The following is a 54,526-nucleotide window of genomic DNA, read 5'->3' as shown; positions in this document are numbered from 1 at the left end:
TGAAAATGAGCGAAGCATTGCCGAATCGCGAGACTGTGATCGACAGTGGCCGCTGCCGAGGCCACGGACCAGGGCTGGGCTGATTGCTATTTCTGCTTGAGCCGCCGGAAGCGCAACCATTTGTCCTCGGCCGACCGGGGCTGCGCGAGGATCGTCGTGAGCTCGCGCGGCAGAGCGGGAGCGAGCGGCTTCTTGGTCGCGACGCCATCGGAGATCGCCACGACGCTATGATAGAATTCCTCTCCGGAAAGCGACCGCGGCGGAACGGCCTCGTGCATCACGCTGATCACGGTTACATCGGGGCAATTGACCTTGATCGCTTCGTGGAAGGCGATCTTGCCTTCGGGGTCGAGCGCGCCGGTCGCTTCGTCGAGGAAGAGCAGTCCCGGCTGCTGCAAGATGATGCGGGCGACCACCAGCTTCTGCTTCTGCCCGCCCGACAGGACCTGATCCCAGAGCTTGCCTTCGCGGCTCTCATCGGCCAGGTGGCCGATGAATTCGCCGAGGCCGGCCTTGTGCAGGGCGGCCGCCACCAGCACGTCGGTGTGATCGTTTTCCGAACCCGGCAGACAGACGAGCTGCTTCAGCGAGACCTGCTGCAGCTTGACCTCCTGGGCGGCATAGAAGCTCGTCACCCCTTCCGGGAACACGATGGTGCCGCGGCCATAGGGCCACAGACCATTGATTGCCTTGATCAGCGAGGTCTTGCCGCAGCCGGACTCGCCCTTGAGGAATGTCCACTCGCCGCGGCGGAAGCGCAGGTTGGCGGCGCTCAGGAAGGGCGTTGCGTCCTCGCCCTGATGCGCGAGCTCCAGCTTCTGGATGGTCAGGCCGAAGACGGGATTTTGCGTGGCATAGCTGAAGTCGGAGCGGCCGGTCTGGCGGTAGAACTCCTGCGGCTGCTGGACGTTCTCGATGGCGCTGGCGAGCTCGGTTACACGCTGGCTGTTGGCCCTAAGCGTGGCGATCGCGGGCATCACATGGATGAACCACGAACACTGGCTGATCAACTGCGCGACCATTTCGGAGCCGGTTATGTAGCCCTTGAGATCGAAGCCGTTGTGAATGAAGGGCACGAGACCGGGTCCGTAGGAAACGATGCGGGCGCCGATGAAATTGTAGATCAGCTCGAACGACATGTAGCTGGTGTTGACGACGTTCAGCCGCCCCCAGGTCTTGTCGATGTCGACATAGAGCTTGTCGTGCATCGTTTTCTGCACATCCTCGCCGTGAGAGGCGGCGACGTGGAAGCTGCGGCGCAGGAAGGTCGTCAATTCGCTGCGATAACTGCCCTCGGCCTGTTGCATGCGGATGTTGAGACGTTCGAGCAGGCCGCCGAGCTTCACCGCAATCCAGGTGTTGAGCGGCACGTAGGTCGCGACCGCCAGAAAGGCCAGCACGGCACTGCCATAGCTGCCGAGGAACTCCAGCCCTTTGACCTCCACCGAGGCCCCGATCAAATTCTCGCCGACGAAATAAAGCGAGGTCGCCACGCCCAGCACGCCCATGGCAAGGCCGATGGCGCCGCCCGTCATGTCCTTGATCGATTCCTGGATGCGCTGGTCGATGTTGTCGGGAGCGACGATACCGCCGGCAACCGAGCCATGCTGGGCATGGAAATGGGTATGGTTGCCGTCGAGCAGCGCTCGGTTGAATTGGCTGTTCAGCCAGCCCCGCCATTTGCGATGCAAGGTTGCGGAAACGAGATTTCGCACTCCGGTGAAGCCGGCGTCCTTGAGCACGACCAACAGCACCAATATGCCGGCATTGGTAAGAAGCGTCTGGAGCGGATTGATATTGGCGGCGTCGTGGAAGAAGGCGATCGAATTCACCAGCTCGCCCGATGCCATGGCAAACCACACGCCAGCCTTGCTGGAGAGCGCTGTCAGCAGCGCGATGACGAGGGTGAGGGTCCAGGCTTCCTTCCACCGGTCGGAGAACCAGTAGGCTCGCATCAGCCCCCAGAATGTGCGCATCGACGATACCGGCGTCAGGGGCGAGGGCCTTGCCGCCTCGCTGGATGTTTGCTCCGGTACTGTACGTCGCGGTCTACCGACCCGAATCACGATCCCGCCCGAACCTTTCCTGTTTTGTTACACATGGTAACACCAATTGATCATTTTCCATTAATTTTCTTCCTCCGAATGGGAACAGGGTTACCGGCCGTGGCATGAAGGCAACAGAAAAGCTTTGCCGGCTGATATCCATCGGCGGGGAATTCGTGTTTTGTTTCAGCCGTTTGGGAACAGAGTTTCGGCTGGAAAGGACTTTCCCCAGGGGAAGCCGAAAACACGGTTTTGTGAAGGGATATTCAGCCCGATGCTCGGTTGGTCCACGGGTTGAAGGGCTCGAAAGTGGCCGTCAGGAGACCTCGGGCTACCTCGAATCAACGCCGTAGACCGCGGGGATCTCTCTCAGCAGACTTCCGCGTCCGCTAGGCGGAGGGGTGATGCGAACTTGGTTTAGCCCGCCGTTTCGAGCTCACCGCGCGCCTTGGCCGCAGCGACCTGGCGGATAGCATCGGCCAGCGTGTCGGCGTCCTGCGCGCCCATAACGGCATATTTGGCTTCGAGCAGGAAACAGGGCACGCCGGTGATACCCATGCGCGAGGCGGTGGCGATTTCGTTGCGCACCGCCTCGACATCGGCATCCGTGGGCAGCAGCGTCTCGACCACGGAACCGTCCATGCCGGCTTCGCGGGCGGCGTCGGTTAGGACGGCATGGTCGCCGAGATTGGCGCCTTCCTCGAAATTCAGCTGGAAGAGGCGTCGCACCAACCGGTTCTGCACGTCCTCGCCGGCAGGCCCCGCCCAACGGAGAACGCGGTGGGCGTCCAGCGTGTTGGGAGCGACCTTGATGGCGCCGAAGGCGAAATGGATCCCTTCCGCCTCGCCGAGCGGCTCAATGCGCGCATGGATCTGCTGGATGCGTTCCTCGCTGCCGAATTTGCCCAGCATGTATTCGCGGCGATCCATGCCGCCTTGCGGAATGGTCGGATCGAGCTGGAACGGCCGCCAGCGCACGTGCACGTCGATATCGCCGGCAGCGGCGATCGCCCTGTCCAGCCGCTTCTGGCCGATGAAGCACCAGGGACAGACGACATCCGACACCACATCGATGGTGATCGAGTTCTCCGCGCTCATGCTCGTCTCCTTGCTTGGTCCGTGTCAGGCGGGGGATCGCGTCAGTTGGGCTTTCGCCACCATGTCGGCAGCTGATAGCCGAATATGGGCGTCTTTTGCGGATGTTCCAGGTAGCTCCAGTAAGCCAGCCACTGCTGCGTGTTGTATTGCATGGGCACCATGTAGTTGCCCGATATCAGCAGCCGATCGAGAACGCGCACCGCGGCGACATAGTCTTCCTTCGTGCGGGCATTCAGCATCGCATTGATCGCCGTGTCGACCGCGGGATCGGCGACGCCGGCCAGGTTGAATGAACCCTCCTGCTTGGCGGCGACGGATCCCCAGCGCCCCACCTGCTCGCTGCCGGGCGAGAGCGAATTGTTGAAACCGCTTGTGCCGATCAGCACCTCGAAGTCGAAGCGCTGCTTGCGCGACTGGATTTGATCGCCGTCGAGGCCGCGGATGGTAACATCGATGCCGATCTTCTCCAGCGTGCGCTGATAAAGAGCGGCAAGCCGCTCCTCGTCCTGCGATGACGTCATGATCTCGAAGCCGAAGGGATTGCCTTCAGGGTCGAGCATCCGGCCGTCCTCTACGTGATAGCCAGCGCTTTTCAGGAGCTCGAAAGCCGCTCGCAGCACCTTGCGGTCCTGGCCGGAGCCGTCGGTGATCGGCGGCCGCCAGGTGCCGTCCATCACCTCGGCAGGGACGCGGCCGGGGTAGGGGGCAAGCAGCGCCTTCTCCCGCTCGTCGGCGGGATGGCCGAGCGCGGACAGCTCGGAGTTCTGCCAGAAGCTCATGGTGCGATTGAACTTGCCGGCGAACAGGTTTTTGTTGGCCCATTCGAAGTCGTAGAGCATGCCGAGGGCGCGCCGCACGACCGGATTGGAAAACTTCGGCAGCCTGGTGTTGAACAGGAAGCCCGTCACCACGGGCGGAATACCGGTGTCGAAATATTCCTGCTTCACATCACCCTTGCGAAAGGCCGGGAAGTCGATATCGCGGTCGCGCTTGACCGGATCGGTCTCGTCGTCGAGGGCGCAGATGCCTTTCTTGAACGCTTCCGTCTTGGCGTTGGCATTGAGGAAATACTCAATGGTGATCTGGTCGAAATTGTCGAAGCCGCGCTTCGATGGGATGTCCTTGCCCCAATAATCGGGATTGCGCTTGAACACGATGCGCAGTCCAGGCTGCACCTTGTCCACGGTATAGGGGCCGCTGCCGGTCAGCGGCTTCAGCGTGGTCTTGTCGAAAGTCTCCTTGTCGAAGGCGTGCTTGGGGATGATCGGCGTCAGCGCGACGATCAGCGGAAATTCGCGATTGGCCTTTTCGTTGAAGGTGAACTTCACGCTGTGGTCGCCGGTCTTCTCCAGCCTGGCGATCATGCTCATGCGATCGCTGTAAGGCGGGCGGCCCTTGTCCTTGAAGACATCGTAGGTGAACAGCACGTCCTCCGGCGTCACGGGCTGGCCGTCCGACCATTTGGCATTGGGATTGAGGTGGAACTCGATGCTCTTGCGACCCGGGTCCATGTCGGCGCTGTCGGCGAGCAGGCCGTAGAGGCTGAAGGGCTCGTTGTAGTTGCGCTGCATCAACGGCTCGAAGACCAGGTTGCCGTAGACCGTGTCGATCATGCCGCGCGCGGTGGTGCGCAGGCTCTTCAGGATGAAGGGGTTGAGATTGTCGAAACTGCCGACGACGCAATAGGTGACGCTGCCGCCCTTCGGCGCATCGGGATTGACGTAGTCGAAATGCGTATAGTCCGCAGGCAGCGCCGGCTCGCCCTGCATGGCGATGCCGTGCTTCGGTTTCGACAAAGCCGGAAGCAGCGAGAGAGCCAGAAACGAGGTCGCGGCGATCAGCCGAACGAGAACGCGGTCCATGACCGTCTCCTTGCCGGGCAGCTTGGTGATTCGACATGCACCCTAGAGCATTTCGCTCCCCGATTGAATCGGCGCACGCCGGTCGCTTGGTTCAGTCGGCGCATCGCCGATGGAGGTTCGTCCAGGGCAGGAGAAGCGGCAAGAAAACGCGGAAACCGGGCTGGATTCGGCGTCGCTGGCAGTGTAACACGCGCTCCGAAGTCATGCTGTTGCCTCATTTGGGCAACAGGTAGCGGGACCACACGGCAGGAAGAAGCCGGTCCCCGGGATCATTTGAGAGGAAAGTGCACCATATGACGAGCAACGCGTATCGCCTTTCGGTGCTGGCCGCAGGCGTGGTCGGCGTTCTGGGCGCCGGGCTTTTCACCGCTTCCGCCCAGCAGCCGCCGCAGATTCCGCAGGGCTGGTTCAAGGCCTGCACCAAGCAGGAAGACGTCGATATCTGCAACGTGCAGAACATCGTCACCGCCGGCAATGGCCAGCTCGTCACCGGCGTCAGCCTGATCGAGCTCAAGGGCAAAGTGAACCGTAAGGTGTTCCAGGTGACGGTGCCGACCGGCCGTCTCGTTCCTCCGGGCATCGGCCTGCAGATCGATTCCGGCAAGGCGCAGAAGCTCGACTATGTGATCTGCTTCCCGGATCGCTGCGTGGCCGAAGTGCCGCTGACCGACCAGCTTGTCGCGTCCTTCAAGAAGGGCCAGCAGATCACGCTCACCTCGGTCAATTTCCAGAACCAGCCGAACCCGATCAAGGTTGCGCTGACGGGCTTCAGCGGCGCCTATGACGGCCCGCCGCTGCAGCAGTCGGACATCGAGGACCGCCAAAAGAAGCTGCAGGACTTCGTCGCCAAGAACAACCAGGACTTCGCCAAGAAGCTTAAGGAAGAGCAGGACAAGGCGAAGACCGCCAACTGATTGTTGGAGCGTTTCTCCAGCATGCAAAAAGCGGGGCAGGCGCCCCGCTTCAGACTGCTGACAAACCCCTGGCGTTTGCCGGGGGTTTTTGATTCACTGGGTCATGTTGAAGCGACCCGCCCCTGAACAGACCGCGCTTGAGATCGTGACGTTGGATCAGCTGGTTCCGGCCGATCACCTGTTGCGCAAGATCGATCGATCGATCGACTTCTCGTTCATCCACGATCTGACGGCGCCATTGTACTGCGCCGACAATGGCCGCCCGCCGCTGGACCCGACCTTGATGTTCAAGGCGCTGTTCATCGGCTACCTGTTCGGGGTGCGCTCGGAGCGGCAATTGGTGCGCGAGATCGAGGTCAACGTCGCCTACCGCTGGTTCCTGCGGCTGAAGCTGACCGACAAGGTGTTCGACGCCTCGACGCTGTCGCAGAACCGTCGGCGGCGCTACCAGGACGAGGCGATCGCGCAGGCGATCTTCGACCGCATCGTGGAGCAGGCGATCCTTGCGGGGCTGGTGGATGGGACGGTGCTGTATACCGACAGCACGCACCTGAAGGCCAACGCCAACAAGGGCAAATACGACCTGGCCATGGTCGCCAAGTCGCGTGCCGACTACTGGGGCGAGCTCGACCGCGCCATCGAGACGGAACGGGCGCTGCACGGTCAGAAGCCGCTGAAGCAGAAAGAGCGCAAGCCGCCGGTCAAGCAGACCAAGGTCTCGCGCGCCGATCCGGAGGCCGGCTACATGGTGCGCGAGGGCAAGCCGAAGGGCTTCTTCTATCTCGATCACCGCACGGTGGACGGTCGTTGCGGCATCATCACCGACACCTTCGCCACGCCGGCCAACATGCATGACTCGATCGTCTATCTTGGCCGGCTCGACCGCCAGGTGGAGCGCTTCGGCTTCGTTGTGGCGGCGGCGGGGCTGGATGCCGGCTATGCCACGCCAGGCATCGCCAAGGGGCTGGAGGACAGGAACATCCGGGGCGTCATCGGCTATCGCAACCCGACCCCGCCAAGGCCCGGCAAGATGAGGAAGAGCGCCTTCGTCCATGAGCCGGATCGGGACGGCTATCGTTGTCCGCAGGGCCAGTTGCTCACCTACGCCAGCACCGATCGCGGCGGCTATCGTCATTACAGAAGCGATCCGGCCATCTGCCGCGACTGTCCGCTGCTGGCCTCCTGCAACTCAAACGCCAAGGCCGAGCGCACCATCACACGCCATGTCTGGCAGGATCAACGCGAGCGCGTCGATGCCAACCGGCTCACGGCTTGGGGCAAGGCCATCTACCGGCGTCGCAAGGAGACGGTCGAGCGATCCTTCGCCGATGCCAAGCAGCTGTTCGGCCATCGCTACGCCCGCTACCGAGGGCGAACCCGCGTCGCCTGCCAGTGCCTGATCGCAGCCGCCGCCCAGAACATGAAAAAGATCGCAATCAGCCTCTGGCCAAAGCCCAAACCGGTCCTCGCCTGAGGCCAAATCTGCGTCGGCGGCCTCCTGACATCCGCTCCCGCCACCAATTTCCCAAGCGCAATCAATCTGCAAAACAAAACCCCGCCGAAAATCGACGGGGTTCGTCAGCAGTCTGAAGCGGGGCAGGCGCCCCGCTTTTTTGTTGTCGCTTGTCCAGCCGTCAGTGTTTCGAGTGACCTTTCGGCTCGTAGCGCCCGTCGGGCAGCTTGTCGAACATCTCGCCGATCTGCGGGTGCCGCACCGGCTCGCCCGACCGGTCCTCGAGCAGGTTCTGCTCGGATACATAAGCGATGTACTCTGTCTCGGAGTTCTCGGCGAGAAGGTGATAGAAAGGCTGGTCCTTGCTTGGACGCATGTCCGCCGGGATCGCTTCATACCATTCTTCGGTGTTGGCGAATTGCGGATCGACGTCGAAGATCACGCCACGGAACGGAAACAGCCGGTGGCGAACAACTTGTCCGATCGCGAATTTGGCCGTCTTCATCGCACTCACCACTTCGGTCCCGAGGCGCCGCAGCGGCTTGCGCGCACAGGGCGCCTAAGGTCTTGAATCTACACGTCACGCGCTCAAAAATCGACCCCGACTTTCGGCTTGGTACGATTTGGCGCAGACGTTGCTCCAATGCAATGCTTTACCGACGCCCTGGCCCACCAAGCTACCTATCAGCAGGCGCAATCCTCGGCCGAAAGCGGTAGTTTGCAAATGTGCCTCAGCGCGCGGCCTGTTTCCTGAAGCCGCCGGCGAGCGCCCGAAACCCGCTTCCCGGCCGCAGGCCTTCGCGCATGAAGAAGGCGCGCAGCGGCGCGAAGCTGCCCAGCACGTTGAGGCCGGCGCTGCGGGCAAGCTGCGCCGGGAGCATGTCGGATAGCAGTGACATGTTGAGCAAGTTCACCGCACTGCTGCGCGCCAGGATGTCCGGACGGCGCCGCGTGTCGTAGGCGGCAAGGCTCAGCCTCGACCCGGGATCGTCGCGATTTTCGCTGGCGATTCCAATTAGATCGTCGATATCCCTGATGCCGAGATTGAGGCCTTGTGCCCCGATCGGCGGGAAGACATGAGCAGCCTCGCCGACAAGCGCCACACGGTTTTGCGCGAACCGACCGGGCGAGGCCGCCGAAAGCGGGTAGACTTGGCGGCCGGGCTCGACCGAGACCCGGCCGAGCATGGACTGCATTTGCTCTTCGACCCGAACAGACAGCGTGGCATCGTCGAGCGCGGCCAGTTCCTGTGCCGTTTCCGGCTTCACCACCCAGACGAGACTGGAGCGCTTGCCCGGCAGCGGCACCTGCGTGAACGGCCCGGTCTCGGTATGGAATTCGGTCGAGATGAAGCCATGCTCGCTGCGATGGCTGAAATTGAGAACGAGCGCCGACTGAGGATAGGGTCGGGCGGAGGCTTTGATACCGGCGGCCTCGCGCGCCGGCGACAGGCGCCCGTCGGCGGCAACCGCCAGCGATGCCGAGACCTCACTGCCATCGGCGAGGCTCGCATGCGCGTGGTCGGCGTCGAGCCGCCAGGCATCGACCATCGACTTTCGCCACTCGATGCCGGGATTTGCGGCGACCTTCTTGGCAAGCACCGGGCTCAGGATTTTGTTCGGCAGGTTGAGCCCGAACTGCTCCTCGCCGATTTCGCTGGCGCGGAAGGTGACGGTCGGGCTGCGGATCAGCCGGCGTGTTGCGTCGACGATGCGCATCATTTTCAGCGGCGCCGCCTGCGGTCTGAGTTCGGCCAGCACGCCCAGGCGGTCGAGCACCTTGAGAGCAGGGTTCATAAGGGCGGTGGTGCGGCCATCGCCGCCGGCGGCCTCGGGGCCAGCCAACGTCACGGCAAAGCCTGCCTCGGCAAAGCCGAGTGCCGCGATCAGGCCGGCCGGGCCGCTGCCGGCGATCAATATGCGGGCTTTGTCACTCTGCTCCACACCAGGCTTCCATGTTGATGGCGGCCCGTCGGCCTGCATGCGGTATAGGGCAGATCGGCGGGCTTGATCAACGCGGCGATTCGGCCCATTCGATTGGCATGAGCGCCCAGGAGCACGATTTCCGCCATCTCGACCGCGCCGGCCGCGCCACGGCGGGACTGGCGCGCAGCCCCCGCCTTGCCGTGATGCTCACTATCGGGGCGGGCGTCGTGCTTGCCTGGTGGATCCTCGCTGCCATGGCTATTCGCGGCGCCGAAAGCCGCGTTGCCGGCGGCGCTCCGGGCGATGCGCTGCTCAAGAACCTGCCGCCATTGCCGCTGCCGGATTTCCTCGGCCGGTTCTTCGCGTTGTGCCTTGCGCCGGCGCCGCTTTCAGGCTCGTTGGGGGCGTCGGCGCTCGTCCTGATGTGGTTCATAATGGCGGTGGCGACGATGCTGCCCTCGGCGGCGCCGATGATCCGCACCTATTGCGAGATTGCCGATACCGCCCGGATCAAGGGCGAGCCCGTCGTCCATCCGCTGGTTCTGGTGATGGGATACCTCGCGACCTGGCTTGCCGCCTCAGTGGCCTTCGCCGCGCTGACGCTCACGGTCTATGGCTTTGCCGCCGCGGGACAGGTGCTCGATCCCGTCGTCGGGATTGCCGGGGCCGTCGCCTTGGCGATCGCCGGCCTCTATCAGTTCAGCGGCTTAAAGCAGGCGTGCCTCAAGAGATGCCGCAACCCGTTCTCGATCCTGTTTGCCAACTGGAGCGCGAAGCCGGGGCGTGTCTTTCGCCTGGGAGTGGAGCAGGGCGTCTGGTGTCTCGGCTGTTGCTGGGCGCTGATGCTGGTCATGTTCGCCGTGGGCGCGATGAACATCTTCTGGATGGCGCTGATCAGCCTGTTCGCTTTGATCGAAAAACAGACCGCGGGCAGGGTGGCCAGCCAGGTTTCCGGTGCGATACTGCTTGTGTGGGCCGCCGCCCTGCTATTAGTTTCCGCGTGAGGGAGAATTCGATGGCCGATCAGAGCTGGGCGATGAAGGGAGAGCTGGTACTCTCCTGCAATTGCACGGTTTTCTGCCCCTGCGTTCTGTCGCTCGGCAGCCATCCGCCGACCGAAGGCTATTGCCAGACGTGGGCCGGGTTCCGCATCGACGCCGGCCATTTCGGCGAGGTTGATCTTTCCGGCCTTAATCTTGGTCTGGTCATGGAAATCCCGGGCTATATGAGCCGCGGCAACTGGAGCGCCGGCCTGTTCATCGACAAGCGCGCCTCCATCTATGCCGTGAAAGCCCTGACAAAAATCTTCACCGGCAAGGCGGGCGGGACCACTTCGCTGCTGTCGATTCTGGTTGGAAACTTCCTTGGCGTGGAACAGGTGCCGATCACCTATGAGACGCGTGACAGGACGCGCGTTTTCCAGATACCGCGGATTATCGACGGCGCGGTGACGCCGATACCCGGCAAGGACCGCGATAAAGACACCGTCATTACCAATTCCGAATACTGGATCGCACCGGAAATCATCGTGGCGAAGTCCGACAAGAGCAAGATGCGCGCCTTCGGCCGCAATTGGAATTTCGCCGGCCGTTCGGCCGAGATATGTAAGCTGGATTGGCGAGGCCCGTGAGCAAGAACACAGCGGCCCGGAATGCGGCCAAGAAAATCGCGGAGCGGATTCCGCGGCCGAAGAAGAAAGTGACGTGGCCGCAGGCGCGGGCGTTCTCCGTGCACCTGCTGACTGCGTCCGGCTCGTTCCTCGCCTTCCTCTCGCTGGTGGCGGCGAGCGAGGGACGCTGGACGGCAATGTTCTGGTGGCTGGGGCTGGCGCTCTTCGTCGACGGCATCGACGGCCCGATCGCCAGGAAACTCGAAGTCAAGGAGATCCTGCCGACATGGTCGGGCGAGCTGCTCGACAACATCATCGACTACGTGACCTACGTGCTTATTCCGGCCTTCGCGCTCTACCAGCGCGGCTTGATGGGCGAGAACCTGTCGTTCCTGTCGGCGGCGATCATCGTCGTCTCCAGCGCGATCTACTACGCCGACACCGGCATGAAGACGAAGGAGAACTTCTTCAAGGGGTTCCCGGTCGTCTGGAACATGGTGGTGTTCACGCTCTTTGTCATCGAGCCGGGGCAGTGGGTTTCCTTCGCCGTGGTCGTGGTCGCCGGTATTCTCACCTTCCTGCCGATCAACTTCATCCACCCGGTACGGGTGGTGCGGCTCAGGCCGGCCAATCTCGGCATGACGCTGTTATGGTGCGCCTTCGGCGCGCTTGCATTGGCACAGGCCGCACTTGCCTCGTTCTATGACAAGATCGGGGTTCTGAGCGAGCAGGTCAGTATCTTCACCAAGGCCGGCATTACGGTAACCGGCCTCTATCTCGCCTGCATCGGGGGCATCATGCAGATGTTCCCCAATCTTGGCGCCAGGAAATCCTGACTCGATATCCAGCTTCCGTCCTTTTCCGAGAAAGTTGAGCAATGTCCAAAGCGATCCGCATTCACGCCCATGGCGGCCCCGAGGTCCTGACCTATGAGGATTCGGATCCCGGCCAGCCGGGCGCCGGGCAGATTCTGATCAGGCATACCGCGATCGGCCTCAACTTCATCGACGTCTACCATCGCTCGGGCCTCTACCCGCCGCCGGGCGGGTTTCCGCTGATTCCGGGCGGCGAAGCGGCGGGTGTGGTGCTGGCCGTTGGCGTCGGCGTCGACTGGCTGAGGCCCGGTGATCGCATCGCCTATGCCGTCAATGTCGGCGCCTATTCGGAAGAACGCGTGATCGCCGCCGACCGCGTGGTCAAGGTGCCGGACGGCATCAGCGACGAGCAGGCGGCGGCCATGATGCTGAAAGGCATGACGGCCGAATATCTGCTGCGCCGCACCTATAAGGTGAAGGCGGGCGACACGATCCTCTACCATGCCGCGGCCGGCGGTGTCGGCCTGATCCTGGGCCAATGGGCAAAGCATCTCGGCGCGACGGTGATCGGCACGGCGAGCTCCGTCGACAAGGTCGAGCTCGCCAAGGCACATGGCTTCGACCATGTCATCAATTACAAGGAGCAGGATTTCGTCGCCGGCGTCGCCGCCATCACCGGCGGCAAAAAGTGCGACGTCGTCTATGATTCCGTCGGCAACGACACTTTTCCCGCTTCGCTCGACTGCCTGAGGCCGCTTGGCATGTTTGTCAGCTTCGGCCAGTCGTCCGGGCCGATCCCGCCTTTCCCGATGTCGCTTCTGGCGCAGAAAGGCTCGCTCTATGCGACCCGCCCGACAATCTTCGTCTACAACGCCAAACGCGAGGACCTTGTGGCCTCGGCGCAAGCGCTGTTCGAGGTAGTGCTGAGCGGCGCCGTCGAGGTTAAGATCAACCAGCGCTACGCGCTGAAGGACGCGGCACAAGCGCAGTCCGATCTCGAGGGCCGCAAGACGATGGGCACAACCATCCTCATCCCCTAACCCGCCTGCCTTGTTTTTCAGCGCCTTGCCGCGCCTCAAGGCAGTGGTTTCCCCGACAAGCTTACCGGTTTCCCTCTTGCCCTGAACAGGCCTATCTTACCCCTTGAGTTTCCGCTGGAATTCTTGAAGCTCTTTCAAGTTGCGTGCCGCTTTCCGACCGAAGCCGGCCGCGCATAAATACCAGCGGGAACACAGAACATATCCGGGTAACTGGATGGGAGGCACTGTGAGTGCAAATCATGACAGGGCGAACCTGCTGGAGGTTCGTGGCCTTACGAAGATTTTCGGCACGCTGACGGCGTGCAACCATATCGACCTCAACATCGCGAAGGGCGAGATCCACGCCCTGCTCGGCGAGAACGGCGCCGGCAAGTCGACGCTGGTGAAGATGCTGTTCGGCTCGCTGGAACCGAATTCGGGTGAAATTTTCTGGAACGGCCAAGCCGTCAGGATCACCAGCCCCGGCCTCGCCAAGAAGCTTGGCATCGGCATGGTCTTCCAGCATTTCTCGCTGTTCGAAGCGCTGACGGCGGCCGAGAACATCGCGCTTTCGCTGAACGACGGCTCGCCGATCAGCGCGATTGCCGCGAAGGCGCGGGCGCTCTCCTACAGCTACGGCCTGCCGCTCGATCCGGAATCGCTGGTCGGCGATCTTTCCGTTGGCGAGCGCCAGCGCATCGAGATCATCCGTTGCCTCTTACAGACGCCCCAACTCATCATCCTCGACGAGCCGACTTCGGTGCTGACGCCTCAGGAAGCCGACAAGCTGTTCGAAACGCTGGAGCGGCTTCGCGCCGAAGGCAAGTCGATCCTTTACATCTCGCACCGGCTGGAAGAGGTCAAACGCATCTGCGATCGCGCCACGGTGCTGCGCCACGGCAAGGTCGTCGGCCACTGCAACCCGCGCCAGGAGACGGCCGCGTCGCTAGCCCGCATGATGGTCGGCAATGAGGTCAAGGCAGTGGTGCGCGCGCCGGCCAAGGGCATCGAGACCGCGCCGGCATTGCTGGAGATCCGCGGGCTTACCCGCAAGCCCGCGACGCCGTTCGCCATTCCGCTCAAGAACATCAATCTTTCGGTACGCGCCGGCGAGGTGATCGGCATCGCCGGTGTCGCAGGCAACGGCCAGGGCGAGTTTTTCGAATCCGTCTCCGGCGAGGTGCTGCAGCAGGATCCCGGTTCCGTGCGCATCCGCGGCAAGGATGCGGGCGGCGTGTCGATCACCGGCCGGCGGCTGATGGGCGCCGCCTTTGTGCCGGAGGAACGGCTCGGTCACGGCGCGGCGCCGCGGATGAAGCTTTCGGAGAACCTTTTGCTGTCGCGCCATGCCACCGACGGCAAGTCCTTCGTCGGCTCCGGCGGCATGGTCAGGAACGGTTCCGTCTACAGTGCCGCCCAGCGCATCATTGCCGCGATGGACGTGCGCAAGAGCGCTCCCGATCCGGAGGCCGCGGCGCTGTCCGGCGGCAATCTGCAGAAGTTCATCGTCGGCCGCGAGCTCGACCGCAAGCCGAGCGTGATGGTCGTCAACCAGCCGACCTGGGGCGTCGACGCCGGTGCCGCCGCCCATATCCGCCAGGCGCTGATCGAGCTTGCCCGCAGCGGCTCGGCGGTTCTGGTCATCAGCCAGGACCTCGACGAATTGTTCGAGCTATCGGACGCGATCGCGGTCATGCACAACGGCGAATTGTCCGCGCCGCTGCCGATCGCCGAAGCCACCTTCGAGAGGATTGGCCTGTTGATGGGCGGGGCCGAGCCCGGCCACGCCGAACACAGGATGGAGACGGCATGATGCGCCTCGAACTGGTCAAACGCCCGCAGCGCTCGGCGCTGTTTTCGGTGCTCTCGCCCTTCATCGCCTTCGCGCTGACGATGATTGCCGGCGCCATCATGTTCGCGTTGCTCGGCGTCAATCCGCTCAATGCGTTCAAGGTCTACTTTGTTCAGCCGATCAGCGAGGTCTGGCAGCTGCATGAACTGGCCATCAAGGCGGCGCCGCTGATCCTGATCGCCGTCGGCCTGTCGGTTTGCTACAAGGCCAACATCTGGAACATCGGCGCCGAAGGCCAGTTCATTCTGGGCGGCATCTTCGGCTCGATCATCCCGGTGCTGTTCCCCGAATTCGAAGGTCCGCTGGTGCTGCCGCTGATGCTCTTGCTGGGCATGGTCGGCGGCGCCCTCTATGCGGCCATCCCGGCGCTGCTGAAAACCCGCTTCAGCACCAACGAGATCCTGACCAGCCTGATGCTGGTCTATGTGGCGCAGCTTTTCCTCGACTGGCTGGTGCGCGGACCGTGGCGCGACCCGCAGGGCCACGGCTTCCCGCAGACCATCCAGTTCGGCGACTCGGCCGTCCTGCCGGAATTGATGCCGGATGCCGGCCGCGCCAATTGGGGCTTCGTCTTCGCGCTGGTCGCCGCTGTCACGGTCTGGCTGATGATGAGCCGCATGCTGAAAGGTTTCGAGGTCCGCGTGCTGGGCTCGAGCCCGAGGGCAGGGCGCTTCGCCGGCTTCGGCCTCAGCAAGATGGTCTTCTTTACTTTCCTGCTGTCCGGTGCATTGGCTGGCCTTGCCGGTATCTCGGAAGTCTCAGGCGCCATCGGCCAGCTACAGCCGGTGATCTCGCCCGGCTATGGCTTCACCGCCATCATCGTCGCCTTCCTCGGGCGGCTCAATCCGCTCGGCATCGTCGCGGCAGGCCTGGTGCTGGCGCTGACCTATCTCGGCGGAGAGGCGGTGCAGAGCGCGCTCGGCATCTCCGACAAGGTGGCGCGCGTGTTCCAGGGCATGCTTTTGTTCTTCGTGCTCGGCTGCGACACGCTCATTCATTATCGCATTCGTCTGATCGGCTTTGCCGCGCCACAACTCGAGGCCGCGCCCAAGCTGGAGGAGGCACGCTGATGGACATCACCGTCAACATCCTTTTGACCATCGCGACCGCGGCGACGCCGCTCTTGATCGCGGCGATCGGCGAGCTGGTGGTGGAACGCTCCGGCGTGCTCAACCTCGGCGTCGAGGGCATGATGATCATGGGCGCCGTCGGCGGCTTCGGCGCGGGCTATCTTACCGGATCTCCCTGGATCGGGCTGCTTGCCGCAATCGTCGTCGGCGCGCTGTTTTCGCTGCTCTTCGCCGTCATGACGCTTTCCCTGGCGACCAACCAGGTGGCGACCGGCCTGTCGCTTACGCTGCTCGGGCTTGGCCTCTCCGGCATGATCGGCACCAGCTTCGTCGGCCAGCCTGGCGTCAGGCTGCCGAACCTCGACATCCCCGGCCTGAGCTCGATACCGGTCGTCGGCAAGCTGATCTTCGGCCAGGATCCGTTGTTCTACGTCTCGATCGGGCTCACCGCCGCCGTGATGTGGTTTCTGTTCAGGACGCGCACTGGCCTGACGCTGCGCTCGATCGGCGACAGCCACGTGTCGGCGCATGCGCTCGGCATCAAGGTCATCCGCTACCGTTACCTCGCCGTGATCTTCGGCGGCGCTTGCGCCGGGCTTGCCGGCGGCCACCTGTCGCTCGTCTACACGCCGCAATGGGTCGAGAACATGAGCGCGGGACGCGGCTGGATCGCGCTGGCGCTGGTGGTCTTTGCGTCCTGGCGTCCGTGGCGGGTGCTGGCCGGCGCTTACATCTTCGGCGCGGTGTGGATCGGCCAGCTTCATGCACAGGCTTTCGGCATTCCTGTGCCCTCGCAGTTTCTTTCTTCGCTGCCCTATCTGGCAACCATCGTGGTTCTCGTTCTAATCTCGCGGAACAAGCGGCTGACGATGATGAACACGCCGGCTTCGTTGGGGCAGCCATTTGTTCCGGATCGTTGACGACAACAAAAAGACGGGAAGCTCCAAGGCTTAACTCAGAGAGGTAACACGATGAAGAAACTGCTTATTGCGCTGATGACCACGGCCGCGGCCCTGTCGCTGGCGGCAACCGCCGAGGCGGCCGACAAGCTGAAGGCCTGCTGGGTTTACACGGGGCCGATCGGCGACTTCGGCTATTCCTATCAGCACGACCAGGGTCGCCTCGAGGTGGAGAAAGCGCTCGGCGACAAGGTCGAGACCGCCTATCTCGAGAACGTCTCGGAAGGCCCGGACGCCGACCGCGCCTTTGAGCGCCTGGCGCGGGAGAAATGCAAGATCATCTTCGGCACATCGTTCGGCTTCATGGACGCCGAGGTTAAGGTCGCCAAGAAGTTCCCGAAGGTGATGTTCGAGCACGCAACCGGCTACAAGACCGGCGACAATCTCGGCATTTACAACGCGCGCTTCTATGAAGGCCGCTATGTGCTCGGCCAGATCGCGGCCAAGGAATCGAAGAAGGGTCTTGCCGGCTATATCGTCTCCTTCCCGATCCCGGAAGTGGTGATGGGCATCAACTCCTTCATGCTCGGCGCGCAGTCGATCAATCCGAACTTCAAGGTGAAGATCGTGTGGGTCAATACCTGGTTCGATCCGGGCAAGGAAGCCGACGCCGCCAAGGCGCTGTTCGACCAGGGCGCCGACATCATCGTCCAGCACACCGACTCGACCGCCCCCCTGCAGGTCGCCGAGGAGCGGAAGCTGCATGGGTTCGGCCAGTCGTCGGACATGATCAAATTCGCGCCGAACGCGCAGCTGACCTCGCTCACCGACGAGTGGGGCCCATATTACATCAGCCGCGTGCAGGCTGCCCTCGACGGCACCTGGAAGCCGGACAATGTGTGGCTTGGCATCAAGGATGGCGCCGTCAAGCTCGCGCCCTTCACCAACATGCCTGACGACGTGAAGGCAATGGCGGAGGCGACCACCAAGAAGATCGCCGACGGCTGGAACCCCTTCACCGGCCCGGTGGCGAAGCAGGACGGCTCGCCCTGGCTGAAGGACGGCGAGGTCGCCGACGACGCCACGCTGCTCGGCATGAATTTTTACGTCAAGGGCATCGACGACAAGCTGCCGCAGTAAACAGCAGCGTGGCATCAAAACAAAAAGGGCGCCCCACCGGCGCCCTTTCATTTTCAGCCAATCCGCTTGTCAAACGGCCGAGCCGTAGAGATCGTAGGCGTCGGCGCGCTCGACCTTGACCGTGACGATCTCGCCGGCGCGCAGCGGCCGGCGCGACTGGATATGCACGGAGCCGTCGATCTCGGGGGCGTCATATTGGGTGCGGCCCTTGGCCGAGGTGCCATGCGCCTCGTCGATCAGCACCGGCAGCCGCTTGCCGACCTTCCTGGCCAGTTGCGTCGCCGAGATCTTCTGCTGGCGCTGCATGAAGCGGTGCCAGCGGGCTTCCTTGATCTCATGCGGCACTTGTTCCAGGCCGAGGTCGTTGGAGCGCGCGCCCTTGACCGGCTCATATTTGAAGCAGCCGGCGCGATCGATCTTCGCCTCGTCCAGCCAGTCGAGCAGCATCTGGAAGTCGTCTTCCGTCTCGCCGGGGAAACCGACGATGAAGGTGGAGCGGATGGCGAGATCCGGGCAGACCTCGCGCCAACCGCGGATCCGCTCCAGCGTCTTTTCGCCATGAGCGGGACGGCGCATGTTCTTCAGCACCTGCGGCGAGGCGTGCTGGAAGGGGATGTCCAGATAGGGAAGGATCTTTCCCTCGGCCATCAGCGGAATGACGTCGGCAACATGCGGGTAGGGGTACACATAGTGCATGCGAACCCAGATGCCGAGCTTGCCGAGCTCCTCTGCAAGGTCGAGGAACTTCGCTCGCACCTCGCGGTCGCCGAACATGCTCGTCTGGTATTTGATGTCGATGCCATAGGCGCTGGTGTCCTGCGAGATGACGAGGATCTCCTTGACGCCGGCCTTGGCGAGCTTTTCGGCCTCGCGCAACACGTCGGCCGCCGGGCGCGACACGAGGTCGCCGCGCAGCGCCGGGATGATGCAGAAGGTGCAGCGATTGTTGCAGCCTTCGGAAATCTTCAGATAGGCGTAATGCCGCGGCGTCAGCTTCACGCCCTGGGGCGGCAGAAGATCGATGTAGGGATCATGACTGGGGGGAGCCGCCTCATGCACCGCCGCCATCACGCTCTCATAGGCCTGCGGGCCGGTGATCGCCAGCACATTGGGATGCTTCTCGCGAATGACTTCCGGCTCGGCGCCGAGGCAGCCGGTGACGATGACGCGACCGTTTTCGGAAAGGGCGGAGCCGATCGCGTCGAGCGACTCGTCGCGCGCGGAGTCGAGAAAGCCGCATGTGTTGACGACAACGAGGTCGGCGCCATCATGCTTGCGGGCGATCTCGTAGCCTTCAGCGCGGAGCCGCGTGATGATGCGCTCGGAATCGACGAGCGCCTTCGGGCATCCAAGGCTGACGAAACTGACACGAGGGGCAGACATAAGCTTTTCCAGGTTTTTCGGGATCGGCGGCGCCATACCACACTAATTGCTGCATTGGTATGGGCTGGTCCTTGCTGCGGCAAAACGCAATGCCAGGACCCAGATCACCGGCCGGCCCAACCCGCGTCAGGTGGCGGCAGTCAGCTCACCGCGTTGTTGACATGCGGCCAGATTTCCATCGCGCCCCTGTAGACCATGTCGAGCGCGACATAGAGGATGATCAGCAGGCCGATATAGGCAATCCAACGGTAACGGTGCAGCAGCCGCGCAATGAAGCTGGCGGCAAGGCCCATCAAGCCGATCGACAGCACGAGGCCGACGATCAGCACCCAGAAATGATCACGCGCGGCGCCGGCGACGGCCAGCACGTTGTCCAGCGACATCGACACGTCTGCGACGACGATCTGCAGCGCCGCCTGCCCAAGCGTCTTGCGCGGCGCCTTGCCGGCAACCGCCTTGTCGCTGTCGAGATCGGAATTGGCGAGCGCCTCCGTCGCCTCGTGCTCGTCGGCATGGGAGGTGCGAAGCTCGCGATACATCTTCCAGCATACCCATAACAGCAGGATGCCACCGGCGAGCAACAGTCCGACGATGGCAAGCAGCTTGACGGTAACCGCCGCGAACAGGATGCGCAGCACCGTCGCTGCCACCACGCCGATCAGAATGGCTTTTTTGCGCTGCTCCGTCGGCAGGCCGGCGGCCGCCAGTCCAATGACGATGGCATTGTCGCCCGCAAGCACCAGGTCGATCGCGATGACCTGGACAAGGGCAGTCAGGCTTGCGGCGCTGAAAATATCCATCGTCTGGAGCCTTCCTGTTTGCGGAATGTCGATCTTCGAATGTTCTAACGCCGGAGCGATTCACCGTTTGATGCGATCGCGTTCTAAGTCTTTGTTTTCACGCAATTCCAGCGGGAAAAACAGCTGCGCGCTTTTCCTGGAATTGCTCTACGTGCATGGTTCCTGCACGTCAAGAGAACTCACGAAACAAGCGGTTGCCGCTCGTCTGGTTCCATTGGGTTCAAATGAGTTTGCACTCGAAAGGCCGGTTTGCGCGCAGCCGACCGCGGCAGTCGGTCAATCGTAAAGGTTGTATTTTGCCCAGTCGGTTTCCGGGATCTCGTCACCGATCTTGTAGAGCAACTGCAGCACCTGCATATGGTCGGGCGCGGTCTGGCACTTGAACTTCAGCCGGAACCATTGACCCTTGCTGCGAAAGGCGGCGCCGGGGCTCCTGATCGCGTCGGCGCTCATCTGGGGCGTGGCGAAGGCATAGGCCACCACACGGTCGGCCTTGAATTTGCGATCGTCGTGGCTGATCCGGTCGAGCACCTCGGCGTCGCAACGCTGTTCGAGACGAGTCTGCGGATCGAGTTTCAGCAGGCCGGCACGAAGTGCGTTGTCCATCGCCTTGGCCGGCCAGGCCAGCGCCAGAGGCGCCAGAACCATCAGGCAGAGCTTTTTCATGGGCGCGACAAGCAGCATATTCTGTCTGAGAAATCAACCAAACGCACGCGCTTGTGACATGGGTGCCGGCCCGGTCGGGCCAGCCTTGGGCTCAGGCCAATCTCGGGCTTCGGCGACTGCGCTACTGCCTTTGTTCCGGGGGTTCCGCGATGAAACGATCTCCGCTGCCGAAGAACTGTCAAGCAGCCTGTCAGACTTGCGTCGTATACAGCAGGGACTGTAGAGCCTCTTTTTCTCCTCGTCGGGCAGCACTATTGTTCCTTGAAAGTGCTGGAGCACAATCCTGCCCGGTTTCGCAGGCTCAGCCGCCGAACAGATTTGCGTGGGAATACTAAAACGAAGAACCGTCAGCGATGAGGTTTACCTGCTTGCCGGATCCGTGTGACCAATGGATGGTCTATGATGTATTTTTCGACCTTCCGGCGGAATTGTCGGGCCGACTGCTGCTTGGATTAACGCGAAAGGGCGCAGAGCATTTAACTGAGCAAGCGAACATAAAAACTGTGTCGACGTGCCTGACGATGGAAACCGGCCCCGGTGGGAAGGCCGTTAGCCCGAAAGCACTTTACCAAAAATGTTTCGCTGCAGGGTAGCGCTATAGGTTCCGTGGTTTGCAAGATGATCCCATACGGAGAAACAGGCCGTGAGCGCGGCCAGAGCGAGAATCATGCGCATTGGAACTCCCCACGGCGCCCGAAAACGTCCAATGGTAAGTTCGCGTCAGATTGGAGGCTATTGCCAATATAGTGGGTGACCCTACACCGATCGCGGTATACTACAGCAAGCGGATAGCAGGGCGAGCCACGCGGACCTTGCGCAGCCGCCGGTACTTTCCTGGTGACTTAGCGAGCGATAGCTAGCCCGATACCGATGCCAACCCCCACGGCGACTCCTAAAAAGAGCTTGCTGGCGAAGTCCAGGGCGAACGCGCGCACAGCCGTATAAATATCTGCTCGGGGCTGCCTGACAGCAGCCGCAAGGTCATCGAACATCGCTTCCATAGGTTGCCACCCGCGATTTCTTCGACCTGCAAGACTAGATCAGTTCTGGTGAGATGGGAATTCCTCCGATCCATCAAAATTTAATGATCACGAAAGCTCGTTGGTAGGCACGTGTGGTAACGGTTGATTCAACCATTGCTGGTATAAAACAAGCCAGGTGGCGGCCCCGACAGAGGGCGGGGGGTGCTGGGCCTGCCGGAGCCGCCGGCGCGGGAGTGGGCGCTACCCGCGCTGTCCCAGAATAGGACAGCGCGGGTCTACAATTAGTTAAAGCTAATAGAATTTTGCCGGCGTACCGCCGCTTTGTGTCGGCTGTCCGCCAGCGGTGTGTCCGCCCCCGCCCGGCAACGTGCGGCTGAGGGGCGCAAGCCGCCGACCCGTGAGGTCATGAGTCTGGTGCGCTCCTGAGATCGGTCCGGACAAGAAACCTTGGACGCCATGTGCCCTGACGCGGGGCGGCCCAGCAGGCTGGCGGGGTAGGCCAGCAAACGCCGGGCCTGACCGGTGGGCTCGGGGGCGAGACACAGCACCGGCTGCCGATAAATATACGCTTGTGCTGATATGGCCGGTACATATCAAGAAGATGATGCCAAAGCAGCCTAAAGGGGCCTCAGCGCACGAAAGGATGCGGCAGAGCCGCCAACCTGCCGTAGCCAGCTAGTGAAGCTTGCCCTTCGGAGGCTTGGCGGTCAGCCACTTCAATTTGACGTTGTTAAGCTCTTGTTCGAGCTCCAGCGCGAGCCGGACGATGGGGTCCGGAATGGAAATCGCGTCTCTCCCGCCCTTTGCCACCTGCGTCTTCGCCGAAAGCTCCGAGACTGCTTTGGATCCGACCGATTTCGACAACAGTCGGGACAGGTGCTCCCGCTGCAAAGCATGAACCTCTTCCAACAGGCTCAGGAACCTCAACGCATCCACTGTCGGCAGCCTGTTGGTTCTCAAGCGGGCAATCCGCTCGTGCTGACGCGCGATGTGCCGCTCGCCATGTCGAACATGACGCTGCGCCATGCTGATGTGGTCTTCGAGAGACATGGCGCACAACGCGAAAACAGGCATCTCGTTCCTTCGGCAGGATCTTGCAGGACAATCGGATGGGCACGGGACGCACCCAAGGCTCGCCGGACCAATAACGCAAAGCAGGATTGGCGCAGATGGCCGTCCACAGCGAAACGGTCGCCGCGCAGGAGATGATATGCCGATGGGGTTGGGAATGTGGCGGAGGGAGTGCCCGCCACTCCGCCGTTTTTGGTGATTTTGCTGCTCTTAACCCGTTGTAAATCACGATAAAATCAATAAAGTCACGTTTGCGGTTATGGCAACGGGACTCGGAAATGGCTCGGCACAAGCTCTCGGAAGCCGGTCTAAAGCGGATCGATAAGACCGGCATTTACAGCGACGGGGACGGCTTATTCCTGCGCGTCAGGAAGGGCGGCAGCCGTCAATGGTTTTTTATCTATAAACGCGATGGGAAGCGAACCGAACTTGGCCTGGGCGGCTATGGGCAGGGAACAGCGCCTGTTTCGCTCGCTCTGGCCCGCGAGAAGGCCGACGCATTGCGGCAGCGCCTTGCGCGCGGCGAAGAGCTTCGGGTTGAAACCAAACCCGTTCCTCGCGTCATCACCTTTGAACACTGCATGGGTGAGCTTTTGAAGGCGAGGGCAGGGGACTGGAAGAACTCGAAGCATAAGGCGCAGTGGGAAATGACCCTGCGCGAATATGCGCAGCCGCTCCATGCCCTGCCTGTCGCCGATATCGCGCTCGGCGATGTCAAGGAATGTCTGTTACCGCATTGGCAGAAACGGCCGGAGACGGCCGACAGACTTCGTTCGCGTATTCAGGCTGTCATCGACTACGGCATTGCCCACGGGTGGCGCACAGCCGGCAATCCGGCGCGCTGGCGCGGGTTGCTGGATAAGGTGATGCCGAAGCGTCAAAAGCTGTCACGGGGCCACCATGCGGCGCTGGCATATGCTGACACGCCAAAAATGATGGCGAAGCTGCGCCAGTCTACCGGCACAGCTGCGCGGGCAGTCGAGTTTCTGGCCCTGACCGCGACCCGCTCCGGCGAGGTTCGCGGCGCCAAGTTCCCCGAGATCGACACGAAGGCGAAAACCTGGACCATTCCGGCCGAGCGCATGAAGGCTGGAAAGGAACATGTTGTCCCGCTCACCGACCGCGCACTTGCCCTTGTCGAAATCATGCGGCAGCGTGCAACGTCTGACCTCCTTTTCGGCGGCGGCGTTGAGGATCGTCCTATCTCTGATACGGCGATGATCAAGGCGCTGCGGCTTGCCTCTCCCGACAAGGCGGCGACCCTTCACGGTCTTCGCAGCTCTTTCCGTGATTGGTGCGGCGATTGCACCAGCTTCGAGCGTGACGTTGCAGAGGCCGCACTGGCTCACACGATCCGCGACAAGACAGAGGCCGCGTACCGGCGCAACACGGCGTTAGAGAAGCGGCGCGAGTTGATGACGGCATGGGAGGCCTATCTCTCATGATCGAGGATAGAGATCCGCTGTTCGATCGCTTGACTATGATGGTTGAGAAAACCCGCAGCGCCGAAAATCTAGAATACGGCGGATGGTGGGTAGGCGATGTGGCTGGTGAGCGTCGTGCGCTGGACGATTTGGCGGCCGGCCGACTTAGTTGGCGATCGTCTCACGACTTTGCAGAGCAAGGGCTCGAAGCTTTGGCAAATGGGGACAGGGAAGGGGCCTTGCTTTGCGCCTGGGCTTCGACAGACCTTTACATTGCCGCCTTAGAAGCGCGCATAAGACCCGAGGACAAGCGAGCATTGGGGCAGTCTTCAAAAAAACGCGGTCGCCCCAAAAAATAAAATCCAGGCGAGATTTTTCGCCCTCAAAACCCTGCTTACTAAGGGAGCCGTTCAACCGGGACGGCAATTTCAACAATGCCGTTCCAATCAAAGGAACGGTACATGGAAGACCATCCCCTTATCAGCATAAAGCAGGCATCGGCGCTGACTTCACTGTCTCGCGGCGCCATCAATATCATGCGTCGCCAGGGGATGTTCCCCCCGGCGGTGCAGCTTGGCGAAAAGCGCATTGCCTTCGTCCGCTCCGAAGTCGATCAGTGGATTCGTGAACGGATCGCAGCCCGTACCCAGGAGGCTGCGTAAATGGCCTTCGAAACCACCGATCACACCAGCGACGCCGGCCATCTGGAGCCGATGATCGAATGGCTTCGCGAGAACCGCTCCCAGTGCGGCCGGCCCGTGATTCCGTTCCTTCGTCGCAAGTATGGGGTCAGCGCGCTCGACGCCTGCAAGATCCTTCGCCTCGCCCGTCTTCGTGACGATTGGCCGGCGGCGGCCGAGGACCAGGGAGGCGCCCATGCTGAGGCCTCCTGAAAGCGAAAAAGCGGCGGCGTGCCCTAACATCACGCCGACCGCCTTCGAAACGTCATCTTGCCTGGCAGCATCAAATGACAATTCGGAACATAGCAAATCCCGGCGAACCGCTCAACGGCAGCTTGACCCGAAATGGCGGTCGCAGCGCAAATGGAACCAGTCGAACCCAATCGCTCGACGCGCTCATTACCTCGTCGCCGCGGCGATCAAGAAAGGGCAGATCGTCCCCTGGCCCTGCGAAGAATGCGGAGATCCCAAGGTCGATTGTCACCATGACGATCCGGCGGACGCGCTCAACATTAGGTGCCTATGCCGCCTGCATCATCGTCGTTGGCATGCGCAGCAGCGCCGCCGCAAAGGCGGTGCCGAATGAGCCGCGACTTTGCTCCTATCTCACCAGCTATCTGGACCTCGCCGGCCTTTCTGTCGCTAAACGGCGACGGCCGGCAATTGCACCTCTACTTCATCTCTTCGCCGCACCAGACCAGCGCGGGCTGCTGCCGCATCCGAGAAGGATACGCTCTGGCGGATCTAGGCTGGATTTCACAGCAGTATCGAGAGGCGCTCGCCAATGTCATAGGCGCCGACCTGGTGCTGCACGATCCCAGGACTGAGGAGACGTATGTCAAGAAGTGGTTCAAGCACAAAGGCAACATCCCGACCAACAAGGACCACGCCAAGGGGACGATGAAAATCATCTCCAACATCGACAGCGATCAGATCAGAGAGCTTGCCGAGGCGGATTTCCTAGCGACCGAGTGGGGGAGAAAAACCTTCCCCGCTCCGGACCCAGACAACACCGGAAATCACCCGTTCGATAGCGATAGCGTCGTGCAGCCCATCACTTCGGCGCTGGCAAACTCAAGACTGATGAGGGCCGGCCGATGAGAGCCTGTCGAGAGCCTGTCGGGAGAGTGTCGACACACAGATACAGAGACAGAGAAGGAACAGAACACGGACCAGAACATAGACCCGAACAGAAACAAAAAAAGAAACAGAACTTAGACCTTCGCCAGCCGGAAAAGTTGGCAATCGTCACCAGCGTCGCTTGGCTTGGGAGGGAAGCTGAGCCCAGAGCCAATGCCGGCGCTCTACCTTCCCGCGTCGCTGATCTTCCTGAGTCTGCGCCGAGCTGCTTTCGCTCGCGCTTGCCCGTGTCGTATGCGATTGCAAAGCGCGATGGCTACGGCGATCCCGCAATTCTCATCGAGCATTGCCTCCGCTTCCTTCAGGGAGAGTTCCGCCCGTTTCGCGTGTTGCCGCGCCGTCGCCATCTCCAAAACTACAAGTTCAACCATTATCCCGTGTTCCGTGGGTTCGCAGTCCCTTCATTGAGCCAACCGACGCGCGCCGAGATTGTTCCGAATGAGTGGAGGGGGCGGGCATGAAGGCGCTCTCTCCCAAGCTCAACGGACCGGCCCCGCAGCTTTTTGCACCCGTCTGCAATTCAAATGTTGAGGGTGCGGGGGGCGGTGAAGACAGCCAGGCGCATCAGCCTAGACCGCTTGCGGACCCAAAATGCGCAAAAAGCCAAATTGATCATCTGGCGGCCAATGTGGCTTCGCATTGCTGCCGGCGATGCGGCGCCAGTCTCGCCGGCAAGAGATCCGACGCGAAATTTTGCAGCGCTGCCTGCCGTGTTGGCTCCCATCGCCAGGAAGTCGGCCGTGCCGAAGAAATCGCTTCAGGCTTCACCATCGATAAGGCGATGCGAGATGCCTTGATCGAGAGCGATCGGCTCAATCCGCAAGACGAACACGACCCGGTTAAGGTTCGCGAAGCCTTCGCCGCGATGTGCCGTCAGTTCGCAGAGAAATACGCGTAACAGAGTTTCCGGTAACGGCTATCGCTGCCGGGTTAAATTCAGCGTGTGATTTGAATTCCACTGTTCGGAGCCCCTTAATGCTCGCTCGTCTCAAGACCACATCGCGACCCAACTTCGAAACGCTTCTTGTCATCCCTGAACGGCCCGCCTCGATCGCCAAGGCAGAGGAAGCTCTACAGCGCGCCGTCGCCGATCGCGAGGAAGCCCAGGCACGACACATCGAAGCTGGCCGGCGCCTCGCCAATCAGCCCTTGGGCCAGCCGCCTACGATCAGCCAGCGCGACGTTGATGAGATCGGCGCGACCTTGCAGCCGTTGTTCGATGCCGAGAAGGAAGCCAGGGCTGTACGAGACGAGGAAGTCCGGCTTTTCGAGATGAGCATCGGCCCGACATTGGCTGATCCGCTGGCAGCGTATCGACAGGCAGTCGGCGAGGCGCTCGACAATCTCGAAGGCCTTCTGAGGCAGGGCGCCGGTTTCGCAGCCAAAGCCCGACAGGCGCGCTTCGACCTCAAACCGCATTCGCGACTGCCTGCCGTCTCGGAGCAGATGCTCGACCGTCTGGCATTCGTCCGCCAACCCTACGAACGCACCTAAGAAAGGAAACAGTCATGACGGAACAGTGGCACCCGAAAATCACCTACTGCGAAGGTGAGCGCTGCCGATATGCCGGCGAGACCTATGAGGCGAAATTCGATCTCGTGCGCGGTTTAAAGCCTGTCGGTCCTCTGTCGCAAAAATTCTGGCGCAAGGTTTCGACCATCCGCCCCACGAAGGCGAACGATAGCTTCACCGGCAGGAAGCTGACGAACGGCTACTTGACCCGAAGCATGTCGCATCTCTGAGGTTTGACCGGATGGCAAGGCTACCGAAAGCTCCGGTGATCGATCAGCGCTCGGCCGATCTCGCGAGGGTCGGCGCGGAGCTCACGCGGCTGGAAAAGCTGCTCACCGAGAAGCGAGAAGCTTTGGCGGCAAACACTCGTCTGCATGCGCTCGACCAGGACGTGAATTTGCAGGCTCGCTTGAATAGCGAGATCGGCGCCATCGAAGAGTTGATCGGCAAGCAGCGCGACAGCCGCTTTACGATCGAACTTGGCGATCTCAACCCCAAACCTCTTGCTCCGAACACTGCGAAGCCGCCACGACCGAAAAAGGCATGGGAGATCAAGAACCTTCCCAGGCCGACATATCCAACTGGCGCTCGTCAACGCGGTGATCAGAAAGCCCTCGCAACGGCCTTCGCATCGTTTGTCGAATATCACATCGACCAAGCCAACATAGCCATGCAGAAGGCCAACGTGGATGCCGCCGCTAAGGTGTCCATCGAACTACTGATGGACGTGGCGGGCGAACATCTTGGCGTTCAACATTGGATGACTGCGCGCATTGCCGAGTTGGAAGATCGCATAAACGAGATCGAGGCAACCGGCATCAAATACGTGGGCACCTACCAGCGCGCCAGCTCCTACAAGCGCGGCTCTGTCGTCTCTCATAGCGGCAGTTCCTGGGTAGCCATCAAGGACGTGGGCGAAGGCGTCGCGCCGATCGAAGGCCACGACATGTGGCAGCTCATGGTCAAGAGAGGCAGAGACGGAAAGGACGCGTCACAATGACAAAGCCAGCAACGATCGAGAGCATGCACATTACCGGACGCGGACCGGACTGGAACGGAAGCGTCGAGGTACTGGTCAACACCCTGCGCGGCTACCTCCGCACCTTCCGCCAGTCCGAAGGGCGCCTGCCCAATGAACGCGAAAGCCTTTTGATCTGGGCAGCGGTGCAACGCTGGCACGGCGTGCCCGAGCAATCCCTGGTGCCTGCGGAGATGAGGCGCCAATGACCAGCGCACACATCGCCGAAGCAGTCGCATGGTTCGCGGAGCACGAAGCCGATAGGCGCGGCGTTGACGGCTCACCGTATGAGCGCCTGAAGCGCACATTCAATTTGAGCTTCGCCGAAGCCGTGCAGGTCTGCCGTGAGGTTCGCAAGCTTGTAGGGCCTTACCCAAGCACCCCCTGGGGGGGCGATCACCAATTCAGGGCGCACACCTCGTGGACCGCTCTGGCAGCTTTTTTCGCATGAAATTGAGCAAAACATTCACGAGGTAAAACCCTAGTGGCAAAAAACCTTCAACTCGTTGCCAACAACCCGCCCGTGACCGGCGCGCCACCCAGGCCGCTCGGCCAGCACGGCATGGCCTTGTGGCAGTCGGTCAACGGCCAATACCAGATCGAAGATGCTGCCGGGATCGAGTTCCTTGTGACTGCCTGCCAGGCGCTCGATCGAGCCGAGGCTCTGAAAGCACAGATCGATGCTGACGGCGCCGTCATCCGCACGAAGGCCGGTTTGAAGGACCATCCGGGCCTCAAACATGAGACCGCAGCGCGTTCCCTCTGCATCCGCACTCTGGCAAGGCTTGGCCTCGATCTGGAGCCCCTTCATGGCGGTCCTGGGCGGCCTGCCGGTGCTGGCTATAGGAGCTAGGCATGCCGACGAAACGCACGCCACGGAACCGCAACGCAAAGCGCAGGGTCACGCCGGCAGCAGTCGAGGCTTTTCAGGCGAACGACTTCAAGGCCCTGCATCGTGCCTTGGGTCTGAAACCTTGGGAAATGTCACCGCTGCCGCGCGATATCGAGCCGCTCGGCTGTGATCCCGAACGTCCACCGAATTCCAGAACAACCCTTTTCGACCAATCCTTCGAACAGGCGGTAGAGCTGCAGCGCGCTCTTTTGGAGGCAGTGCAGTGACCCAGGAAGAGCGTCTGCACATTGCCAGAAACGATCTATCTTCGCTCGATAACGGCGGCAGTTACAACCAACAGGTTTCCGTTACCCGGCCCGGCTCCGATGTCACGCTGAACTATTATGCGGCGCCCGGAGACAACCTCGAAACAACCAAGCAAAAAGCACGGGCCGCATACGATGCGCTCGTTGAAGCGGTAGCGAGCGCCTGATGACCGATACCGTCGCCATCAATAACAAGTTCGCCCTCGACATGAAGAATGGAGGCCCACCGTATGACGACCACGCTGCGTGACGACGACATCACCCCTGTAGCCGTGATCCCCAAGAACGCTCACACCGAATTGCGCATAGGCCTTGGACGACACGAACATAACGGCGCGCTGATGCTCAATTTTTCGATCGGCAAGACAGGCGGCGGACCTTTGACAAAAGGCTTCGGCGTCCGCGCAAGCCTCATTCCGGACATCCAGCGGGCACTGGCTCAGGCTCACGAGATAGCCTTGGCAGAGAAGGAAATGGGGGCCGTCGCCGATGTCGAATGATCTGAACCTGAGCCTTATCGCTGATGGCCAAGCCGATGGGCAATGGCAGACCAGTAATGACGGTCTGACACAGTTGGCGAACGCGACGACCGATACCTATTCGGTGGACTTCTCCGCCGGAAACGTCACGCTGACCTCGACGCAATACCGCTCGGCCATGGTGTTCAAGCCGAGCGCCGCATTAGCTGCGGCAAGGACGCTGATCGTTCCGGCTGTGAAGCGACCGTTCGAGTTTCACAATAGCGATACGAGCTACGCCGTTACCCTGAAGAGCACCAACGGCGCCTCTCCCGAGACCGCCACGACGATCGTTGTTCAGCCTGGCCAAATGTTCACCGGCTATACGGATGGCAACTCTCCCGGCCTCTTCGGCGCCGTAATGGCGCTGGCGACAGGTGGCAGCGCCGATCCGAGCGACCGGGTTCGCGTGGCGACCACCGCCAACATCACCATAGCAACTGCGCTGAACAATGGTGACACCCTCGACGGCGTGAGCCTGGTTACCGGCGACACCGTGCTTGTCAAAGATCAGTCCAGCGCCTCGGAGAACGGCATCTATGTGGTCGGCGCCTCGCCAGCGCGCTCGGCCAACTATGACACCTATGACGAGCATCCTGGCGCGCTGATCGCAGTCGAGGAAGGAACGGCCAACGCCGACACCCTGTGGCTATGCACGTCCAATCGCGGCGGCACCCTGAACTCGACCGCAATCAACTTCAGCGCCCTCACTGCCGGATCTTCAATTACCGCAAAGGACGAGGGTTCCACGCTCACGTCAGCCATGACATCAATCGATTTCGTCGGTTCTGGCGTTGTCGCGACCAACTCCGGCGGCGCAGTTACCGTAACGATCGCAAGCGGACCTGGCACCGGCTCGGCCGGCTTCGCCCTGGCCGGAAGTTGGACCTATTCCAGCGATGTCGCACAAGTCGATTTTACCAGCCTTGGCTCTTATCAAGAGTTCGTTCTTATCGGAATTGGGCTCACGACATCGGTGAGTGGCTTTAGGGCTGTGAGATTCAGCATCGATGGCGGCTCGACCTATTATTCCACTTCGGGCGACTACGCCGACATAACGTCTTCGGGCACCGTCACGAACAATACCGCGATCGGAACCCACTCCGTGTCCGCAACCGCAGCCCGTGACATCGCGCTCCGCATCTTTCCGAATGTCAGCGGCGCCTACAAGGTCGCGCAGAACCAGCAAGGTCTCTACAGCAAATTCGTCGCTAGCACGTCCGCCGTGAACGCGATCCGAGTGTTTAATACGGCTGGCGGCAACCTGACGGGCGGGGCTCTTTACCTCTATGCTAGATGACCGATCAGCTCACCGAACGGGTAAGCAGGCTCAAGCCGGGCCAAAGTTGGCATATGTTTAGGCACCACCCGGCATATCCGCAGCGGCCTGTCTGAGACTTCGCTCGACATCGGCAATGTAGGTGCTGTCATTGGCAAAGTGGTCCCAAAGGACCAATCCAACAAACAGGGCGATAACGACCAAAGGCCATCGCATCGGACCCTCCCTCAAGGCGGTTCCTCGCAAAGGCATTATCTTCCTAAATTGCTGTATTTACAAGCATTGCCTAATATAATGGCAAACCCGCCGGGCGAGGCCCCGCAACCTCAAGCCCGACGAGTTTGCAACCCGATGAGGAATGCGACCGGGGCCGGGATCAGCCGGCAAGCTTTCTCATGCAAGACCGGTGCCAGCGTTTGCCGTCCTGAAATGAGACAGCTCACCACGGCTTGTAGCGTCCACGGCTCTTGTTCTCTTTCCATTCTGGCATCTGAATAGGCAGGCAACTTACATAGCCAAGGCTATGGCCTGTGCAGTAGCGCGCCGCTTAGCGAGGCTGTAAACGACCCGGCAGCCGTCTTGCTTCGGGGGGGAAGTGGTGGACGCGCCGCCGGGCCTGATGTCGTCCGGGAGTGGGGTAGCCAAACCCCGGACGGCGTTAACCATAGCGTCGTGGCGGGCGATAGCAATTGTTGTTTTGTCAGCCCGCGAGTGCGTGAACGATCGCGAAGCCCATGCCGATTGCAACGCCGGTAAAGAACTTGCCGGCAGCATCGAGGGCGATGGCGCGGACCTTACCCCAGACGTCTGTTCGAGGCTCCTTGAAGGCGCTGGAAATGTCGTCGAAAGCCGTTTCCATGCCAAGATTCTAGATCGAAACGGATTCGCCGTGAATCCCCGATCGCTGGCGTTTTCGCACCAGTGTTTAGCGACCGCTTGAAATATTTCCGGCATCGCGGAACACCTCGCTTTCAACAAGGTTTGGTGCGCGGCAGCGCTATTGCTCTCCGCTCTGTCTGCTGGTGCGCTGCCGGCGGGGCCTCCTGTCTCCGCAGGCCCACCCCTTGGCTCCAATCCCCAGGGGGCGGGCCTATTTTATTAGGGCTATGCGATATTGGTTTCAGCGATTGCTAATGGAACCTTTCCACCGTCACTCGGTTCCGGCGTCGCGGCGAGTGTTCTGGCGGCTGTTATGGCTGGGCCGCAAGCTACGTCGCGCGGGGGAAGCACCTCCCCTCGGAGCCCGCTCACTTCCCGCGGGCTTGCTTGCCGGAATCAGTGCAGGAACGCCGCGTGCGTGATACCGTCACCGTCAATGGCTCTTGCCGATGACATCCGCATGGTGCGCGGGCATGTTAGCCTGGGTAGACGACACATCGCCCAGCAGCGGGAGCACATAGCCCGTTTGGAACGGCTCGAATCTCCCATCACCAAGGCGGTTGAATTCCTCGAACTTCTCGAAAGCATGCAGGAGCTTCACGAACAGCACCTGTCGCGCTTGCTGGAAAGGGCGGCGCGGGGTACAGCCTAGAAATGAGGTGCCCGGCCTGCTGGAGTCGGGGGATGGGCAGGCAGGCCGGGACTTTGCCCCGTTGGGCAGTGGGGCAGGTCTGGAATATGGGCCACCTTGCGGCGACTGACACCAGACTTTAGGCGTAGCTAACAAAAAGCCCATCGCAGCTAATGAGCGTAAGCGATGGGCTTTTTAGGTCGCGACTGAGACGGCTACATTCCTGAACGAACCGACCGCTCCTTTGTTTAATAACTGAGGCCTGAATCCGTTCCACAATGGGACTGTTCTGTGAGATAATGGCAGATGCCTCGCCGAGGGCGACGCTCATGTCATTGGCGCGTTGCAGTCGCGTCTACGGGCCCGCTGATCTGGACATGCTCCAGCGGGTGTTTAACCGGTTGTGCGACGAGCGACGCCTAGCCAAGAAGGACCGGGAACAGCGGGAATATCTGGCTAGGGAACTCTTCCAAACTTTTGATGACGGCACCACCGACGAATCTGACCTGCTCCGAGCGCTTTCCAAGCGTCGGAGCGCGTAGCTGGCCTTCCGCATCGGATCATTCGCGCCGGCAAAAGAAGGTCCACGTTGGTTATGGCGGTTTCTAAAGGCCTTTTATTAGCTAAGCCTTAGAAAATGTTAATGTCAGTCGCTGCGAAGGCGGCGCATAATGTGCATCTGCCCCGGGTCGCAACGGGGTATGAGGCCCGGCCTGTCCCGCTCATGTCGTCCCCCGCGACTCCCCGCACGCAGGCCGGGCCGCCTCAGCTTCACCTGATGGGTAAACTGCATTCGGAGCGGCTCGCCAGGGTCAACAGACAATCCACAGGTCACTTGAACGCGTACCTGTTAACAACCCCATCTGCGTCATTCGTGACCCGGATCCAGCGCTGTTCGTCACCGCGCACGTTCGTGACCTCACTGCCTGTAGCCGTTTCCGCTGCCACCCATGGAGTGTTGGCATTGACGGTACGACCCGCACACCCGATAGGTCTTCATTTGCGACCTCTGCTCCGTTCATTCCTTATCTGAACAGAGAGCGAGGAAGCTTTGTTCCTGGGCGAAGCGGCGGCCGGGCAAGGATGCTGGTTACAAGACGATGCCCGTCACTCCTGGCAGAAATGGCGGGCATCCGTCACTACTCTCGACTGCCGCCGAACGAAGGGACCTCATGCTCGGCGGCAACGATCAAACTAGGCAACGGGCCTTTTGTTTCAGCATGGGACCAAAGCGTCAGCGGGTGCGACTTCGGTCGCATCGCGCGGAAAAGATTCCTACCAGTGTCCCGGTTAAGTGTCGCGGCGTGTGTCTCCGGCACGAGGTTCACCCGCCGCGCTGGGGCGCTCCCCCACGGGAGCCCGTTCGACCCCCTCAGGCGAGCGGGCTCTTGCCTCTGAGGTTCCCCCTCCACAGTCGGCATTCGCTCTCGCACTTTGAATTACTTGATTGATCTGCTTGCGAAGGCTCAAGCCACCAATCATCTGACGAATGTCGTAGCCTTCGCGTTTGATCTTTGTACGCACCTCACCAAAATTGGCGTAAACGCCAGACTTGGCGAGTTCGAATGCGCGCTCAAGGGTCGTTTTCCTGTGATCCATAGCAGCGCTGAGCATATAGGAGTTTGGGGAAGGCTGCGAGTACGGCTTTCGCCGCCTCAAATTTCAAACCGAGACACAACCAGCCTACATAACTGGGCATGGGTAACGGCTGGACGCTTCAGGGGCTGATCGACGCGGGCATGTCCGTCACGGGCGGCTGCCTCGACTGCCATCGGCATCAAAAGCTCGATCTGCCAGCGCTCCGCAATCGGTTCGGGCCTAACGCTCCCGCTATGGAATGGGATCTCCGGCCAAGGATGAAATGCGCCGTGTGCGGCGGCAAGCGCATCACCTTGACCTATTCGCCGGACACCAGCCCGAAAGACCTTCACCGCAAGAGGACGTAGCCGGGCTTGCCCTGACCCTCAAATTTAAATGCAGGCCGATCCGTCGGAATTACAATGCTGAAATGCCGCGTTATCTGTTCGAAGTCGTTTGGGATGGGCAAAGCCTCGGGGACGCCTGGGTGGAACTGGCCACCATCGGCGCCGCGCGGAAGGAAGCGCTAAAAGCTCTGCACGACATCGCTGGCGAGGAAACGGCGGTCGTCGCGCAGGATCGCACACTGGTCGTGTCGGTGCAGGACGAAGCTGGCCTGGGTGTCTATTCTGCGACGCTGACGCTGTCGCAGTCGCCCTAATTGTCTGCCGAGTATCGGATGACGGCAATGGAAACGGAAAAAACACATCGCTTACTGAGCGAACTCCGCCAGCTGGACATGCGTAACCGAGATCTGATCGACCAGACTCGGGCAACAATTGCCGAGAGCGCCAGACTGGCCGAGCAATCTAGGGAGCTCCTGTCACGTCACCGCAGCGGCGCATACAACACCGAGCCAGCAATTCTCAGGCTTGCCGCCATGCCGACCATATCACGCTGCCGGTAGCGCCAGACCGCGCTGGCGACCATCGCAAGGCCGATTGCGGCGATGTAGTGCGGGACGACGTTCATTTCCGTTGGTAGGGTGAGCGCGGCTTGATGAACCCTCTTTGTTCCAGATCGCTCTGATCTTCGATGGAGGACCGATAAGCCTTCCTTCTAATTTCCTCGGCATGCTTTGGGTTCAACTGCTCTGCAATTTGCATCTGATGCAAAAGCGAATAGTCGGTAAAGGTGGTCGGAAGCCTCGTCAAAAACATGAACAAAAATGAGAAAATGCCGCAGATGGCCACGTAAATGACAATAAGATTGCTATAAATCCCGATCGATGATTGCTTCCAGATACTTAACATCAAGGCTACATTGAAGCCGATGATTATGATTGCTACGACCAAGGCAATGACTACCATGAAGTAAGCAAGAAATTTGCCTAGGCGCCAATGAAAGTCCGTGAGCAGCAGATGAGGCATATTAAGTGGGTAATATTTGCCAATGGAAGCCTCAGTCAGGAGTGCAGCCCGCATAACGTTTGACATCCCGGCAGGGAAGATCTTTCCAATTAAGTGGCTGATTGCACCCTCAAGTATGGACACGTTGCCTTGTAGCGACGATATGTACAGCGCCATCGTGGCATTTGTTGCAAGGAGGAATTCAGGCACCCCGGCAGAGTCCTTGATTGATATTCCGAGCACGCTCACATCTGCGCCAACCTTGAAATACGTAGCCAGGAGGAAAACCGATAGGGAAAGGTTGACGACAGACACCCTGCTACTGTTGGCCTTTATCTGGTCTCTTCTGGCGACCAGAAGGTCCAGCAGGCTGCGATCCATCCTGGGTTGATCGTCATCGTCTATCAAATCGAGATCAAGGCTGACGATTTGTTGGGGGCTGAGCCATCGCCTCGGAAAGCGTAAGCGGTCTCGCTTTCGCTCCCGCAAATAGAATGCAGCTCGCACGAAGGGGGCAGTGAGCCAAAATCCCATCCTGGCTGCCGCCTTCTCAAGGAGGAACAGCACGTGTCGTAGCCGGTGATTCAATCTGGCTGTCTCTCTATCGTCGCCTAGGTGATGTGTTCAGTTCTGTGGGGGCGGCGGAGGCGGCAGCGATGACACCGCAGCAGCGGGAGCCGGTGCGCCTGAAGCTGCTCCGCCCGGCCCTTGCTTGTACTTCTGAACGACAGCGACACTTCGCGCGCCGTCTCCCTCGATCTTCGTATTGTTCGAAGCGGGATTGTAGGGATCGACTGTTTGCAGCAATTGGTTCTGCTTATTCGAGTCGCCAGAGGCCAACGTCATTGTGTCGTAGTTGTTCAGGTAATCGGCTGCGCAGCCGTTCAGAGCCAGAAGCGCGACGACGCCAAGCATCTTTTTCATTTCAGCATGTCCCCTCGAAAACCTGGCCCTTGCGGGCGCGCAGATAGCAGAGCCGTTTGCCGCTAGCATTTCCAAAAGCCGAATGTTGCTCTACGGCCAACAGCAACACAGGCGCCTGGCTCATGAGACTTGCCCGCTGCGCTGTATCCCACATGACATCGCTGAAATTGGAGACGAAGGTATCTACGCCGACGATGACTTGAGTGCGGACACCTTCGGCTCGGACTTCGACGGTCTCAATGCCGTAGCCAACTTTCAAGTAAGCCAGCTCGCTCTCAATTTGAAACTGCAAAGCTTCGTCGTTTGCTGATGCCAGAGTCGGCACCAAACACGCGACAACTGCCAATGCTGCTTTGAACAACATCCCCAGATCCCCCCGGATCAACTGGTGAGACCGTATCACCTCTTAGCCGGTGCTGAAAAGCACCTTGCACAAAGAAATACTTCCCCCAGGAAGGGGAGCATTCTTGACGAAATCAGCAAATCAGATGATCGTGTCCGTGGGCTTGAACACCCGGACTAGGACTTTGCCCGTGCAGACCTTTGGCGAGGTCGTTCTTCCTTTGGCGAGGAAGAGCGGGCGAGAGTGTGCAGGTTTCCTGCGCACAACGGACGCGCTTGGCGGCGCGGCTCCGACCGGCCTTTTATGGCCGGGAGCTAAGCCGCTGTCCAGTGGGGGAAACCCCTAAAAAGCTTAGGCCTGTCGTCCTGGCAGGTGTTCAACTCCCGGCTTCGGCGCCGTCCGCCGATATTTGCTGCAGGGGTTTGCAGCCCGGCCTTGAACAGCCGGTGAAACCAGGGGACTGAACCTATGACTTCTCAGGCAATGACACGTCGCGCCGCCCTCGGCGCTCTAGCATCGCTGCCGGCCATGGCAGGCGCAACAGCGCTTCCTGTGGCTCTGGCAGCTACAGCAACCATTTCTGATCCGCTCGCCGACTTGATCGCCGAATATTATGCCAAGGCGGATGAATTCGCGGCCATCCCCGGCGAGCTGATAACTCGGGAGAATGAGGATTCTCTCGTTGATGCGACCTACGGGCCAGCTAGGGATAGGCTCTGGAAAGATACGCCGCTGCCGACAACGCTGCGCGGGGTGGCGGAAGCTTTGCGTTACGCCATCCGAGAGGACGGGTTTATTGACAGTGTGGCCGAAAACGTCATCAAGGCATCGCTGGCCTTCCTCGATCGGGAGGCGCAGTCATGAACGCGGACCGGCAAGCTCTCAGCGACCTGGAACCCTTGGTGTGCGATAGCGACGACATGAACGACGTGCTTGCCAATTTGCTGGAGGACGCTTTACGGAAGTCCGGTCATGAAAGCATCTTCCTGACCGCCGGTGAGGCCAACCGGCTGCTCTTCGTTGGCTACAAAGCCGCCGAGTTTTCACAGAAGCTACGAAAGACCTTCTACGAAAAGTTCGAGGCCGAGACGCAGGCGGTGCAGTCGTGAGCGAACTCATCGAACCGATCGTCATCCTCGACACCTTCGTGCAAGGCGTAGGACGCGTCGAGGAGATCTCAGCCAACCTGTTCCGCGTGTCCTACTTTGCCCATCAGCGCGGCTACGATGGCAGCCAGGAGCGAATCTGCGTGGCTAAGTTCATCGTGACCGCCGAGACGATGATCGCGATGGCGAACGCGACGGGATTTCAGGAGATGGCTCGGCGCCTTATGGGCCGGACGCACTCGGCCCTAAGCTGATATCATCTGGTTTTTGTTCATTTTGAACAAGAACCGGCCCTTCGGACACTTGAAGGCCCGGCTTACTTCGGTTGGCCGGGCTGTTCTAATGGGTGCGGCAACCCCACGTTTGTGGCGCTCAACCGGATCCGAGGATACAGTCGAAATACGTCACACCTGAGCTTTCTTTGGGGCTCTCTTGGCCCGGCGGCCTTCTTCGGCTTCCGGGCCTTTTGTTTGCCATCTATGTGGCGGGGCGATTTTCAGATCTCGGGACGTAAATGGCATCGCCCGAGGGAATCTTTGCCCCGAACTGGAGTGTGAACAAGAGTCGGCTCTCACCGTCCGTCACATGCATGATCCAGGGCGTCTGATGGTTCCAGAAGGACTGCTTTGCCTCATTGATCATTTCGCCGGCAGCGCGCACTGCCTCGATCTGAGCGGCGGCCAAGTCAAGGAGCTCGACGCCGTTCGCGTCGGGAATGAACTCACCGTTGTCGACATGAAAGTGATAGATTGGCATGCGGCTCAGCGGATTTTGGATACTCCCGAAGGAACGCCCTCGGCCGGATTTTGTTTCGGCAGCACCCTTCCGGGCCTTTTTTTGGGCATGGCATCGGTTATGGCAAGGCCTCGAATCCGTTCCTAACTGATTGATTTTCCTAAGGTTGTGGCGGAGGGAGTGGGATTCGAACCCACGGTGAGCTTGCGCCCACGCCGGTTTTCAAGACCGGTGCCTTAAACCGCTCGGCCATCCCTCCAGCATGGTCTTTCAACCACTTACGATCGTCGCTATCGGTCAATTTTCAATGGTCGGCGCAAAATTGACGCCGAGGCATTTGCGACCGGCTCGCGCTTCATTGCTGTAGTGCGGCGGTCAGGGCTGCGTCAACCACCGCGACGTGCCTTCCTGCGGTCGGGACAGACGATGCATTGCCCGGCTGCCCGGTTGGCCGGGCACTTTTATGTCTGTGGCGAAAATGTCACGCAACCAGAATATGCGGCGGCTCAACCTTAGCGCGCTTATTATCCAGCCAAACGAGGCGTACCGTCCTTAGCGGGCAAGGGGACGACCCAGACCGCAAGCGTCTCTCACTTCCTCCCGAACTAGCGCCCGCTACGGAAAACGTGGTGGGCGTCTTCTTGTCCAGTCCGACGGCAACGCCTCCGGCTAGGCGCGAAAGCGTCTCCCAACTGATCCGTGAAACCACTGCTCATATGGATGAACCGAGTTCATCCCTTCGATCTAGGCAGGCCTTGCGGACGCCCATGCTAAACTCCTGGTTGGCGCGGGCAATTCCAGCGCTGTGAGCGCCGGTTGGAAATGGAAGTCCCCCTCCAAAAAGCTGCCCCTCCATCCGGCGCTCATCCACGCAAGGCTCACCCTCGGTGGCAGTTTTTTCCCCGCCATAATCTCGCCCGGTTCCGGCCGTAATCGATTAACATCGTAATAAACATTTCCTGTGCACAAAGATATTGGGGATCAAGGTGTTGCTGCATTCGGGGGCGCTTGGCTCCGATTGATGGCGGCGAGACTTTAGGGGACAATCGAAAACATGCAGACTTCGGCGCGCCCGCGTCTTCGTCGCGCTCCTGCCTTCGTGCTGTGCGCCCTCTCGGCGGTGCTGCTTGCCGGCTGTACGTCGACGCCGCAACCGAAAGGCATGGTCGACAAGCGGCCGCGTTCCAAGGAGTATTTCGCCGAATCCGAATATGGCGTGAAGGCGAGCCCGCGCGTTGCCTTCATGCGGCGCGGCGGCGGCCGCGACCAACTCGGCAAGCCGTACCAGGTGCGCGGCAAGTGGTACTATCCCAAGGAGGATAAGAAATATGCCAAGGTTGGCCTGGCTTCCTGGTATGGCGATGCCTTCCACGGCCGGCTGACCGCCAACGGCGAAGTCTATGACACGATGCAACTGACGGCGGCGCACCCGACCATGCCGCTGCCGAGCTATGCCCGCGTCACCAATCTCGAGACTGGCAGTTCGATCATCGTGCGCGTCAACGACCGCGGCCCATACCATGAGGGCCGCATCATCGACGTCTCGGAACGTGCCGCGCAAATGCTCGACTATGGCAAGGTCGGCACGGCAAGGGTGAAGGTCGAATATGTCGGCCGGGCGCCTCTCGACGGCAATGACGACCAGTATCTGATGGCTTCCTACCGTCCCGGCAGCAGGCGGCCCGATCCGTCCGACGGCCTGCCGACGGGCGTGATGGTGGCCATGAACGGCCCGTCGCCCAGCCTGTCGATGAGCGATGCACCTCCAGCGGCCGTGCCGTTCCCCGGCCAGCTGACCAGTTCTGGGCAGGCTTTTGGCACGCAGTCCGGTCTGTCGGAGCAGCTTGCCGCGCAACCGGCGATGTCAGGGCAGGCGCAGGGCGCCAGCGAAGTCGTGCTGCCGGATTTCGGGCCGATCGTGCCGGAGCGGCCGCAGTTCAGGCTGCCGCCGAACTCGCCCTTTGCCATGGCGTCGCTGTCCTACGCGGGTGAGCGCGTCAATCACGCCGACGTCTTTGCCGTCCTCGACGGCAGCGGCATGTCGCCGGCCGACATCCTCCAGTCGTGGAAGAAGTCGAACGGCCAGGAACAGGCGCCGGCCTCCGATTATGTGGCCGCCGGCTCCTTTGACAATGCGGCGCAGGCAAACCGCGTGGCGGCGGCGCTCGAGCCGTTCGGCAGGACTGAAATCCAGCGCACCGAGCTTGACGGCAACGACTGGTACGCGGTCAACGTCTATCCGGATGGCCATGGCAGCATCGACGACCTGCTGCAGGCGGCCTGGTCGCACGGCGCGCCGGACGCATTGGTTGTGCGAAACTGATCAATTTCGCGCCCGCCGTTGATCCAGCGGAAAGAACCCTGATAGCTTGTCGACGCCAGCACGGCTAAGTGGGTCGATTTTTCATGCAGTTCCGCATCTTTCAGCCTTTCGCCGGATTACTAGGCCTGGCGCTGATACTGCTTTGGGCAGCCCCGGCCGGTGCGCAGCTTTTCGAGACCAAGGCGGCCCAGGCCTTCATGATCGACGCCGACACCGGCACGGTGCTTTTCGCCAAGGATGCCGACAAGCCGATCCCGCCGGCTTCGATGGCCAAGCTGATGACGATGGAGGTGGTCTTCAACGCCATCAAATCGAAGCGGATCACGCTCGACGATACTTTCGTGGTCAGCGAAAACGCCTGGCGCACCGGCGGCGCGCCGTCGGGCACCTCGACGATGTTTGCCAAGCTCAAATCGGCGGTCCGTGTCGAGGATCTGATCCAGGGCGTGACCGTGCAGGCCGCCAATGACGGCTGCATCGTGCTTGCCGAAGGCATGGCAGGCTCGGAGGCGAATTTCGCCGCGCAGATGACGGAGCGTGCCCGCGAGCTTGGTCTCTCGAAATCGACCTTCGTCAATTCGACCGGGCTGCCGGCAGATGGCCAGCAGACGACAGTGCGGGAGCTCACGATGCTGGCACTGCACATCTGGCGCGACTATCCCGAGTTCTTCCACTACTACGGCCAGCCCGACTTCACCTGGAACAAGATCTCCCAGCGGAACCGCAATCCGCTTTTGGCCATGGGCATCGATGCCGACGGCTTCGTGGCCGGGGCGAGCGAGTCCGCAGGCTTCGGCATTGTCGGCACGGTCAGCCACAACGGCATTCGGGTGATCGCGGCGCTGAGCGGTCTGGCGAGCGACCGGGAACGCTCCGAGGAGGCGCGCAAGCTGCTAGACTGGGGGTCGCGCTCCTTCCAGAAGACGGAGATCTTCGCCAAGGACGAGGTCGTGGGCGAAGCCGAAGTGTTCGGCGGCGCCAAATCCGGCGTGGCCTTGAAAGCCAAGGGCCCGGTGGACATCTTTCTGCCGATAACCAACCGCGACAAGCTGACCGCCAGGATTGTCTATGACGGCCCGGTGGCGGCGCCGGTGGAGCAGGGGCAACCGGTCGGGGAGCTGCGCGTTTGGATAGGCGACACGCTCAGCCAGCGAACGCCGCTTTTCGCCGCCGAGGCGGTGAAGGTCGGGACGCTGCCGCAGCGTGCGCTTGACGCCGCCAAGGAACTGGCCGTCGGCTGGCTGCGTCAGAAACATTTGTGATCGGGCAGGCTCGTGGACCTTTTGCCGGACGGGAGCTATGACAGCGGCCAGCACGGGCGAAGGCATTCACGATTGGCGAGCGGATTTTTCATCACCTTCGAAGGCGGCGAAGGAGCCGGCAAGTCGACGCAGATCGAGCGGCTGGCACGGCGCATGCGCGCCAAGAAATACGAGGTTCTGGTGACACGCGAGCCAGGCGGCTCGCCGGGCGCCGAGGCGGTGAGACATGTGCTTTTGTCCGGCGCCGCCGAGCCCTTCGGCCCGAAGATGGAGGCGATCCTCTTCGCCGCCGCACGCTCCGACCATGTCGAGCAGGTGATCCGGCCGGCGGTCGAGCGCGGCACGATCGTGCTTTGCGACCGTTTCATCGATTCCTCGCGCGTCTATCAGGGCGTCACCGGCGGGCTCGATCCGGATTTCATGCAAGCGCTGGAGGCGGTCGCCATCAACGGCATGGTCCCCGACATGACGCTGATCTTCGACATCGATCCGGCCGAAGGTCTCAGGCGCGCGGCGGCACGGCGTGGCGCCGGCGACAGCGCCGATCGCTTCGAGAAGGAGACTTTGGCCATCCACCAGCGCCGGCGGGAGGCTTTCCTGGCGATCGCCGAGGCGGAGCCGGACCGCTGCATTGTGATCGATGCGTCGGCCGATCCCGAAACGGTGGAAAACGTCGTCACCGCGGCCGTGTTCGCGGTGCTGGAAAAGCGGATGCCGGTGCAAAGGAAGCAGACGGCGCCGGCATGATCTTCGAACGCATCGCCCCCGAACAGCACGACACGCTTGACGGCGTTCCCGAGCCGTCGGAAACGTCGCGACTGATCGGCCACGCGCAGACGGCGGGCATGCTTGCCAGCGCTTACCGCGCCGGCAAGCTGCCGCATGCGCTGATCCTCGCCGGGCCGCACGGCATCGGCAAGGCCACGCTTGCCTTCCACCTGGCGCATCACCTTCTCAGACATCCCGATTTTGCGTCTGCGCCCGAAGCGCTTGCCGTGCCAGATCCGGCCTCGTCGCTGTTTCGCCAGATCGCTACCGGCGCGCATCCTTCGGTGCTGCATCTCACCCGTCCGGCCAACGACAAGACCAAAAGCTTCAAGACGGTGCTAACCGTCGACGAGATACGCAAGGTCAGCCGCTTCCTGTCGATGACCTCGCATGACGGCAGCTACCGCGTCGTCATCGTCGATCCGGCCGACGACATGAACACCAATGCCGCCAATGCCTTGCTCAAGAATCTTGAGGAGCCTCCGGCGCGCACCCTGTTCATCCTCATCGTCCATGCGCCGGGCAGTCTGTTGCCGACGATCCGGTCGCGGTGTCAGATGGTGCGGCTGACGCCGCTTGCGCCGGACGACTTGATGGCTGTGCTGGAAGGCATCGAGCCGCCGCCGCCGGTCGATCCGGCGGCGCGCGCGGCTTTGGCCGAGCGGGCAGGGGGCAGCGCGCGCAATGCGATCCTGCTTACCCAGTATGGCGGGCTGGAAATCGCCGGCGCGCTCGACGCGCTGGTGGCGGCGCAAAAGCCGGACATTGCCGCTGCCCATCGGCTTGCCGAAGCCGTTGCCGGCCGCGACCAGGCGATCCAATTCGATGTCTTCAACCGCCGCGCGCTCGATCTGCTGTCGGCCGCCGCCAGTGAAGCGGCATTAGCCGGCGACCTCGCCAGGGCCAAAACGCTGTCCGACGCTTGGCACGAGGCCGTGAACACGATATCTGAGGCAGAGACCTACAATCTCGACAAGAAGCAGCACGCCCTGACCATGATCGACCGCCTGAATTCTGTGATGCGAATGTGACGGTTTTCTTGGTGCATGCCGCTGCCCCGAAATCGGGCACCACTTTTGGGCGGCATGCATCGGGATGGCAATCGCCATGCCGATAGTTTATCCACCGCCACAACTCACATTCAGACCTTCATGACGGTTCATTCATGTCACGCGAAAAATCCTATCTGACCACGCCGATTTTCTATCCGAATGGCAAGCCACATATCGGCCATGCCTATACGGTCATCGCCAGCGACGCGCTGGCCCGCTTCCAGCGTCTCGACGGCAAGGATGTGTTCTTCCTCACGGGCACCGACGAGCACGGCCTCAAGATGCAGCAGACGGCCGAAAAGGAAGGCATCGCGCCGATAACGCTCGCCGACCGCAATTCGGCAATCTTCCGCTCGATGACCGAGACAGTCGGCGGCTCAAACGACGAATTCATCCGCACGACCGAACAACGTCACTACGCATCCTGCCAAGCGATCTGGAAGGCGATGGCAGCCAATGGCGACATCTATCTTGATCGCTACAGCGGCTGGTATTCGGTCCGCCAGGAAGCCTATTTCGACGAAAGCGAAACCACGCTCGGCGACGACGGCGTACGCCGCGAGCCGCTTGGCTCGCCGGTTGAATGGAACGAGGAGGAAAGCTATTTCTTCCGGCTATCCGCCTATCAGGACAAATTGCTGGCACTTTATGAGAGCCGGCCAGACTTCATCGGTCCAGCGGAGCGCCGCAACGAAGTGATCAGCTTCGTCAAGTCCGGCTTGAAGGACCTGTCGATCTCGCGCACCACGTTCAAATGGGGCGTGCCTGTACCGGGCAACGACAAGCATGTGATGTATGTCTGGGTCGACGCATTGACCAACTACATCACGGCCGCTGGCTATCCCGACACCAAATCCGAGCAATGGCACTACTGGCCGGCGACGCATATCATCGGCAAGGACATCGTGCGCTTCCACGCGGTCTACTGGCCGGCCTTCCTGATGTCGGCCGGCATCGAATTGCCGAAGCGCGTCTTCGCCCACGGCTTCCTGTTCAACCGCGGCGAGAAGATGTCCAAATCGGTCGGCAATGTCGTCGATCCGTTCGCCATGATCGAGCATTACGGCCTCGACCAGGTACGCTATTTCTTCCTGCGCGAGGTGCCGTTCGGGCAGGACGGCAGCTACAGTCACGAAGCGATCGTCAACCGCACCAATGCCGATCTCGCCAACGGCCTCGGCAATCTGGCGCAGCGCTCGCTGTCGATGATCGCCAAGAACTGCGGCGGCGCGGTGCCGAAGCGCGGCGAGCTCACCGAAGCCGACGCGGCGATCCTCGACCAGGCGGTGGAGGCGCTTGCGGTGGCACGCAGAGCGATGGCGGAGCAGGGCATCCATCTGGCGCTGGCGGCGATCTTCGGCGTGGTGGCCGATGCCGACCGCTACTTCGCGTCGCAGGAGCCCTGGGCGCTGCGCAAAACCGATCCGGAGCGCATGGAGACGGTGCTGTGGACGACGGCCGAGCTTGTCCGGCGCGTGACGGTGCTTTGCCAGCCCTTCATTCCCGGATCGGCGGCGAGGCTGCTCGACCTGCTGGCGGTGCCGGCGGACAAGCGCAATTTCACGCATGTCCACGCAGACCATGCGCTGGTGCCCGGCACGGCACTGCCGGTGCCTGAGGGCGTGTTTCCCCGCTACGTCGAGCAGGACACCAAAGCCTGATGCTTGTCGACAGTCACTGCCATCTCGATTTTCCGGATTTTGTCGAGGAGCGGGCGGCTATCGTCGCCCGCGCTCTCGCAGCCGGGATCGGCCGCATGGTGACCATCTCAACGCGCGTGAAGCGTTTTCAGCAAATCCTTGAAATTGCTGAAGCTTTTAGTGAGGTCTATTGCTCAGTTGGTACTCATCCGCACAATGCGGCGGAAGAGCTCGATGTGACCGCAGAGGAGCTGGTACGGCTTTCCGACCATCCCAAGGTGGTGGCGATCGGCGAAGCCGGCCTGGACTATTTCTACGACCGCGCGCCGCGCGAGGCACAGGCGCAAGGCTTCCGCACTCACATAGCCGCCGCGCGCCGGACCGGCCTGCCGCTGGTCATCCATTCGCGCGACGCCGACGGCGACATGGCGGCGATTCTCGAGGAGGAGACAGGGAAGGGCGCTTTCCCCTTCATCCTGCATTGTTTTTCGTCCGGGCGTCGGCTGGCGGAAGTCGGCGTGGCGCTGGGCGGCTATGTCTCCTTCTCAGGCATCCTGACCTTCAAGAACTCGACCGAATTGCGCGCGATTGCCGCAGATGTGCCGCGCGAACGGCTGCTGGTCGAGACCGACGCGCCTTATCTTGCGCCAATCCCGCATCGGGGAAAACGCAATGAGCCCGCCTATGTCGCGAATACGGCGAAGGTGCTGGCCGAGACCATCGGCGTCAGCGAGGCGGAGATCGCCGACATCACCACCGACAATGTCTTCCGGCTGTTTGCCAAGATGCCGCGACCGGACGTGACGGCGGCCTGACATGGGCGACCAACTGCGCCTCACCATTCTCGGCTGCGGCTCGTCGCCCGGTACGCCACGCATCACCGGCGACTGGGGCAATTGCGATCCGGCCAATCCGAAGAACCGCCGCATGCGCACGGCTGCTCTTGTCGAGCGGATCGCAGGGAATGGCGGCCGCACCACCGTCGTCATCGACACCGGACCGGATTTCCGTGCCCAGATGCTGCTTGCTTCGGTCAAGCACATCGACGCGGTGGTTTATACCCATCCGCATGCCGACCACATTCACGGCATCGATGATCTGCGCGGCTTCGTGCTCGAGCAACGCCGTCGTATCGATATCCATGCCGACCAGCCGACCATGCTGCGGCTGCGCCAGGCGTTCGGCTACTGCTTCGAGACGCCCCCGGGCAGTTCCTATCCACCGATCGTCAGGCCGCATCTCATAGACCATGCCAGGCCGGTGGTGATCGAAGGCGAGGGGGGCCCCCTCACCCTTGAGCCGCTGCCGCAGATCCATGGCGACATCATTTCGCTCGGTTTCCGCGTGGGCGAGCTCGCCTATTGCCCCGATATCAGCGACTTTCCAGCTGCCACAGCAGGAAGGCTTGAAGGCCTTGACGTGCTGGTGATCGACGCGCTGCAGTACAACAGCCATCCAAGCCATCTGTCGCTTGCCGAGGCACTGGGCTGGATCGAGAAGCTCTCGCCGAAAAACGCGGTGCTGACGCATATGCATGTGCCGCTGGATTATGCCGCCGTGATGGCCGAGACGCCGGACCACGTGGTGCCGGCCTATGACGGCATGACGATCGAAATTCCTTGTGAATCACAGCGATAAAGACGCCTGTTCACTTTGGCGCTTAGTCGTCAATCCGATTCTCTTTGGTGCTTCGGAAACTGATCGATGGTTGAGAATGTGTTTGTTCTGCTGCTCGGTTTCCCTGGCGTCGGCAAGCTGACGATCGCACGGGAACTCGGCACGGCACTTTCCGGCCAGGTCATCGACAATCACTGGATCAACAATCCTATATTGGCACTGCTTGCCGATGACGGTCGCCGCACACTGCCTGATGCCGTCTGGGAGCAGACCGCCAAGGTCCGTCAGGCTGTGTTGGACACCGTCGCAACACTTTGTCCTCCCGCCGCCAACTTCATCTTCACGAACTCCGGCACCCAAGGAGACGCGAGGAGCCTCGCGTCCTACCAGCAGATGAAAGATGCGTCGGATCGACGAGGCGCTCACTTCGTGCCTGTGCGCTTGCTTTGCGAAGAGGCCGAACTGGTTCGTCGCGTGATGTCGCCAACGCGACGTGACCGTCTCAAGTCGATCGATCCGGAAGCCGCGCGCCACCGCAGCCGGACAGTCGCTGTCCTTGACCCGAAGCACCCGAACAGCCTGACGATCGACGTAACAGCGATCTGCGCGGCGGAGGCGGCTACAAGGATTCATGAACACATCAAGGACCGCGTTGACGCCTTTGAAGCACGCACGGGAAGCCCAGGAGAACCGTAGCAAAACCAGCTTCGTGCTGGATGTGTCAGTTCCATAATCTATCTTATGCGACTTTCTGATATGGATCACGTAGAGGCGATAAAGCGATCCTATCGACGTGCCCCTCGCCGCGAGAGCTCACATTCGGACTATTGAACAATGACCTCTTCATCTTCCTTTCTTGGCTTTCCCGATTGCCTCGCCGGAGGCTGCGCGCCTCGCATGGTGATCTACGGTGCCGGTCATGGCAGCACCTACCCGGGAAAGGACAGCAGCGGCTATGTTCTGGCCGCCGACGCCATCCGCGCTGCGAGCCAGGACGATGCGCCGCTGGTCGAGCATTGGGATTTCGATCTCGGCGGTCCATTGTTCGACGGCAAGGCGGTCTGCTGCGTCGATGCCGGCAACATCTCGACCGTCATGCATGACAATGAGGGAAACCGGGCGCGGATCGAGGCGAAGACGCGCGAGGTCCTGGCCGCGTCGGCCGTGCCGATCCTGCTCGGCGGTGACGATTCCGTGGTCATTCCCTTTCTCGCCGGCTTTGCCGGTCACGGGCCGGTCTGGATCCTGCAGATCGACGCGCATATCGACTGGCGCGACGAGGTCGATGGCGAACGCTACGGCTATTCGAGCCCGATGCGCCGGGCGAGCGAGATGCCGCATATCGCCGGCCTCGTGCAAGTCGGCCTGCGCAGCGTCGGCAGCGCACGCCTGGCTGAAATCGAAGCGGCGCGACGCTATGGCAGCCGCTTTGTGACTGCCCGCGAGCTTCATGCCCAGGGCGTCGACGCAGCTCTCAGCCACATTCCGGACGGCGCGCGCGTCGTCGTGACCTTCGACTGCGACGGCCTCGATCCCAGCATCATGCCGGGCGTGGCGGCGCGCACGCCAGGCGGCCTCACCTACACCCAGGCGATCGACCTGATCGCCGGCCTCGGCAAGCGGGCCAGGATCGCAGGATTTGATCTGGTCGAATTCTATCCGCCTGCCGACCTTGACGGCCTGTCGGCGCTGACTGCAGCCCGGCTTCTCGTCAATGTCATCGGCACTGTCGTCCGGCAGGTTTAACTCAGATGGCCTGATGCCCCGACGAGATTCCCCGTTATGGCCGACCGATGTCGCTTCGAGCTCATGCCGGACCACCCTACTCGGTGGGACTGCGCTGCCGGCATCAGCGTTGACGCCACATCCGCGTTTATCTTTGCCAGAAGGGCAGCTTGGCGATCTCTTCCTCGGCCTGCTGTTTCGTCAGTCCGATATCGTCGATCAGATGCGGGTTGGCCTCTGATATCCGCTTCAGATCCCAGCGAAACCGTATCTGCTCGCGCCGGGCCGCGATCATGCCTCGCAGGGTCTGCAGGCTGTAGCGCCGGCGCAATGCCTGCCCGACCAGCGTTGCCAGCTGCGGGATCGATGCAAACGTGTCGTTCATGGCAACCTCCTATGGTTTGCGGCCCCATGCTTTTCGAGTTGGGCCTTCCACCTGAATGAGGTTGGATTCTGCAGGATGCGGGCTGCGCCGTAATTAAGCGCATCCAAATAGTTCTCAAAACTTCCAAATCGGCCTGAGCGGTTCATCGGACATGACGAACTGCTCTACCCGTCTCACACTTTTCCTGGAATTGCTCTATAGATGCGCCGCATGCAGGGATCGCGCTTTGCCTTCGGCCCGTACGTGCTTGATTCAGCTGCGGGAACGTTGCTTCGGAACGATGTCCCCGTGGCCGCCGGCTATCGGGGGCTGAAGCTGCTTGCCGCGCTCGTGGAACGTCCCGGCGAAATCCTGGCCAAGGCCGAGCTGATGGACGCGGCATGGCCGGGCACGGCCGTCGAGGAAGGCAACCTCACCGTCCAGATCGCGCAGCTCAGAAAGCTGCTCGGCCCCGCCGCCGACGGCGGTGAATGGATCGCTACGGTGCCGCGCGTCGGCTATCGCTTCACGGGGGTCATCGAACAGCTTGGCGAGACGAAACGAAAACCTTTGCCACTGCCCGGCAAGCCTTCGATAGCCGTGCTGCCCTTCGTCAATTTCGGCAATGATCCCGAGCAGGAATCCTTCGCGGACGGGTTGACCGAAGACCTGATCACCGACCTGTCCAGGAACGCGGGACTGTTCGTCATCGCGCGCAACTCGGTCTTTGTCTACAAGGGAAAGCCGATGGATGTGCGCGCGATCGCCGAGGACCTTGGCGTGCGTTACCTGCTTGAGGGGAGCGCAAGGCGCGCCGCGGGGCGTGTGCGCATCAACGCGCAGCTTGTCGACGCGGTGAGCGGTGAACATCTGTGGGCGGAACGCTTCGATCGCAGTCTGGAAGATATTTTTGCCGTCCAGGACGAGGTAACGGCCAAGATCGTGGAGGCGCTGCTCGGCCGGCTGCGCACGCAGCCGCCGCGCAATCGGCCCAAGAATCTCGAGGCCTACGATCTGTGCGTGCGGGCGCGAAAACTGATCGACGACTCGCCTCAGACGGCGCGGGAGGCGCATCTGATGCTGACGCGCGCGGTCTCGCTCGATCCGGAGTATGCCGAAGCCTATCGCTGGCTCGCCATGAACCATTGGATGGGATGGGTGCATTGGGGCGAGCCTGTCGACCCCAACCGGAGCATTGCCTTGGAGTTGGCCCGCAAAGCCGTGACGATCGACCCAAACGACGCCGGCTGCCGCTGGGTGCTTGCTAACCTGCTTGCCTATGAGCATCGCTTCGGCGAGGCGGATGCCGAATTCGCCAAAGCGTTCGAGCTCGATCCGAACGAGGCCGACGCCTGGGCGACATTGTCCGACATCGAGGTCCTAGCCGGGCGGATCGAAGAGGGCCTCGAGCATATTCGCAAGGCGTTCCGGCTGAACCCGTTTCCGCCGAGTTGGTACTATCTCACGCTCGGCGCTGCGCAATATGCGGCCCGCGACTATGAAGCCGCCATCGAGACGCTGCGCCGGGACGAGACCTATCGGACCAGCTCACGCCGTTTCCTGGCGGCAAGCCTTGCGCAGCTCGGCCGGTTCGAAGAGGCGCGCGCGGAGGTCGAGATGTTCCTTATCGCCAACCCGCATTTCACGACCAGCCACTGGGTCTGGACCGAGCCGTTCCGCGACGACGCGATGCTCGAGCATTTCGTTGACGGGTTCCGCAAGGCCGGGCTTCCGGACTGACGGCCAGAATGGAATGGCGCGACCTATTCTTCGAAGCGGCTCGTCGCCTCGCGATCGCGCTCGTATCGTTTGGTGACCGGAAACGGCGGCAGCCACGACTCGCGACGGATGATCCAGCTTTCGTAGGTCGGGGCTAGCTGGTCTGGGGCGTCCAGGGTCCCGAGATGCACTTCGATCTCGTCCGCGGTGCGTGCGAAAACGGACGAACCGCAGCGCGGACAGAAAAACCGCCCGGCATAGTCGCGCGTCTCACCGTCGATCGTAACCGCGTCCTGAGGGAATACCGCCGAAACGTAAAAGAGCGCGCCATGATGTTTGCGGCAATCGAGACAATGGCAGATGCAGACCCTGTATGGGCGGCCCGACGCCACAAGTCGGACATTGCGACACAGGCAGCCGCCGGTGAATCGGTCCATGTTGCGTCTCCTTCAAATCACGTGGCCGGAATGTTTGCAACGAAGCGTGTTGCGCCGTCGATGCAAGCTGCGCCAGCCTTTCGGCTGGCGCCCTGCCCGTCGGCGCCGCATGTCTTCGGCGGCCGCCGCCATCAAGGTTGATACAGTCTCATTTTGCAATCTTTGATTTTATCGCTGTGCGACATAATCGTCACAGCTTAGCCGGCGATACCTTGCTATGATCGCGCTCTCAATGGGGTCTGATTTGGGTCGGAGGAACATTCAGTGAGAACTTTTCTTGCAATCGCCGCGCTGGCTGGGCTCAGCGCGACTGGGGCTTCGGCTGCGGACATGACCGGTCCGGTCGCCGGCTCGGCTTACGACTGGAGCGGCTTCTATGCCGGCGCGCATATCGGCGTCGCCAACAGCCGCATCAAAGCGACGGATGTTAGGCCAGGCGGCGGCTTCTATACCGACACTGTTCCGCCCAATGGCACAGACTTCAACTTCAGCGACACGAATGTCGCGGGCGGCGCGCACATAGGCTACCAGGCGCAGTGGCACCCGTTCGTTTTCGGCGGCGAGGCGACCTGGACCGCCACCGGGATCGACAAGACAATCACCAGCCCTTATTTCCCGGATAGCGACACCGAGACCACCAAGATAAAGCATTACGCGACGGTGGTAGGCCGGGTTGGTTACGCCTTCGATCGTTTCATGGTCTATGCCAAGGGCGGCTACGCTGGCGGCGAAGTCAGCTTTAGGGCTCATGATTGTTGCACGTTGGCGATGGCCGTCTCATACGAGCAAAGCGCGTGGCAAAATGGCTATGCGGTGGGTGCCGGCGTAGACTACGCTCTCACTAACAAACTTGTCCTTGGTGTCGACTACACGCATATCGATCTCGGCTCCAAGACCAGCACGGGTAACAATGTATTCGACGACGGCTCGCTCGGAAGCAATCCGGAGCATTTCAGGACAAAGGCCAGGGCCGATGTGGTCATGGCGACGTTGAGCTACAAGTTCGGCAACTGATATTCGATCGAAATTGCCTCGAATTCGGCCCGGCCCGCGCCGGGCCTTTCCTTTAGAAAAACCCTTCGAGAAACGCCGCGGTCTCCTCGGCGATGCCGACGATCTTGTTCGTCGCCTGGCGATAGAATTTGAAATTGAGCTCCGTCTCCGGCCGGCCGTCATTCCAATCCTTGAAGTGCTTGAGCTCGTCGCGGCCCAACCGCCTGGTCGCCAGGGCGGCGCGACGGATGGAAACGCTAACACGGGGCGTCTGCCGTTCAAGATCGGGTCGTTTCGCAATTGCCTGCGAGGACCTGACGACACCTCGCGCGATGAGCCCCTGTCCGCCTTCGTTTTCGCTGGCGAACACGAAGATCGTGTCGCCTTCGGCGATATGCTTGCCGCCATACATGGTTTTCTGCGCCGCGAATGAGAATGTCTCGGCCAGCGGATCCTTGACCTCGGCCTTGATCGCGAACGCCATGCCTTACGCATCCCGGCTGATGGTGATCCGGTAGGTCAGCCTGCGCTTGGCGCCTGGCGGGATCAGCATCACGCCCGGCTTGTCGGCGAATTCGCCGTCGAAATCGACCGGGCTTGCAACGCCATGCCAGGGCTCGATGCAGAGGAACGGCGCGCCGCCGGGCTTGGACCAGATGCCCAATTCGTTGAATCCCTGCCACGACATTTCGATCGCCGGCCCCCGCCCGGCGGCATAGCGCACGCTGGTGCTGGCGGGCCGGTCCAGAATGACGGCGTCGTCATCGAACAGCCGCTCGGAGAGGACAAGCGTCTTGCCCTCGACGGGCGTTGGCTGCGGCGTCGGCAGCATCAGCCCGTCCTTCAGGCGTCGTATCGGCGCAGGTTCATCGTCGGCAAAGGTCAGCCGGTAGGCTTCCTTGGGCAATTCCGGCAGCAAAGGCCAGTTGAAGGCCGGATGGGCGCCGACCGAGGCCGGCAGCACCTCGTCGCCTGTGTTGGCGACCTCGAAGGTCACGCCAAGCTGGCTGGGGCCGAGGCTGTAGCTTATGGCCAGCCGAAAGGCGAATGGGTAGCGGGTGCGGGTCTCAGTGTCATCGGTCAGGACCAGCGTGCAAGAGGAAGGCCCCTGCTCCGCCCAGGCAAAGCGCCTGTCGCGGGCGAAGCCATGCTGCGTCATTGGATAGGCTTTGCCGCGATGGCGCAACTGGTCGCCTTTCAGCCGGCCGACTATCGGAAACAGCACCGGCGAATGACGCCGCCATTCAGGCCCCGCCTGCCACAGAAGTTCCGCGCCTTCGGCATCGCGCAAGGAGACCAGCTCCGCCCCCTGCCCGACAATCGTCGCCGAGATGCCGTCACCGTCAAGCGTCAGCTGGTCCATGCGTCCTCGCGACTGGCTGGTCGGGCCGGCAGGCTAGCAAAAGGCCTCGCCTGAACTCAAGGGCAGCAGGCAGTGCGGCATCCCCTCAAGCAGCCGCCGTGAACGACCAGCACTGCCACGCCAGATGCAACGCCAAAAGAAAAACCGTGGCCAGCGGTTTACCCGTCGGCCACGGTACGAAGCTGTTGCCTGCTACGGTCCGGACTATTCGCGCTCGCCGGTGAAATTCAGCAAAAGCTGGAAGATGTTGATGAAGTTCAGATACAGCGAGAAGGCGCCGAAGACGGCGAGCTTCTGTTGCGATTCGGCGTCGAAATTCTCGGCATACTGCTCCTTGATCGTCTGCGTGTCCCAGGCGGTCAGGCCGATGAAGACGGCGATGCCG

The 54,526-nt window shown here is 61.4% G+C and carries 62 protein-coding genes and 1 tRNA gene (1 of these 63 running past the window's edge); 39 read left to right on the top strand and 24 right to left on the bottom strand.

Features of this window, described 5'->3' with window-relative positions; genetic code table 11:
- Positions 1-86: 86 nt before the first annotated feature.
- The 3 genes from CK218_RS10985 to CK218_RS10975 form a co-directional block, all read right to left on the bottom strand.
- The gene (locus CK218_RS10985) at positions 87-1,976 is read right to left on the bottom strand and encodes an ABC transporter ATP-binding protein/permease (protein ID WP_179294472.1); all 1,890 of its coding nucleotides are present in this window, start codon (positions 1,974-1,976) and stop codon (positions 87-89) included.
- A 486-nt stretch (positions 1,977-2,462) separates the two neighbouring features.
- Positions 2,463-3,143 carry a DsbA family protein gene (locus CK218_RS10980; protein WP_095827714.1) on the bottom strand — a complete coding sequence of 227 codons (681 nt, stop codon included), beginning with the start codon at positions 3,141-3,143 and terminating at the stop codon, positions 2,463-2,465.
- Positions 3,144-3,184: 41 nt separating this feature from the next.
- Complete coding sequence (locus tag CK218_RS10975) at positions 3,185-5,005, bottom strand: extracellular solute-binding protein (RefSeq protein WP_095827713.1); 1,821 nt, start codon at positions 5,003-5,005, stop codon at positions 3,185-3,187.
- A 284-nt stretch (positions 5,006-5,289) separates the two neighbouring features.
- On the opposite strand from CK218_RS10975, the gene CK218_RS10970 reads away from it, so the two are divergent.
- Both CK218_RS10970 and CK218_RS10965 read left to right on the top strand, forming a co-directional pair.
- Positions 5,290-5,919 carry an invasion associated locus B family protein gene (locus tag CK218_RS10970; protein WP_095777677.1) on the top strand — a complete coding sequence of 210 codons (630 nt, stop codon included), beginning with the start codon at positions 5,290-5,292 and terminating at the stop codon, positions 5,917-5,919.
- 103 nt (positions 5,920-6,022) lie between these two features.
- A complete protein-coding gene (locus tag CK218_RS10965; RefSeq protein WP_095827712.1) occupies positions 6,023-7,393 on the top strand; it encodes an IS1182 family transposase in 1,371 nt (456 codons plus the stop codon).
- A gap of 160 nt (positions 7,394-7,553) precedes the next feature.
- On the opposite strand, the gene hspQ is transcribed toward CK218_RS10965, so the two are convergent.
- Both hspQ and CK218_RS10955 read right to left on the bottom strand, forming a co-directional pair.
- On the bottom strand, positions 7,554-7,877 hold the full coding sequence (hspQ, locus tag CK218_RS10960; RefSeq protein ID WP_066989816.1) for a heat shock protein HspQ: 324 nt from the start codon (positions 7,875-7,877) through the stop codon (positions 7,554-7,556).
- Between the two features lie 226 nt (positions 7,878-8,103).
- Positions 8,104-9,315: a UbiH/UbiF family hydroxylase gene (locus tag CK218_RS10955; protein ID WP_179294471.1), complete on the bottom strand. Its 1,212-nt coding sequence runs from the start codon at positions 9,313-9,315 to the stop codon at positions 8,104-8,106.
- A 98-nt stretch (positions 9,316-9,413) separates the two neighbouring features.
- Between CK218_RS10955 and CK218_RS10950 the strand changes: the two genes are divergently transcribed.
- The 8 genes from CK218_RS10950 (at position 9,414) to CK218_RS10915 (ending at position 17,701) form a co-directional block, all read left to right on the top strand.
- Positions 9,414-10,301, top strand: coding sequence for a DUF2182 domain-containing protein (locus tag CK218_RS10950; protein WP_095827710.1), 888 nt, complete (start codon positions 9,414-9,416; stop codon positions 10,299-10,301).
- Between the two features lie 11 nt (positions 10,302-10,312).
- Complete coding sequence (locus CK218_RS10945) at positions 10,313-10,927, top strand: DUF1326 domain-containing protein (RefSeq protein ID WP_066989810.1); 615 nt, start codon at positions 10,313-10,315, stop codon at positions 10,925-10,927.
- A complete protein-coding gene (pcsA, locus tag CK218_RS10940) occupies positions 10,924-11,742 on the top strand; it encodes a phosphatidylcholine synthase (RefSeq protein ID WP_095777806.1) in 819 nt (272 codons plus the stop codon). The genes CK218_RS10945 and pcsA overlap by 4 nt, the downstream gene beginning before the upstream one ends.
- A 41-nt stretch (positions 11,743-11,783) precedes the next feature.
- On the top strand, positions 11,784-12,761 hold the full coding sequence (locus CK218_RS10935) for a quinone oxidoreductase (RefSeq protein ID WP_095827709.1): 978 nt from the start codon (positions 11,784-11,786) through the stop codon (positions 12,759-12,761).
- Between the two features lie 214 nt (positions 12,762-12,975).
- Complete coding sequence (locus tag CK218_RS10930; protein ID WP_066989803.1) at positions 12,976-14,553, top strand: ABC transporter ATP-binding protein; 1,578 nt, start codon at positions 12,976-12,978, stop codon at positions 14,551-14,553.
- Positions 14,550-15,662 (top strand): ABC transporter permease, encoded by a 1,113-nt coding sequence (locus CK218_RS10925; protein WP_095777674.1) that lies wholly within the window; start codon positions 14,550-14,552, stop codon positions 15,660-15,662. Before CK218_RS10930 ends, CK218_RS10925 begins: the two co-directional genes overlap by 4 nt.
- Positions 15,662-16,582 carry an ABC transporter permease gene (locus CK218_RS10920; protein ID WP_095777673.1) on the top strand — a complete coding sequence of 307 codons (921 nt, stop codon included), beginning with the start codon at positions 15,662-15,664 and terminating at the stop codon, positions 16,580-16,582. The genes CK218_RS10925 and CK218_RS10920 overlap by 1 nt, the downstream gene beginning before the upstream one ends.
- Positions 16,583-16,633: 51 nt before the next feature.
- Positions 16,634-17,701 (top strand): BMP family ABC transporter substrate-binding protein, encoded by a 1,068-nt coding sequence (locus CK218_RS10915; protein ID WP_095777672.1) that lies wholly within the window; start codon positions 16,634-16,636, stop codon positions 17,699-17,701.
- A gap of 69 nt (positions 17,702-17,770) precedes the next feature.
- Here CK218_RS10915 and rimO read toward each other — a convergent pair whose 3' ends face one another.
- The 4 genes from rimO to CK218_RS10895 all read right to left on the bottom strand — a co-directional run bounded on the left by rimO (position 17,771) and on the right by CK218_RS10895 (position 22,607).
- Entirely contained in the window at positions 17,771-19,084 is a 1,314-nt protein-coding gene (rimO, locus tag CK218_RS10910; protein ID WP_095827972.1) for a 30S ribosomal protein S12 methylthiotransferase RimO, read from the bottom strand.
- A gap of 140 nt (positions 19,085-19,224) precedes the next feature.
- Positions 19,225-19,884 (bottom strand): TerC family protein, encoded by a 660-nt coding sequence (locus CK218_RS10905; RefSeq protein WP_066989793.1) that lies wholly within the window; start codon positions 19,882-19,884, stop codon positions 19,225-19,227.
- A gap of 276 nt (positions 19,885-20,160) precedes the next feature.
- Entirely contained in the window at positions 20,161-20,568 is a 408-nt protein-coding gene (locus tag CK218_RS10900; RefSeq protein WP_066989790.1) for a DUF930 domain-containing protein, read from the bottom strand.
- A 1,640-nt stretch (positions 20,569-22,208) separates the two neighbouring features.
- Entirely contained in the window at positions 22,209-22,607 is a 399-nt protein-coding gene (locus CK218_RS10895) for a hypothetical protein (RefSeq protein ID WP_095827708.1), read from the bottom strand.
- A gap of 275 nt (positions 22,608-22,882) precedes the next feature.
- Here CK218_RS10895 and CK218_RS10890 point away from each other — a divergent pair, with 275 nt between their 5' ends.
- From CK218_RS10890 to CK218_RS10860, 7 genes are all read left to right on the top strand, one after another.
- Positions 22,883-24,049: a site-specific integrase gene (locus CK218_RS10890; RefSeq protein ID WP_095827707.1), complete on the top strand. Its 1,167-nt coding sequence runs from the start codon at positions 22,883-22,885 to the stop codon at positions 24,047-24,049.
- Positions 24,046-24,387: a hypothetical protein gene (locus tag CK218_RS10885; protein WP_095827706.1), complete on the top strand. Its 342-nt coding sequence runs from the start codon at positions 24,046-24,048 to the stop codon at positions 24,385-24,387. Before CK218_RS10890 ends, CK218_RS10885 begins: the two co-directional genes overlap by 4 nt.
- A gap of 102 nt (positions 24,388-24,489) precedes the next feature.
- Positions 24,490-24,690, top strand: coding sequence for an AlpA family phage regulatory protein (locus CK218_RS10880; RefSeq protein ID WP_067320085.1), 201 nt, complete (start codon positions 24,490-24,492; stop codon positions 24,688-24,690).
- Complete coding sequence (locus CK218_RS10875; protein ID WP_095827705.1) at positions 24,691-24,921, top strand: hypothetical protein; 231 nt, start codon at positions 24,691-24,693, stop codon at positions 24,919-24,921. It begins immediately after the preceding gene.
- Positions 24,905-25,294: a hypothetical protein gene (locus CK218_RS30055; protein ID WP_143749622.1), complete on the top strand. Its 390-nt coding sequence runs from the start codon at positions 24,905-24,907 to the stop codon at positions 25,292-25,294. Before CK218_RS10875 ends, CK218_RS30055 begins: the two co-directional genes overlap by 17 nt.
- Entirely contained in the window at positions 25,291-25,809 is a 519-nt protein-coding gene (locus CK218_RS10870) for a hypothetical protein (protein WP_095827704.1), read from the top strand. The genes CK218_RS30055 and CK218_RS10870 overlap by 4 nt, the downstream gene beginning before the upstream one ends.
- A 496-nt stretch (positions 25,810-26,305) precedes the next feature.
- Positions 26,306-26,746, top strand: a complete 441-nt coding sequence (locus tag CK218_RS10860) for a hypothetical protein (protein WP_095827702.1) — start codon at positions 26,306-26,308, stop codon at positions 26,744-26,746.
- 173 nt (positions 26,747-26,919) lie between these two features.
- On the opposite strand, the gene CK218_RS30050 is transcribed toward CK218_RS10860, so the two are convergent.
- Positions 26,920-27,267, bottom strand: coding sequence for a hypothetical protein (locus CK218_RS30050; protein ID WP_143749621.1), 348 nt, complete (start codon positions 27,265-27,267; stop codon positions 26,920-26,922).
- Between the two features lie 89 nt (positions 27,268-27,356).
- On the opposite strand from CK218_RS30050, the gene CK218_RS10850 reads away from it, so the two are divergent.
- The 3 genes from CK218_RS10850 to CK218_RS10840 are packed head-to-tail and all read left to right on the top strand — an operon-like array spanning position 27,357 to position 28,587.
- Positions 27,357-27,590 carry a hypothetical protein gene (locus CK218_RS10850; RefSeq protein ID WP_095827700.1) on the top strand — a complete coding sequence of 78 codons (234 nt, stop codon included), beginning with the start codon at positions 27,357-27,359 and terminating at the stop codon, positions 27,588-27,590.
- Positions 27,591-27,625: 35 nt separating this feature from the next.
- A complete protein-coding gene (locus CK218_RS10845) occupies positions 27,626-28,360 on the top strand; it encodes a hypothetical protein (protein WP_143749620.1) in 735 nt (244 codons plus the stop codon).
- On the top strand, positions 28,357-28,587 hold the full coding sequence (locus CK218_RS10840; protein WP_095827698.1) for a hypothetical protein: 231 nt from the start codon (positions 28,357-28,359) through the stop codon (positions 28,585-28,587). Before CK218_RS10845 ends, CK218_RS10840 begins: the two co-directional genes overlap by 4 nt.
- Positions 28,588-28,859: 272 nt before the next feature.
- Here CK218_RS10840 and CK218_RS30045 read toward each other — a convergent pair whose 3' ends face one another.
- A complete protein-coding gene (locus tag CK218_RS30045) occupies positions 28,860-29,189 on the bottom strand; it encodes a hypothetical protein (RefSeq protein WP_143749619.1) in 330 nt (109 codons plus the stop codon).
- Positions 29,190-29,233: 44 nt separating this feature from the next.
- Between CK218_RS30045 and CK218_RS10825 the strand changes: the two genes are divergently transcribed.
- From CK218_RS10825 to CK218_RS10815, 4 genes are all read left to right on the top strand, one after another.
- Positions 29,234-29,497, top strand: coding sequence for a hypothetical protein (locus CK218_RS10825; protein ID WP_095827695.1), 264 nt, complete (start codon positions 29,234-29,236; stop codon positions 29,495-29,497).
- The gene (locus CK218_RS30040) at positions 29,494-29,703 is read left to right on the top strand and encodes a hypothetical protein (RefSeq protein ID WP_143749618.1); all 210 of its coding nucleotides are present in this window, start codon (positions 29,494-29,496) and stop codon (positions 29,701-29,703) included. Before CK218_RS10825 ends, CK218_RS30040 begins: the two co-directional genes overlap by 4 nt.
- A gap of 63 nt (positions 29,704-29,766) precedes the next feature.
- Positions 29,767-30,036: a hypothetical protein gene (locus CK218_RS10820; RefSeq protein WP_143749617.1), complete on the top strand. Its 270-nt coding sequence runs from the start codon at positions 29,767-29,769 to the stop codon at positions 30,034-30,036.
- On the top strand, positions 30,026-31,354 hold the full coding sequence (locus CK218_RS10815; RefSeq protein WP_095827693.1) for a hypothetical protein: 1,329 nt from the start codon (positions 30,026-30,028) through the stop codon (positions 31,352-31,354). The genes CK218_RS10820 and CK218_RS10815 overlap by 11 nt, the downstream gene beginning before the upstream one ends.
- 679 nt (positions 31,355-32,033) lie before the next feature.
- On the opposite strand, the gene CK218_RS30555 is transcribed toward CK218_RS10815, so the two are convergent.
- Both CK218_RS30555 and CK218_RS30550 read right to left on the bottom strand, forming a co-directional pair.
- Positions 32,034-32,192, bottom strand: coding sequence for a hypothetical protein (locus tag CK218_RS30555; protein ID WP_179294470.1), 159 nt, complete (start codon positions 32,190-32,192; stop codon positions 32,034-32,036).
- Between the two features lie 453 nt (positions 32,193-32,645).
- Positions 32,646-32,813, bottom strand: coding sequence for a hypothetical protein (locus CK218_RS30550; RefSeq protein ID WP_179294469.1), 168 nt, complete (start codon positions 32,811-32,813; stop codon positions 32,646-32,648).
- A gap of 2,038 nt (positions 32,814-34,851) precedes the next feature.
- On the opposite strand from CK218_RS30550, the gene CK218_RS10800 reads away from it, so the two are divergent.
- Positions 34,852-35,082, top strand: a complete 231-nt coding sequence (locus CK218_RS10800; RefSeq protein WP_095827691.1) for a hypothetical protein — start codon at positions 34,852-34,854, stop codon at positions 35,080-35,082.
- A 167-nt stretch (positions 35,083-35,249) separates the two neighbouring features.
- On the opposite strand, the gene CK218_RS30545 is transcribed toward CK218_RS10800, so the two are convergent.
- From CK218_RS30545 to CK218_RS10785, 4 genes are read right to left on the bottom strand one after another with little or no spacing between them, the layout of a single operon-like run.
- The gene (locus tag CK218_RS30545) at positions 35,250-35,393 is read right to left on the bottom strand and encodes a hypothetical protein (protein WP_179294468.1); all 144 of its coding nucleotides are present in this window, start codon (positions 35,391-35,393) and stop codon (positions 35,250-35,252) included.
- Entirely contained in the window at positions 35,390-36,337 is a 948-nt protein-coding gene (locus tag CK218_RS10795) for a hypothetical protein (protein WP_095827690.1), read from the bottom strand. Before CK218_RS10795 ends, CK218_RS30545 begins: the two co-directional genes overlap by 4 nt.
- Positions 36,338-36,394: 57 nt before the next feature.
- Positions 36,395-36,694, bottom strand: coding sequence for a hypothetical protein (locus tag CK218_RS10790; protein ID WP_348628720.1), 300 nt, complete (start codon positions 36,692-36,694; stop codon positions 36,395-36,397).
- A 1-nt stretch (position 36,695) separates the two neighbouring features.
- Complete coding sequence (locus CK218_RS10785) at positions 36,696-37,058, bottom strand: hypothetical protein (RefSeq protein ID WP_143749616.1); 363 nt, start codon at positions 37,056-37,058, stop codon at positions 36,696-36,698.
- Positions 37,059-37,505: 447 nt separating this feature from the next.
- On the opposite strand from CK218_RS10785, the gene CK218_RS10780 reads away from it, so the two are divergent.
- Genes CK218_RS10780 through CK218_RS10770 form a run of 3 tightly spaced genes read left to right on the top strand, consistent with a single transcriptional unit; the run spans position 37,506 to position 38,397 of the window.
- Positions 37,506-37,901, top strand: a complete 396-nt coding sequence (locus CK218_RS10780) for a hypothetical protein (protein ID WP_095827688.1) — start codon at positions 37,506-37,508, stop codon at positions 37,899-37,901.
- Positions 37,898-38,146, top strand: coding sequence for a hypothetical protein (locus tag CK218_RS10775; protein WP_095827687.1), 249 nt, complete (start codon positions 37,898-37,900; stop codon positions 38,144-38,146). Before CK218_RS10780 ends, CK218_RS10775 begins: the two co-directional genes overlap by 4 nt.
- Complete coding sequence (locus CK218_RS10770) at positions 38,143-38,397, top strand: hypothetical protein (protein ID WP_095827686.1); 255 nt, start codon at positions 38,143-38,145, stop codon at positions 38,395-38,397. Before CK218_RS10775 ends, CK218_RS10770 begins: the two co-directional genes overlap by 4 nt.
- 223 nt (positions 38,398-38,620) lie before the next feature.
- Here CK218_RS10770 and CK218_RS30540 read toward each other — a convergent pair whose 3' ends face one another.
- Both CK218_RS30540 and CK218_RS10760 read right to left on the bottom strand, forming a co-directional pair.
- Entirely contained in the window at positions 38,621-38,899 is a 279-nt protein-coding gene (locus CK218_RS30540; protein WP_095827685.1) for a hypothetical protein, read from the bottom strand.
- A gap of 148 nt (positions 38,900-39,047) precedes the next feature.
- Positions 39,048-39,137: transfer RNA gene (locus CK218_RS10760), tRNA-Ser, on the bottom strand.
- Between the two features lie 795 nt (positions 39,138-39,932).
- Here CK218_RS10760 and CK218_RS10755 point away from each other — a divergent pair.
- From CK218_RS10755 to CK218_RS10715, 9 genes are all read left to right on the top strand, one after another.
- Positions 39,933-41,201, top strand: coding sequence for a septal ring lytic transglycosylase RlpA family protein (locus tag CK218_RS10755; RefSeq protein WP_066989780.1), 1,269 nt, complete (start codon positions 39,933-39,935; stop codon positions 41,199-41,201).
- Positions 41,202-41,284: 83 nt separating this feature from the next.
- Positions 41,285-42,463 carry a D-alanyl-D-alanine carboxypeptidase family protein gene (locus CK218_RS10750; RefSeq protein WP_095827684.1) on the top strand — a complete coding sequence of 393 codons (1,179 nt, stop codon included), beginning with the start codon at positions 41,285-41,287 and terminating at the stop codon, positions 42,461-42,463.
- A 72-nt stretch (positions 42,464-42,535) separates the two neighbouring features.
- A complete protein-coding gene (gene tmk / locus CK218_RS10745) occupies positions 42,536-43,210 on the top strand; it encodes a dTMP kinase (RefSeq protein ID WP_095827683.1) in 675 nt (224 codons plus the stop codon).
- Positions 43,207-44,262: a DNA polymerase III subunit delta' gene (locus CK218_RS10740; protein WP_095827682.1), complete on the top strand. Its 1,056-nt coding sequence runs from the start codon at positions 43,207-43,209 to the stop codon at positions 44,260-44,262. Before tmk ends, CK218_RS10740 begins: the two co-directional genes overlap by 4 nt.
- Before the next feature lie 134 nt (positions 44,263-44,396).
- Entirely contained in the window at positions 44,397-45,944 is a 1,548-nt protein-coding gene (metG, locus tag CK218_RS10735) for a methionine--tRNA ligase (protein WP_095777666.1), read from the top strand.
- Positions 45,944-46,738, top strand: coding sequence for a TatD family hydrolase (locus tag CK218_RS10730; RefSeq protein ID WP_095827681.1), 795 nt, complete (start codon positions 45,944-45,946; stop codon positions 46,736-46,738). The genes metG and CK218_RS10730 overlap by 1 nt, the downstream gene beginning before the upstream one ends.
- 1 nt (position 46,739) lies before the next feature.
- Complete coding sequence (locus CK218_RS10725) at positions 46,740-47,561, top strand: MBL fold metallo-hydrolase (RefSeq protein WP_095827680.1); 822 nt, start codon at positions 46,740-46,742, stop codon at positions 47,559-47,561.
- 66 nt (positions 47,562-47,627) lie between these two features.
- Positions 47,628-48,236 carry a chloramphenicol phosphotransferase gene (locus CK218_RS10720; protein WP_095827679.1) on the top strand — a complete coding sequence of 203 codons (609 nt, stop codon included), beginning with the start codon at positions 47,628-47,630 and terminating at the stop codon, positions 48,234-48,236.
- A gap of 138 nt (positions 48,237-48,374) precedes the next feature.
- Entirely contained in the window at positions 48,375-49,286 is a 912-nt protein-coding gene (locus CK218_RS10715; protein ID WP_095827678.1) for an agmatinase, read from the top strand.
- Between the two features lie 127 nt (positions 49,287-49,413).
- Here CK218_RS10715 and CK218_RS10710 read toward each other — a convergent pair whose 3' ends face one another.
- Complete coding sequence (locus tag CK218_RS10710; RefSeq protein ID WP_095827677.1) at positions 49,414-49,650, bottom strand: hypothetical protein; 237 nt, start codon at positions 49,648-49,650, stop codon at positions 49,414-49,416.
- Positions 49,651-49,851: 201 nt separating this feature from the next.
- Here CK218_RS10710 and CK218_RS10705 point away from each other — a divergent pair, with 201 nt between their 5' ends.
- Positions 49,852-51,369, top strand: a complete 1,518-nt coding sequence (locus tag CK218_RS10705) for a winged helix-turn-helix domain-containing protein (protein WP_245430610.1) — start codon at positions 49,852-49,854, stop codon at positions 51,367-51,369.
- Between the two features lie 23 nt (positions 51,370-51,392).
- On the opposite strand, the gene CK218_RS10700 is transcribed toward CK218_RS10705, so the two are convergent.
- A complete protein-coding gene (locus CK218_RS10700) occupies positions 51,393-51,785 on the bottom strand; it encodes a GFA family protein (protein ID WP_095827676.1) in 393 nt (130 codons plus the stop codon).
- Between the two features lie 264 nt (positions 51,786-52,049).
- Here CK218_RS10700 and CK218_RS10695 point away from each other — a divergent pair, with 264 nt between their 5' ends.
- On the top strand, positions 52,050-52,799 hold the full coding sequence (locus CK218_RS10695; protein ID WP_280950820.1) for an outer membrane beta-barrel protein: 750 nt from the start codon (positions 52,050-52,052) through the stop codon (positions 52,797-52,799).
- A 52-nt stretch (positions 52,800-52,851) separates the two neighbouring features.
- On the opposite strand, the gene CK218_RS10690 is transcribed toward CK218_RS10695, so the two are convergent.
- From CK218_RS10690 to CK218_RS10680, 3 genes are all read right to left on the bottom strand, one after another.
- The gene (locus CK218_RS10690) at positions 52,852-53,262 is read right to left on the bottom strand and encodes a hypothetical protein (RefSeq protein ID WP_095827674.1); all 411 of its coding nucleotides are present in this window, start codon (positions 53,260-53,262) and stop codon (positions 52,852-52,854) included.
- 3 nt (positions 53,263-53,265) lie between these two features.
- Complete coding sequence (locus CK218_RS10685; RefSeq protein WP_095827673.1) at positions 53,266-54,141, bottom strand: aldose 1-epimerase family protein; 876 nt, start codon at positions 54,139-54,141, stop codon at positions 53,266-53,268.
- Positions 54,142-54,345: 204 nt separating this feature from the next.
- Positions 54,346-54,526: the 3' portion of a Bax inhibitor-1/YccA family protein gene (locus CK218_RS10680; RefSeq protein WP_066989741.1), read on the bottom strand. 536 nt of this gene lie beyond the right edge of the window; the window shows 181 of its 717 coding nt (coding positions 537-717); the start codon falls outside the window, past its right edge; the stop codon is at positions 54,346-54,348.

Origin of the sequence: Mesorhizobium sp. WSM3879 (assembly GCF_002294915.1) — a bacterium.
In the GTDB taxonomy this organism is placed as follows: Bacteria; Pseudomonadota; Alphaproteobacteria; order Rhizobiales; family Rhizobiaceae; genus Mesorhizobium.
The sequence above is the reverse complement of the archived record's forward strand: the minus strand, read 5'-3'. Positions and strand labels throughout refer to the sequence as shown.

What these genes read in the sequence shown, in the direction of transcription:
- CK218_RS10975 (WP_095827713.1), bottom strand. Translation starts at nt 5,005, where the DNA reads ATGGACCGCGTTCTCGTTCGGCTGATCGCCGCGACCTCGTTTCTGGCT.
- CK218_RS10870 (WP_095827704.1), top strand. Translation starts at nt 25,291, where the DNA reads ATGAGCCGCGACTTTGCTCCTATCTCACCAGCTATCTGGACCTCGCCG.
- CK218_RS10905 (WP_066989793.1), bottom strand. Translation starts at nt 19,884, where the DNA reads ATGGATATTTTCAGCGCCGCAAGCCTGACTGCCCTTGTCCAGGTCATC.
- CK218_RS10860 (WP_095827702.1), top strand. Translation starts at nt 26,306, where the DNA reads ATGAAGGCGCTCTCTCCCAAGCTCAACGGACCGGCCCCGCAGCTTTTT.
- CK218_RS10715 (WP_095827678.1), top strand. Translation starts at nt 48,375, where the DNA reads ATGACCTCTTCATCTTCCTTTCTTGGCTTTCCCGATTGCCTCGCCGGA.
- CK218_RS10725 (WP_095827680.1), top strand. Translation starts at nt 46,740, where the DNA reads ATGGGCGACCAACTGCGCCTCACCATTCTCGGCTGCGGCTCGTCGCCC.
- CK218_RS10980 (WP_095827714.1), bottom strand. Translation starts at nt 3,143, where the DNA reads ATGAGCGCGGAGAACTCGATCACCATCGATGTGGTGTCGGATGTCGTC.
- CK218_RS10710 (WP_095827677.1), bottom strand. Translation starts at nt 49,650, where the DNA reads ATGAACGACACGTTTGCATCGATCCCGCAGCTGGCAACGCTGGTCGGG.
- CK218_RS10815 (WP_095827693.1), top strand. Translation starts at nt 30,026, where the DNA reads ATGTCGAATGATCTGAACCTGAGCCTTATCGCTGATGGCCAAGCCGAT.
- hspQ (WP_066989816.1), bottom strand. Translation starts at nt 7,877, where the DNA reads ATGAAGACGGCCAAATTCGCGATCGGACAAGTTGTTCGCCACCGGCTG.
- CK218_RS10685 (WP_095827673.1), bottom strand. Translation starts at nt 54,141, where the DNA reads ATGGACCAGCTGACGCTTGACGGTGACGGCATCTCGGCGACGATTGTC.
- CK218_RS10895 (WP_095827708.1), bottom strand. Translation starts at nt 22,607, where the DNA reads ATGCCTGTTTTCGCGTTGTGCGCCATGTCTCTCGAAGACCACATCAGC.
- CK218_RS10825 (WP_095827695.1), top strand. Translation starts at nt 29,234, where the DNA reads ATGCCGACGAAACGCACGCCACGGAACCGCAACGCAAAGCGCAGGGTC.
- CK218_RS10950 (WP_095827710.1), top strand. Translation starts at nt 9,414, where the DNA reads ATGAGCGCCCAGGAGCACGATTTCCGCCATCTCGACCGCGCCGGCCGC.
- CK218_RS10730 (WP_095827681.1), top strand. Translation starts at nt 45,944, where the DNA reads ATGCTTGTCGACAGTCACTGCCATCTCGATTTTCCGGATTTTGTCGAG.
- CK218_RS10755 (WP_066989780.1), top strand. Translation starts at nt 39,933, where the DNA reads ATGCAGACTTCGGCGCGCCCGCGTCTTCGTCGCGCTCCTGCCTTCGTG.
- CK218_RS10915 (WP_095777672.1), top strand. Translation starts at nt 16,634, where the DNA reads ATGAAGAAACTGCTTATTGCGCTGATGACCACGGCCGCGGCCCTGTCG.
- CK218_RS10935 (WP_095827709.1), top strand. Translation starts at nt 11,784, where the DNA reads ATGTCCAAAGCGATCCGCATTCACGCCCATGGCGGCCCCGAGGTCCTG.
- CK218_RS10965 (WP_095827712.1), top strand. Translation starts at nt 6,023, where the DNA reads ATGTTGAAGCGACCCGCCCCTGAACAGACCGCGCTTGAGATCGTGACG.
- rimO (WP_095827972.1), bottom strand. Translation starts at nt 19,084, where the DNA reads ATGTCTGCCCCTCGTGTCAGTTTCGTCAGCCTTGGATGCCCGAAGGCG.
- CK218_RS10750 (WP_095827684.1), top strand. Translation starts at nt 41,285, where the DNA reads ATGCAGTTCCGCATCTTTCAGCCTTTCGCCGGATTACTAGGCCTGGCG.
- metG (WP_095777666.1), top strand. Translation starts at nt 44,397, where the DNA reads ATGTCACGCGAAAAATCCTATCTGACCACGCCGATTTTCTATCCGAAT.
- CK218_RS10885 (WP_095827706.1), top strand. Translation starts at nt 24,046, where the DNA reads ATGATCGAGGATAGAGATCCGCTGTTCGATCGCTTGACTATGATGGTT.
- CK218_RS10890 (WP_095827707.1), top strand. Translation starts at nt 22,883, where the DNA reads ATGGCTCGGCACAAGCTCTCGGAAGCCGGTCTAAAGCGGATCGATAAG.
- CK218_RS10800 (WP_095827691.1), top strand. Translation starts at nt 34,852, where the DNA reads ATGCCGCGTTATCTGTTCGAAGTCGTTTGGGATGGGCAAAGCCTCGGG.
- CK218_RS10875 (WP_095827705.1), top strand. Translation starts at nt 24,691, where the DNA reads ATGGCCTTCGAAACCACCGATCACACCAGCGACGCCGGCCATCTGGAG.
- CK218_RS10850 (WP_095827700.1), top strand. Translation starts at nt 27,357, where the DNA reads ATGACGGAACAGTGGCACCCGAAAATCACCTACTGCGAAGGTGAGCGC.
- CK218_RS10820 (WP_143749617.1), top strand. Translation starts at nt 29,767, where the DNA reads ATGACGACCACGCTGCGTGACGACGACATCACCCCTGTAGCCGTGATC.
- CK218_RS30050 (WP_143749621.1), bottom strand. Translation starts at nt 27,267, where the DNA reads ATGCGGTTTGAGGTCGAAGCGCGCCTGTCGGGCTTTGGCTGCGAAACC.
- CK218_RS10720 (WP_095827679.1), top strand. Translation starts at nt 47,628, where the DNA reads ATGGTTGAGAATGTGTTTGTTCTGCTGCTCGGTTTCCCTGGCGTCGGC.
- CK218_RS10740 (WP_095827682.1), top strand. Translation starts at nt 43,207, where the DNA reads ATGATCTTCGAACGCATCGCCCCCGAACAGCACGACACGCTTGACGGC.
- CK218_RS10785 (WP_143749616.1), bottom strand. Translation starts at nt 37,058, where the DNA reads ATGTTGTTCAAAGCAGCATTGGCAGTTGTCGCGTGTTTGGTGCCGACT.
- CK218_RS10705 (WP_245430610.1), top strand. Translation starts at nt 49,852, where the DNA reads ATGCGCCGCATGCAGGGATCGCGCTTTGCCTTCGGCCCGTACGTGCTT.
- CK218_RS10790 (WP_348628720.1), bottom strand. Translation starts at nt 36,694, where the DNA reads ATGAAAAAGATGCTTGGCGTCGTCGCGCTTCTGGCTCTGAACGGCTGC.
- CK218_RS10900 (WP_066989790.1), bottom strand. Translation starts at nt 20,568, where the DNA reads ATGCTGCTTGTCGCGCCCATGAAAAAGCTCTGCCTGATGGTTCTGGCG.
- CK218_RS10775 (WP_095827687.1), top strand. Translation starts at nt 37,898, where the DNA reads ATGAACGCGGACCGGCAAGCTCTCAGCGACCTGGAACCCTTGGTGTGC.
- CK218_RS10780 (WP_095827688.1), top strand. Translation starts at nt 37,506, where the DNA reads ATGACTTCTCAGGCAATGACACGTCGCGCCGCCCTCGGCGCTCTAGCA.
- CK218_RS10690 (WP_095827674.1), bottom strand. Translation starts at nt 53,262, where the DNA reads ATGGCGTTCGCGATCAAGGCCGAGGTCAAGGATCCGCTGGCCGAGACA.
- CK218_RS30555 (WP_179294470.1), bottom strand. Translation starts at nt 32,192, where the DNA reads ATGGAAACGGCTTTCGACGACATTTCCAGCGCCTTCAAGGAGCCTCGA.
- CK218_RS30545 (WP_179294468.1), bottom strand. Translation starts at nt 35,393, where the DNA reads ATGAACGTCGTCCCGCACTACATCGCCGCAATCGGCCTTGCGATGGTC.
- CK218_RS30540 (WP_095827685.1), bottom strand. Translation starts at nt 38,899, where the DNA reads ATGCCAATCTATCACTTTCATGTCGACAACGGTGAGTTCATTCCCGAC.
- CK218_RS30055 (WP_143749622.1), top strand. Translation starts at nt 24,905, where the DNA reads ATGCTGAGGCCTCCTGAAAGCGAAAAAGCGGCGGCGTGCCCTAACATC.
- CK218_RS10930 (WP_066989803.1), top strand. Translation starts at nt 12,976, where the DNA reads ATGGGAGGCACTGTGAGTGCAAATCATGACAGGGCGAACCTGCTGGAG.
- CK218_RS10700 (WP_095827676.1), bottom strand. Translation starts at nt 51,785, where the DNA reads ATGGACCGATTCACCGGCGGCTGCCTGTGTCGCAATGTCCGACTTGTG.
- CK218_RS10985 (WP_179294472.1), bottom strand. Translation starts at nt 1,976, where the DNA reads ATGCGCACATTCTGGGGGCTGATGCGAGCCTACTGGTTCTCCGACCGG.
- CK218_RS10880 (WP_067320085.1), top strand. Translation starts at nt 24,490, where the DNA reads ATGGAAGACCATCCCCTTATCAGCATAAAGCAGGCATCGGCGCTGACT.
- CK218_RS30045 (WP_143749619.1), bottom strand. Translation starts at nt 29,189, where the DNA reads ATGAAGGGGCTCCAGATCGAGGCCAAGCCTTGCCAGAGTGCGGATGCA.
- CK218_RS10840 (WP_095827698.1), top strand. Translation starts at nt 28,357, where the DNA reads ATGACAAAGCCAGCAACGATCGAGAGCATGCACATTACCGGACGCGGA.
- CK218_RS10925 (WP_095777674.1), top strand. Translation starts at nt 14,550, where the DNA reads ATGATGCGCCTCGAACTGGTCAAACGCCCGCAGCGCTCGGCGCTGTTT.
- CK218_RS10920 (WP_095777673.1), top strand. Translation starts at nt 15,662, where the DNA reads ATGGACATCACCGTCAACATCCTTTTGACCATCGCGACCGCGGCGACG.
- CK218_RS10945 (WP_066989810.1), top strand. Translation starts at nt 10,313, where the DNA reads ATGGCCGATCAGAGCTGGGCGATGAAGGGAGAGCTGGTACTCTCCTGC.